Raw genomic sequence first — 57,671 nt, 5'->3', positions numbered from 1 at the left:
CGGGCTACGACAAAGAACTGCCACAATATCGCTCAATTCAGATATGGGATCGGCCCAACGCCGAATCTCACCGGCGCGACACTTGATACTTCCGACGCGAAACGTCTCCGATGAAAACTTCAACCCTCAATCGAATCACGCCTCCACTGCCCAAAGCTGGCGCGATCTATCGGCTTGCAATAAGCGTAGTCGCCGTCTGCCTGCTGACTGGCAAGTTTTGCACTGGACAGGATTTACCTTCGTACGATCCGAATTGGGAATCGCTTCAGAAGTATCAAATTCCTGATTGGATGGCGGATGCCAAATTTGGAATCTTCGTCCACTGGGGACCGTCGTGTGTTTCCGAACACAAAACCGATTGGTATCCACGCTGGATGTATGAGGATGCGGTCCAGCGACATCACGTGACCGGTGAAATCAAAGTCCATCAACCTCATCCCGCGTACCTGTATCACGTGCAGACTTACGGCGATCCGTCCGAGGTGGGTTACAAAGATCTGATCCCCATGTTCAAAGCGGAAAACTTTGACGCGAAAGAATGGGTGGACCTGTTTGTCGAGGCCGGTGCGAAGTATGTCATTCCGGTGGCAGAGCACCATGACGGCTACGCAATGTATGACTCATCGCACACACGCTGGAACTCGGTTGAGATTGGTCCCAAACGTGATCTGTTGGCCGAACTGCGTGATGAAATTCGGCGACAAGGATTGATCTTCGGCGCGTCATCGCACTACGCGTTCAATTGGCGGTACTATCCGCAAGATCCCGCTTATGACACGGGCAATCCACAGTTCTCTGACCTGTACGCGCCGCAGCACAAACAAGGCGAACCCGCGAACAAAGAATTCTTGGAAATGTGGTGGGTTCGCACCAAGGAAATCATCGACAACTATCAGCCCGACATTTTGTGGTTCGACTTCGGACTCGATTCCCCCGAGTTCGCTCCCTATCACCCGAAGCTCGCCGCGTACTACTACAATCACGGGCGCAAACGTGGTGTGACCACAGTCTTGCAAACCAAAAACCTGCGATTCCCTTCGTATCCCAAGGGAACGCATATGTTGGATCTGGAACGCAGCAAGTCCGATGAAATGCTGGACGAACTTTGGCAGACCGACACATCGGTGGGCAGCAATTCGTGGTTTTACTGTGACGATTGGGAATCCAAGTCCGCGAACTCGTTGATCGATGATTTGGTCGACATCGTCAGCAAAAACGGTTGCTTGCTACTGAACATCGGCCCGGATAGCAGTGGTCGCATCCCAGACGAACAGGCTGATGTTTTGCGAGAGATCGGTCGCTGGTTGAAGGTCAACGGCGAAGCGATCTACGGCACGCGGCCTTGGAAAGTCTTTGGCGAAGGTCCAGCGAAAGTCGCGACCGGCCACCTTAGCGAGGGCAAAAATCGGGAATTTACCAGCGATGACATTCGATTCACAGCAAAGTCTGGCACCTTCTACGCAACGCTATTACAGGCACCTCAGGGCGAAGTGCGGATCCAATCACTCAACGCCAACGAACACCCAAGACTGAAGCAGATTGATTCCATCGCTGTGCTCGGTTCAGACCAAACCTTGAAATGGCGATTATCTGATGAGGGCCTGACGATTGAATCGATCGTTGATCCGCCATTTGACCACGCGGTCGTGCTGAAGATCAACGTGCTGGATTAACGAAAATTCCCTGCTTAGCCGCACCGTTCTGTGTCGTTCGATGTGGTGGGTTGGTCAGTTGTTCAACGTCTCGTTCTTCTGATAGACCAACAGGATGGCAATCAGTGCGATCAACAACGTGACCCAGATGGCGATCGCAATGCGCGTCGATCTCTTGGCCTGTTCTTCTTCCCACCACGATCGCGGTCGCACCCCCTGCGCAATGAACGTCGCCACGCCCGTCAAATTGACGCTGACCACATTGGCCATGACCAGCATCATCGCCCCGGCGGCAGGTCGATAGGCTCCTTCGGCGAACAACATCCCAAACGTGACGAGTGGTGGCATCAACGCAACCGCCACCATCACTCCGATCACCGCGCTGGACATGCCACGGGTGAAGGCGAAGGTTCCCGCGGCACCGGCGGCCAATGCCAAAGTCAGATCGCCAAGATTGACTTCGGTCCGGGACTGGATGGCGGGAATCTTCGGATCGACGTCCAACAAAATCCCAATGCCCAATGCGACCAACAGCGTTACGGTCACCCCGACCACGTTGGTCAGCAGCGCACGACGAAGCAAGGCAAGATCACCCAAAGTCGTCGCCAACGACATGGCCACATTGGGCCCCAAAAGCGGCGCGATCACCATGGCACCGATGATCACCGCGACGTCGTCTCGCAACAGGCCGACCGCTGCCACGACTGACGACAAGATCGTCATTGCCAGAAAGACACGATCAATGCCCAGAGTTTCTGTGATCTCACTGTACAACTCCTCACGGCTGACTCGTCCGCTGTCGCTGGTACTGTCCTGATCCGAGTCAACGTCCGCGTCAGAGTCTTGATCCGCTTCCTTGGCGACGTCGGGGCGCGGCAGAACCGCCTCGACCGGCAGTACGACGATACAGAAGCCTTCGTGGGTCCCAAACGCTTCTTCGAACCGGTCCATGATCGGCTCGGTGGCTTCGGCGGGCACCAACAAGTGCAGCACGATCCGTTGATCGGAGGTATCGCCACGCCAAGTCCCCAGAACCCTCTGGCCCTCCAACAACTCGTCAAAGTTGCCACCGGCGCCTTCGGGAATAAATATCTGCAGAAATCTCAACGCAATTCCATTCCAAGACCCGACGATCCAATGGTGGTCCCAGCGTTCCACCGCCAAGCAGGAACTATATCACGGTCGCGTGATCCAAGCACCAACCGCCCTCAGGTTCGACCGCGCGAGCAAACAAAGACGCCTGACCCCTTTTCCGGTCAGGCGGGGCGTCGACGACGGGTGGATTTGGAGAGGTTGGGGGTGTCGAAGTCGTCGTCGAAGAGGTGGTCGAGTTCGTCGCCGCCGGGCATGACGTCGGCGAGTTCGGGCTGAGACGGTTGGTTGCCGGCCAGCAGGTCTCGTTCGCTCAAGAAGGTTCGGATCAACCGTAGCATTTGATCACGGTATCGAGAAACGCTTTTGGTTTCTTCCACCCAGACGCGTACTTCGATTCGCTGTGACCGCTGGCCTACGCATACAAGCGTCGCTTGTGGTGCAGGGGTCAACAACACATCCGGTTGTTCGATCATCAATTCCTGAAGCATCCGGCACAGATCCGCGGGCCGCTGGTCGCGGGTGGTCGACACTTCCATCGCCACGGCACTCAGCCGTCCCGCCCCCATCCAGTTCACAACATCAGTGCTGACGAAGTTCTTGTTGGGCACGATGACTTCGCGACCGTCGTCATCAGCCAAGACGGTGGTCCGCAGTCGCTGAGCCGCCACGCGACCGGTGACCTTACCCACCGTGATGCGATCACCCAAACGAGCCGGCTTTTCGAACAACACGATCAAGCCGCCGAACAGATTGCGAACCATGTCTTGCAATCCGAATCCAAGGCCGATGGTCAACCCAACGGCCAGCCACTGGATTGTCTGCCAACGCAGTCCGATGAAGCGTCCGGCAATCAAACAGCCGATGCCAAAGATCAGAACGCGTCCAAGGATAAACGTGAAGTGTTCCATGCCTTCGTCAAACGAAACACGCTGCAGCACCAACGCGTCGTACAAGGCCGGAAGAAGCTTCGCCAACTGAAATGCCACAAACAATGTCGCCGCAGCCAACACTAAATGAAACGCGGTGACCGGACGAGGCTCGGTTCTTGACTGAAGGCTGCTGGTGCCGTCTGCATCGATCACCGTTTGCGTCACCACGTCGTCGACAGTCCACACCACCGGGTTCCCGACATCGGCGTTGGGAAACACATCGATCCACAGCCATCCGAAGCCGAAAATGGCGGCCAACACCAAGCCACACTGGCACAAGAACGCCAAGTGGTGTTTCAGTTCCAGAAAGTGCTCGCCCAGGGCCCCGGACACCTTTCCGGTATCCGCATAGCCACCGATCACGTCACCGTCCGCTTGATCGCGCGCCATCCCGGTGATGCGTTCCCACAGTTCTTCTGACGCGAATTTCAAACCCGGCCAGATCATGGCGGCCGACATCGCGATGACCGCCGTCCAAATCGCCCGCCGAATGATTTCCGCAGTCGTGAATCCGTATCCCAGTGCGGACAGCCCGATCATCGCGACCGGAAACGCCAGGGCCGCGATGTAAAGCAACAATCGGGCGTGGTGAATCACGCTGCCACAGAATTTTTCGATCAGCGGTTCCAGGAACCCGCCGGTCGGTTTGAACGAACGGTGCAGTGTCCAGGCGACCAACAACATGGCGGTAATAAAACCGATTCGTGACACCGATCCACGCCACATGCCCTGGTTCATCAACCCCATCAGCGTCACGGCATAGGCGGCAATCACCAATCCGGTGCCCACGATGGTCAGGTAGGTCATCGCCCGGGGCCGACGTTCCAATTCGATGTCGACGTGTTGGTCCAAGTACCCGCCGGCACGCAACCATTGCCGGGGAACTTCGATGAACAGAGCGACCAAACTGCCCGCCGCAAACGCGCTGGACGCATACAGCGTGGCTTCGGAAACGATTCCGTCGCCCAACCATCGCGAAATCAAAAAGAAGCACGAGGGGATTCCGGTCGCGACCACCACGGTCAAGATTCCGGCGGACAGTTTTCGCCGCATCGGATGCGTTTTGCGAAGACGCTTTTTGTTGCCGATTCCGATCAGCCATGACTTGGCCAACCAGCGAATGGCCAACGCAACGATGATCCAGGCCAACGTGCTGATTCCCGCCACGGGATTGTCGCGCAATTTCCGTTCAACGGTCGGACCAAAGTCGGCGCTGCGTTGGGCATCGAACAGCGCGCCCATTCCGCTTTTGAAGTTCTGTAGGTCGCCTAAACTGATCGGATCATCGCTGCGGATCCATGCCACGTGACGATCGATCAGTGCGCGATATTCGTCGGCCAAGTCACGCGACGCATTGGTCACCGAATCCAGTTCGCTGAGTTTGTTTTGATAGTCGTCATAGGCCGTGCGAAGCGAATCCAACCAGGCGTACCGCTGGTCCAACAATTCTTCGACTTGCCGTCGCAGCGGGTCGTGATCCGGGACATCGCGATAGCCGGCTTTGGCCAGCACACGTGACGCTTGGGCGATCGGGTCGGAGCCGTCAAATTCGACCAAGTCCAACTTCAGCTGTTGTTGTCGGGCTTCGGACAGTGCTTGATTGACGAACGTCGCTTGGCCGTGTTCGACCTGCCACTGGTCCAGTTGTTCTTTCTTGTGCCGCAGCAACAATCCCACGGTCGGTGTCAGACCGTGGTGTTCCAGTTTCTGCTGAACTTCTTGGAAATCATGCAACGTGGATCGTCGGTTCCGATCCGCATCGTGGACCTGATCGGACAGCCGCAGGTACGATCTCGCCGCTTCGACCCATTGCCTGACGAACTGAGCGTTTTCGTAGGCGACGTCGGCGATGACCGGTGCCCCCGATCGATAGATCGAGTCAAACCGGTCGATGGAGTCCCGGGCCGATCGCAGATGTTGGTCCGCGTAGACCGAAGTCGCCCAATCGTCGGGTTCACGATGGTCTTTGGGCAACAGCGGATAACTGGCCGGGTCAGCGTTGACCGACGAGGGGTTGGTTTTGGCGACAGGGTCGGCAGACGAACGAGATGATTGAGACGGACGGGTTGTTCGAGCCGAACGGGGCGAACCGAAACGCGACGTCGTGTTGGATCGCGTGTTGGCAAAGGTGGATTTTCCGTTGGTCTCCGGTGACGTCGTGTTGCGGATCGGCCGCGTCACGATGGTCGAACCGGACGTCGGTTGGGTGCCGCGAGTCACCGCCGCCGATGACGAAGATCGCATCGGACGTTCGGAAATGACGCGTTCCGATACGATGACCGGCCGGCCGACGGGTGTCGATGAAATGACTTGGCCGTGCAGCGGCGGTGCGACCGGACCGTGGACGATGATCTGTTGGGCCGTCGACAAGCTGGGAAGCAACGCGACGATGATTGCCAACGCCCACGCGTGGCCGGACGCCGGAATCCGCCGCGATCGGCGCCCGATATTCGTGTGCGGCCACGGGCGAGGCGACAAGCCGGATGAGAGGGTGATCAGTTTGGGGCGCATCGGAACCGCAGCCTGAAAGTCGAGTTGGCGGCAGGGAAAGCCGGATTCTTTGCCGCCAATTCAGGACGGACCGGTTGTCCATACGCCAAAACGCCCTCTCGCCGCCACAGCGATCCAGTTTCACGCTGTGCTCAAGTGCTGATGCGGGCCCGAGTGCTGATGCGGGCCCGAGTGCTGATGCGGGCCCGAGTGCTGATGCGGGCCCGAGTGCTGATGCGGGCCCGAGTGCTGATGCGGGCCCGAGTGCTGATGCGGAGAGAGTCAGATGTTCGCCGGCATGCCGATGCTGGGGGTCGGCGGCAACATCGCAGCCAGGCGAGATTCCGTCACGCCGGCTTTGTGGCCGAAGAATCCGCGTCGTTTGATCACGCTGGCCACTTCCGCCGGTACATGGTCTTCCCAAGCCGGGTCGCCCGCGTCGATCATCTTCAACACTTCGCGTGAGAACGTCGAAAGGTGTTCCGGGTTGTATGCGTCCAGCTGTTCGATGCACCCGGTGTCGACCAAATAGTGATAAAGCTTGTCCAAGTCGGGCGAGACCGAAAGGTTGTCGACCGTCGTCAGTGTGCCCGTTTCGCGATCCAACAGCGGGTAGATGTACAGCTTCAAATCGTTCTTGAACATGCGTCCGAACGATTCCAAGATGCCGCCTTCCAGACCGGTGTAATACTTTTCGTTGAACAGTTCGGCCAGGCTGCCGGCACCCAGCGTGATCCCGATCCGCTCTTTCGTGTACCGCGAAAGGTAGGCGGCCAAGCGATAAAATTCGAAGTAGTCGGAGATCAACACCGTCATGCCGCATGCGGCCAAGGTGTCGGCGCGGGCCAGGAAGTCACGCAGATCGATGTCGCCGTTGGCTTGCAAATTCCGCATGGTGATTTCGGCCAATTGGACGATGCGGTCCTCTTCCACGTCGGCTTCCTTTTTGAAGCTTTCCCGTGCGGCCGACAGCATGTCCAAGTTGACATGGGTGACCGGGCGAAAGCTGCCGCGTTCGACCAGAATCGGTCGCTTGTACAGGACTTCCGACGGCTGTAGGACGTCGCCCGATGCGGAGAACATTGCGGCGTTACTGAGTCCCAGCTGCACCAATCGCAGGCTCATCACCCGGTTGTCAACGTGACGGAATGCGATGCCGGAAAACTCAATCATGTCGATCTCGATCCGCTGCGTCGACAGATTGTCCAACAACGATTCGAGCAATTGTTCGGGTTCGTGGTGCATGAAGAACGCACCGTACAACAAGTTCACGCCGACGATACCGAGCGCTTCTTGCTGTGCTTCCATGTTCTTGTCCAGCATTCGGACGTGAATGATGATCTGGCTGTCTTCGTCCCGCGGGTGTGCCTGGAAACGAATCCCCATCCATCCGTGGCATTCGTTGGTGCCGTGATAGTTGCGGGCCGAAACAGTGTCGGCGAACGCAAAGAAGGCGGTCGAATCGCCACGGCTTTCACGCAACCGTTCCAAGTTCAATTTGTGTTCGCGATCCAGCATGTCTTCCAACCGCTGGCGACAAACGTAGCGGTCGCATTTGCCATAGATCGCGTCGCTGACGGACATGTCATAGGCGGACATGCTTTTGGCGATCGTGCCAGCGGCAGCACCGACGCGAAAGAACCACCGAACGACTTCTTGGCCGGCACCAATTTCGGCGAACGATCCATAGCGTCGGGAATCCAGATTGACTTGCAGAGCTTTCCGGTCGGTGGTGGGGCGTTCGCTGGGCATGGTTCGTTTCGTTTTCCGTACTGCCTTGGAAGCTTTCAGCCGCCTGAAAGCGCAATGGTTAGACAATAGGTTCTTGCCGACAAACCAAACGCAGTCGGTAAAAAACCCGGAAAACTTCGGCCACGCGCATCCCTCAAGCGAAACCTGCCCCGATCGATCCTTTCAATCCCGACGACCGGTAAGTCGTGGGGTGACCATTGAAACCAGGTCTGAAACCGGCGTGGTACGACGATTCCGGTGCGGTCCGCGATGATCGACTCCGCGAAAGAGTGTGTCCCCCACACCCCACACTTTGATTTTTGGCGAAGGATGTCGCTTATGCATCGCAAGTTATTGGCCGAGATGATCGGCACGTTCATTCTGGTTTTCGGCGGCTGCGGTGCAGCGGTCTTCGCGGCCAACATTCCCAACGAAGAATCCGCCGCATTGGCCACCAACATGGGATTCGGATACTTGGGCGTCAGCTTCGCGTTCGGTCTGACGGTCTTGGGATGTGCGTACGCCTTTGGTGGTGTTTCGGGTTGTCACTTGAACCCCGCGGTGACGGTTGGCTTGACGGCCGCGGGTCGATTCAAGCCTGCCGAATTGCCCGGCTATGTGATCGCCCAAGTCGTCGGGGCGATCGCCGCGTCCGGCTTGCTGTATTTTCTGTTGCAACAGGGGCCCGATGGCTATGTCATCACCGAAGGCCGATTGGCGGCAAACGGATACGGCGAATTTTCGCCCAGCGGGTACAGCATGCTGGCCGCTTTGGTTGCCGAAATCGTTTGCACGTTCATCTTTTTGATCGTGATCTTGGGGGCGACCTCCAAGCACGCTTCACCGGCCGCCGCGGGCATCGCCATCGGATTGACGCTGACACTGATTCACCTGGTCGACATCCCGTTGACCAACTGCAGCGTGAACCCGGCACGCAGCACAGGACCGGCCGTCTTTGTGGGCGGATCCGCGATCGGCCAACTGTGGTTGTTCTGGGTCGCGCCGCTTGCCGGTGCCGCGTTGGCCGGAATGGTCAGCCGCATCGTCAACGCCGATGACGCGGACGCCGCATAGGACCTAATGGGTTTGATCAACCGACCGCGTCGCACGACGCAGTCGGTCCATGATCGCGCGGCCGATACCGGATTCTTCACAGCGATCGATCACCAACAGGTCACAGTCACTCTGGTCGGCTTCGCGTAAGACGGCAAACAAGCTTGACGCGATTCTTCGCAGGTCGCCCGTTTCGTCGACGACCCAAACTTGGTCAAACCGCGACCGCTGGGCATCATTCAATTTGCCGAATGCGATGCGGCCGGTTCTTTGCGGTGCTTGAAAAGATGGATCGCGAAGCAGGGTTTCATAACGGTCCAAAAAAACCAACGTTTTGTCGGGCGAATAGTGCGTGGGCAACTGACCGGGCGCGACCTGAGCCTGGGTGTGATTGCCATCTTGGTCCGGAACATGGATCTGGCCAAAAACGCTGCGAAGCTGCTCCGCCGTGATGCCACCGGGACGCAATAACCTGGGTCCGTCGGCGTTCAATTGAATGATGGTCGATTCGACACCCCAGTCACAACGGCCTCCGTCCAAGACCATCGCCACAGATTGCCCCAATCCATCGGCGACGTGCCGGGCGGTCGTCGGGCTGACGTAGTTGGACACGTTGGCACTGGGCGCGGCCAAAGGAAACGGACACTGTTTCAACAGCTTCCGCATCACGTGATGATCGGGCACACGAATCGCAACGGTGTCTCGGCCGGCGGTGACGATGTCGGGAATCGATGTCGATCGTGGGACCACGACCGTCAGCGGTCCGGGCCACAGCGCTGACGCGATGTCCCATTGGTCGATCAGGGCCGAGTCCACGTCTGCGTTGCGTCGGTCACCCACAAACAATGACGTGTACCGTCGCGCGGCGGTCGCGTCAGCGGTATGCACGATCAAAGGGTTGGTGCTGGGGCGCCCTTTGGCTTGATAGATCTTTGACACCGCGTCATCGCGAGTCGCATCGGCGGCCAAGCCATAGACCGTCTCGGTGGGAACGCCCACCAGATTTCCGGCGGTCAACTCGGCCGCGGCACGACGGATCGCCGAATCGGTGGGCGGATGAATCAGCGAAGCGGGATCGGTGGCTTGGTTCAACGGACGACGGGGTTGCCGATGGGCAGATGGGGAAACGGAAATGCCGAAAGGTCTGTCACCGACTGGCTTGTCACTGATCTTCGAACAGCAGCATCCGGTCGTTCTCCGAATCAGCCAGCCAGAACGATCGGCCCTGCCCCGTCGCGGCGATCCCGTGGGGTCGCTTCAATTCGGTCGTCGCCGCAGCCTGATTGCCGCCCAGCACGGTTTCGATACGGTCCGCGGCGACGTCGATGCGACGCACGCAGTGGTTTTCGGTGTCGACGACTAGCACGCCGCCTTCGGCATCGATGTCCAGACCTTTGGGGCCGTTCATCGTCGCGGCTTTGGCAGATCCGCCGTCACCGTCATAGCCTTTTCGGCCGGTGCCGGCGATATGGTGCAGCGTATCGGTCGCGCGATCCAAACGCCAGATACTGTTGCCTTCACGCAATGCGATCCAAACCGAGTTGTCATCAACGGCAAGCGAACGGGGACCGAACAGCGAAGCCTGTTGGCGAGCTTGGCCGTCCTTGGGAAGTTCGGGTGAACCGTCGCCGCAGTATGGCGATACCACACCGGACTTTAGATCCAGCTTGCGAATGCGGTGATTTTTGGTGTCGGCGATCAGCAACGTCTTGTCGTCCAGCACCACGACGCTGTGTGGCTGGTTGAACAAGGCGGATCCGCCGGGGCCATCGGCGAAGCCGGCTTTGCCCGTTCCCGCGATGACTTGGTAGTGATGGTCCGCCGGATCGTTTTGTCCGGCACTGCCGCCGTCGGTATCGACGCGGATGATTCGATGATTCCGAGTGTCGGCGATGTACAACTGTTTGGCGTCACCGACGCGGACTTCGTGCGGCCACTGAAACACACCGGCTTCGGCGCCACCGATCAGCGGCCGATAGCGATCGTCGGGGGAAATCAATCCAACGCTTTCATCGGTGATGCTGGTGACCCAAACGTCATCACCGTCGACTTCCACACCAAAGGGCATGCCGACCGGAACGGTCGCCGTGACGGTTTGCGACCAGACGGCCGAGACGTTCACGGATAACAGCATCAGAACCGCCAGCGTGAACGAGATCGGATGCGGGCGACGGAACCAATCGCGCGAGGTTCGCACTACAATACGGTGACTCATTTGGCGGTATGTCTCCCAGACGCAAGGTCTTGTCGGCGGTTTGTCGCGGCGTTGCCCTCCGGCGAAGACAACGGCTGCGTTTTCACGGCCAGGATATCATGAACGACGAAACCGAACCGGACATCGACCTGACCGACCCTTCGGTGATCGCCCGTTATGAGCCGTATCTGCGAATGCTGGCCCGGACTCAATCGCGTCGTGCGTACCAGGCCAAAGTCGGTGCCAGCGACATGGTTCAGCAAGTAATGTTGCAGGCGGTGCAGGGGTTTGACGGTTTTCGCGGCAAGACCGAGGCCGAATTGCGGGGCTGGCTGCGACAAATCTTGGCGAATCATTTGTGTCACCTGGATCGCGACATGCATCGTGACAAACGCGATGTGTCCAGGGAACAGTCGATGCAGCAAGCCGTCCATCAATCGTCGATGCGTCTGGAACAGTTACTGGCCGGCGATATGGCCACGCCCAGCCAACACATGGCGGTCGGCGAGAGTGTGATTCGGCTGGCGACGGCGATCGAAAAGCTGCCGGACGACCAGCGTGATGCCGTGCGTCTGCACTATTTGGATGGCTTGAAATTGGCCGAGGTGGCGCAGCGGATGGGGAAGTCCAATGGCTCGATCGCCGGCCTGTTGCACCGGGGAATGAAACAGTTGCGTCGGGAGTTCGAAGCGTAGGCCATGTGAGGCGGGACGGGGTGCGGGCGCGCGCCCCTACTGCCGCAAAGCGAAACGCTGTCGCGAATCGAAAAGCGGCGATGCCTCAGCCGATTCGGATTACTGAAGCAACTTGGCACTGAGCTTTTGATCGCAGGCGTCGACGATCGATTGGATCATCGTGTCGGCTTGCTGGCCGCTTAGCGTTTCGGTGTCACTTTGCAATTCGACCGACAACAACACGCGTTTCGTATCAGGCCCGTCCTTGTCGGCATCGCGATACGTTTCGACATAACGCACGCCGGCCAAGTTTTCATCAACGGCCGATCGCACCACGGTTTCCAGATCACCCCAACGGACGGATTCGGCCAGAACGAAATTCAAATCACGCTGGATCGACGGGAACGGGCTGATCGACTGTTGCTGTGGCACCAAGTTGGCCAATTCAAAGACGACCGGCAGCGACAGTTCCGCAACCTGGACCGGATCGGGCAGCTTCCACGACTTCAGCGTGGCCGCGTCCACCGTCCCCATGTACCCGATCTCGTGCGACTGACCATCCGCTTGAATCATCAACTTCGACGCGGTACCGGATTGAATGCCCTGGCAATCCAAGACGTCAACGGTCAAGCGTCCTTGCACGCCCAGACGACCGCACAGTGTTTCCACGATCCCCTTGAGCTGGAAGAAATCGCCACCGCGAACCAGACCCAACGCGTACGTTTCTTCGGGCAGCCCGTCGTCGTCCGCCGATGGCAGATAGATGTGTGCGATCTCAAACAAGTCCGCGTGTAGGCTGGAGGCCGACCAATTTCCCGCACGACTGGACAGCAGGCTGGGGATCAGCGAACGCCGCAACCGACGCGAACCTTCCAGCATTGCCGTTTGCGTTTGCATCGCGGGCCGATCGGTCCAGGGGCTGATCGATTCGTCCAGCTTTCGGGTCACCACGCTGGGCGTCATCGCTTCGGAAATCCCCGCCGACGTCAACACACGGCGAACTTTCGAAACGGCCGTGTCGAACGAGCGAGCCCGACTGGGGGCGACCGGAATGGATGCGTTTTCGGGGATCTTGTCATAGCCATGGATCCGTGCGACTTCTTCGATCAAGTCGGCTTCACGCGTCAGGTCATGACGCCACGTCGGCGGAACGAACGCGTGACTTTCGCTGGTCGTCGACTTGTCTTCTGTACAGCCCAGGGCGGTCAAGATCCGCTGGATCTCCGTTTGGGCGATTCGGATTCCCAAAATACGTTCGACTTGTGACAAACGCAGAACGATCGGCGGACGTGCCGGGATCTCCGGTGCAGTGTCTAGAACGCCGTTGCAAACCGTGCCGCCGGCGTGTTGTGTGATCAGCTGGCATGCCCGGCGGCTGGCCCAATCGATCCCGGCCGGGTCGACGCGTCGTTCGAACCGGTACGACGACGGACTGTGCAGCTTCAACGCCCGCGCGGCACGGCGAACGGACAGCGGCGTAAAGTCGGCGGCTTCGATCACCAAGTTCGTCGACGCTTCATTGATCTCCGAATCGGCCCCGCCCATCACCCCGGCGACCGCCGATGCTTTTTCGCCATCGGCGATGACGCACATCGACGGGTCCAATGCGTACTGGCGGTGATCGATCGCTTCGATGGTTTCGTCTTTGTCGGCGGGACGGACGACGATCTTCTGGCCGGCGATCTTGTCATAGTCAAACGCATGCAGGGGTTGGCCGCATTCCATCATCACGAAATTTGTGATGTCGACGACGTTGTTGACCAGGCCGATGCCGACGCTTTCCAAGACGTCCGCGATCTCTGTCGGGCTGGGGCCGATCTTGACACCCTGGATGACGCGGGCGGTGTAGCGTGGGCAAGCGTCGGGAAAACGATTCTCCACGCTCAACAGCGATTTCACCGCCGTATCGCCTTCGGTCAACTCGACCTTGGGCACGCAAACCTGTTGATCGAACAGCACGCCGACTTCGCGGGCCACGCCCAGATGCCCCAGACAGTCGCCGCGATTGCTGGTGACTTCCAAGTCGATCACGACGTCGTCACCCACCGTTTCGCTGGACTCGTGATTCAATCCGGAAAAGCTGAATCGATCCTCCAGTTCCTTCTGTGGCATGTCCAGATTGACGTAGCGGGAAAGCCATTTCCAGGAAACAAGCATGTCGCTGTGTTGGGTGTTTTGCGGAACGGAGGCGGTGGGGATGGACGCACAGACGGATTCGACGGCGACCCACCGGGGGCCACAAAGCCGTCATCGAGCCACGGATGATAGAAAAAGTCGCCTGCGATGGGGAGGCATGACGCGGTGGCGGCACACAAACCGGTGACCGTCAAACCGTGCGACAAAAATTTTAACGATCGGCCCGTCACGCCAGGGAAACGCGAGCTAGGTTTCCCAAAGAGGATCAGTCCCGCGTCATTGTGGGCCGCTGATCCCGCCCTTTTTTTGCTCGTCCACTTGTCCCGAAGAACCGTCATGTCCGGAACGATTGCCAGAACCGTGCCGCGTCGATCGCGTCAGCATCGCCGGGGGACTGCCACGGTGGAAGCCGCCATCGTGTTGCCCGTGCTGTTGACTTTGACACTGGGCACGATGGATTTGTGTTCGCTGTTTTTCCTTCGCGAAACCGTCACCTTGGCCGCCTATGAAGGTGCCCGAGCCGGTGTGGGATCCGAGGCCACCAACGGCGATGCGATCGCACGAGTCAACGAATTCCTGAGTCAACGCGACGTGGAAACCGGCGGCAACGCGGTGTCGATCGCGGCCCCTGGGTTCGACGGTGCGGACACTCTGGAAAACGTCACGCTGACCGTCACCGTGCCGGTCAGCGGCAATCTGTTGCTGCCGGGATCGATCTATGACGGCTGGACCGTTTCGTCCAGCGTCACGATGCGCAAAGAATACGCCAACCAGGATTGATCAACATGCGGCAACCAAAAATCAATCGCCCGCGTCGAATCCGCACGCCTCGTCCCGCCGATCGTCGCGGCGCCGCGATGGTGGAATTCGCCGTCGTGGCCAACGTCCTGTTCCTGGTCATCTTCACGTGTTGTGAATTCGCCCGCATGAACATGGTCCGCAACCTGACCCAAGACGCCGCCTACTTTGCCGCACGCCAAGCCATCGTGCCGGGCGCGACGGCCGCCGATGCGGAAGTCGAAGCCGAACGGTTGATGTCGTCGATGGTCGGCGAAGGTTACACCGTGAGCGTGGCGGAACTGGGCGAAAACAGCGAAGAAGTCAGCGTGACCGTCAGCGTGGACTTGGACGAAGTCGCGTTCTTTACGTCCATGTTCATGCCCAGTGCGACGATCGAATCGACCGCTCGGATGCGAACCGAACGTTATGCCGGTTTCTACCAGCCGGATTGATCGGCCGAAACGCCGACACAGCCAAGCCCACTTGATTGATCCCCCTTGCCATTTTCGTTCGACGACCAGCCCACCATCGAGACCGCCGACATGAACGAGACGCTCCGCAATACCGCTCCGAACGAGAAACAACCCGGTACAACCGTCAATGCGTTGCACCGGAGAGTTCAACGGATGCCACGTGGCCGACGACGTGGAAGCGTGATGGCCCTGATGGCCTTCATCCTGCCGTTGCTGGCGTTGATGGCGGCTTTCTGTGTGAACCTGGCACACATGCAATTGACGCGGACCGAGCTGATCGTCGCGACCGACGCGGCGGCTCGTGCCGGGGGTCGTGCGTTTAGCGAAGAACAGACGGTCGACGCCGCCAAAGATGCCGCCGTTGCCACCGCCTTGCTGAACAGTGTCGATGGGATGCCGTTACAGCTGCGTCGTGAAGATGCCGCCAATGAGATCGAATTCGGCAGCACGTCGCAGCCTGGTGGCCTGGGTAGCCGTTACTACTTCACCAAAGTTTCGACATCCGACGTGGCCGCCAACCAGGTGATCGCCAGTGCGGTTCGCGTCAATGGACGTCGCGATTCCAGTTCGCTGGGTGGCGTGATTCCGCTGGTGTTCCCCAAGTTCTTTTCGCGAGACTACTTTGAACCCACCCAACGTTCGGTCGCCATGCAGGTGGACCGGGACATCAGTTTGGTGCTGGACCGCAGCGGATCGATGGAATGGCTGACATGGCCCGATGGCGATTCGCCGTGGAACTATGACGTCTATGCCGAAGCGGCCGACGCGGGAATCCTGTATCGCAGCCGAGGTGGGTACTACTACAGCCGCGGCGAAGACCAGGCGTCGTTCGAACGCTGGGCCTGGGACAACTACTTCGATTACGACGTACCGCCGGCGGTGAAGTGGAACAGCCTTGTCGATGCCGTCGAAGCGTTCTTTGACGTTTTGGACGACACCCCACAAAGTGAACAAGCGGCGATCGCCAGTTACGCCAGCACCGGATCGCGTGATTCATGGCTGGACCCGGACTTTGACGTCGCGATGAATGCCGTTGACAACCTGAATACCGGTGGTGGAACAGGGATCGGCCGCGGCATGCGTGAAGGCATCAAGCACTTTCAACATGCCAACGCACGTCCGTTCGCATCAAAAACGATGGTGGTGATGACCGACGGGAACCACAACACGGGCGAAGACCCGTTGGACGTGGCTCGTGAATTTGCGTCGACCTACAACATGACCATTCACACGGTGACGTTTGGATCGGATGCCAACCAGTCCGACATGCACGACGTGGCTGCGGCCTGTAACGGTAAACACTATCACGCCGAGAGCGGCGAACAGTTGATCGCGGTTTTTCAAGAGATCGCGAACAATTTGCCGACGCTGTTGACCGAATAAGACGCGTCTTCATCCACGGCATCCGGAACGATGCCGGACGTCAATCTGATTTGACGTTTTTCTGTCAACGTCGTCTTCATGACGACATTTTGAAAGCTAGACTCCATCGGGTCGATTGTCTCGACCGGTGGAGTTTGTCATTTCAGCTCCGATGCAACCACTTGTCAGCACGCTCGCTTATTGCGAACGGTGTTTGACCGACCAGAACCATGATCCCCGTGCACTTCGCCGCCGATTCCAGCGCGGCAGGTGATTCCGGATGTAGAGAACTTTCCGTTTGATGACGCCCCATCGATCCCCATCCGCTGACCGCCAACGCAAGGCAGGGCTGACGCACAAAAAGCTGCTCGGCTTTGTGGTGTCCGCTGTCGTGACGCTCGGCAGTTTGATGTGGATCGTCAGCCTTTCGTCGCGGATCGTGGATCATCAATCCAACGATGTGGACGCACGGGATGTTTCGTATGCCCCGGGTGATCCGGAGTTTGACCGGCTGTCACGATCCGAGAAGGTGGAAGCCCTGCGCCGCGAGGCCGCTCGAATCGACGAAGATTTGATGTGGCGCCGGTCGTATCGATTGCGCGAGCGGCGACGAAGAAATCAACCTGGGACGTACGAGGTCCATGAGTCTTGGAAACGGGAAGTCGAAAACTTGGAGAAACAGGTCAAAGCGTTTCCCAATCCGGTTCCCGGATCCATCGGCTGGGACGTACGAGAGCGTTTGAAGGAACTGAAGGCCGACCCGGCGCTTAATTCATCCGACCGTGAAAGTCTGCGCGACTGATTCGATCGCCACTGCGTTCGCCTGGAGGTTCCCTTCGCCCAGGGCCGACCGTTTGCGGCGATGGAAATCCCCGGCCAGCGACTATGCTGTGTTTGCCGTGCTTGTCCGCCAAGGCCTTCGTGACCACGCCGATCCGAATCGAACGTCCATGCAATTGCTTTTCCCCAAGCCGTGCCCGAAATTCCCGGCGCATGTGTGTTTTGCCATCGCCGTCTGCTGTGTGATGACCCTGGGCGGCGTTCTGACAGCCCAATCCCCCTTTGACGCCCCGGGAACGGATGACGCCGGTTTCGGCGACGATTTCGGGGACGGCGGGTTTGGCGACATGGATTTCGGTGGCGATGACTTCGGAAATCCGGGTTTCGATGACGATCAACCGGACACCACCGACGGCGGCCAAAGCGGCACGGATGAAGATTCGGATGCCCCACCACCGATCGCCGATACGCCGCTGGTGCGACAGACGCTGGACCTGGCATCACGAAAGCCATCGACGATTCCAACGGCGGTGAAGTCGATGGCGACAATCGGCCAGTGGGCGGCCGTCGAGCAATTGTTGTCAAACTTGGACGAGCCCGATGATGCGACGCTGCGTCAAATCGCCGTCGAAATGGGGCCGGCACTGATTTTGCGAGCCGGCGGTCGAGAGGAGTTGTCCGATGCGTCGCGAGACGTTTTGCAAAAAGCCCAAACCGCGTTGGCCGATCAGCATCGGTCGGACGAACGATTGTCCGCCGCCATCGACGACGTGCTGAGCGATTCCATTGACCCACGCTTGGGCGGCAACCGCGTGCTGTTGCGTGGTGGCAACGCATCGATTCAACAAATCATCGGTCGCATGTTGGAACAGCCCGAATTGGCATCCAATCGCGACTTGATCGCGCTTCTGCGACGACTGGGCAACGGTGGCGCGCGATCGCTGATCCAGCACGCCATTTATGGTGACGCGTCGGCCCAACAAGTCGCGCTGACCGCATTGGCCGGACTGCGAAGCCCTTGGTCGGACTTGCTGGCCGCATCGGCGCTGCACGGTCAAAGCACCGCACAGGAAACACGCGAGACGGCGGCAAGCCTGTTGGCACGTCATGGAAAAGGGCTGCCGACCAAAAATGCGACGATCGCCGCCATCGGCAAAGCGATCCACATGCAGTCGGACCGAATCAGTCGAATCATCCCCGGCCAAGACATCACGACGGCGTGGACGTTGGATCCCGACACAGGCGTGGCGGCTCCGGTGCAAACCGATGCATTGGCTGCCGAACGACGTCGCGCGACCGACCTTGCATCGATCTTGCGCCGCATGGCGGATGTGCCCGCGTCATTGATGCGAGACGCCGCGATCGCCGATGCCGGCTATCGCGTTCTGGTGGATCCGGATTTCGGTGACGACGACCAAATCGAAGCGATGCTGGCGGCCTATCCCGCGCTTTCGACGGCGGTCGGCATGAACGACTTTTTGGACAAGGCTTGGGACAGCGGTGACTTCAAAGCCATCTCCGCCGGCTTGGCCATCATCGGATCGGGCGTCATCGACGTTCCCTCCGAACTGCTGGACAGCCACACGGCGACGCCCACCACGCTGGTCCGATTGGCGTCCAGTTCATTGCCGCGGATCCGTTACGACGCGGCGATGACGATTCGAAAAATCGATCCGGGGGTCGCGTTCGCCGGTCGCAGCCAAGTCGACCGGACCATCGCTGCGATGCAGAAACTTTCACCGGGGCCGGTCGCGATCCTGATCGAAACACGGCCCAATGTCCGAGCCGAATTGGAAACCGTACTGACCCAGCTGGGATTTCAAGTTCGCACCGTGGGAACGGTGGCGGGTGCACTGCGTGAGATCGTTGCCGGTGGCGACATCCGTTTCATCCTAAGCAAGACCCAGTTGTGGGATGCTCAGAAGACCGAGCTGGCCGATCGAGTCCGGCGAACGTCGCTGGGCTGCCGTTTGCCGATCCTGTTTTTCGTCGACGACACGACCACCCCGTTTGATTTGGACCAGCTGGAATACCCACGCTGGCCGGCGATCACCCGAGTCATTGCTCGTCCCTACAGCACATCAGGGCTGATTCCCGTTTTGCAAGAGATCGAAACGCGGCAACCGGTCGTTTCGCTGGAGGCCATTGATCGCGAACTGTACCGTCGCTGGGCCACCGAATCACTTTAGGGATCAACACGGGCGTGCAATCATCATCGGCGCAGAATCAGTCATTTCGCAATCGCGGCTTTCGCGGTATGGTCATGTCGGTAAAGCGTGATCGTTGTTGTCCTGTTTGAACGCACCCGCCATTCATGTCGCTGATCGGCAGCTCGACGACCGGACCCGATGAACCGCTTTTGCCGGGAATCATCGGTCGATCCGCCGGAATGCTGCAGGTCTATCGGATCACCCGTCGGGTGGCGGGCAGCAACGCGTCGGTGCTGATCCTGGGCGAAACCGGCGTCGGTAAGGAACTGATCGCCAACGCCATTCACGTGCTGAGCCATCGCAGTGGCGGCCCCTTTGTGAAGGTCAACTGTGGCGCGCTGAGCGAAAGTTTGCTGGAAAGCGAATTGTTCGGCCACGTCCGCGGCGCTTTCACCGGCGCGGTGGCCAATCGCGCGGGACGTTTCGAAGCGGCCGGCGGCGGAACGATCTTCTTGGACGAAATCAACAGCACCACTGGAACGCTGCAGGTGAAGCTGTTGCGGGTGCTGCAAGAAAAGGAATTCGAACGTGTGGGTTCCACCAGCACCCTGCACACCGACGTCCGTGTCGTCGCCGCCAGCAACCGTGACCTGATGAAAGAGGTCCGCGAGGATCGGTTTCGCGAAGACCTTTATTGGCGTCTGAACGTGGTACCGATTGTGATCCCGCCGCTGCGGGAACGTCGCGACGACATCCCCGCGTTGGTGTCGTATTTCTTGGACTATTACAACGAGATCAACGACCGTTATGTCGCGCACATCGGCGACGGCGTGATCGAAGCGATGCAGGATTACCACTGGCCGGGGAACGTCCGCGAGCTGCAAAACTACATCGAACGTGCCGTGGTGATGGCGGAAACGGATGAATTGACCGTCGACCTGTTGCCGTTCTGTGTCAGCCAGCCTGCGGCGTTCCAATCGATGTCGGGCGAGACGCCGGAAACCGTGGACTGGCAATCATTGACCGACCAGTACGTCGAACGTGGGTTGAACGAATCGGGTTCGGAATCACAGAACGTCCACGCACAAGTCGTCGAACAGGTCGAACGAGCGTTGATCGCTCAGGTCTTGCAGCAATGTGACGGCGTGCAAACGAAGGCGGCGGCTCGGCTGGGGATCAACCGCAACACGCTTCACAAGAAGATCAAGGATTTCGGGCTGGGCGGGGAATAGCCGTCGGTGGCCTTGGGATCGTAACGTCTTTCGGGCGCCCGCCTACACTCGCCCCGCGGGAAGGTCGGGATTGAACAACGAGGTTCCGGAGAGAGTTCTTCTACCAGCGCGCCCTCCCCTCGCTTAGGCTCGACCCTCCCGGGGGGAGGGTGAAGGAAACACTACCTCGGCTTCACCCTCTCGCCCCGCGGGAGGGTCGGGATCGAGGAACGAGATTCCGGGGAGGGTTCTTCTGCCAGCGCACCCTCCCCTCGCTTAGGCTCGACCCTCCCGGAGGGAGGGTGAAGGAAATCCTACCTCGGCTTCACCCTCCCGCCCCGCGGGAGGGTCGGGATCGAGGAACGAGATCCCGGGGAGGGTTCTTCCAGCGACCGCGCCCTCCCGGAGTGAGGGTGAAGGAAAATCCGACGGCGGTTCGGGGCTAGCCCGGTGTCAAACTTTGCGGGTTAGGCGGCGTTTGACGATTTTTCGGATTTTTCCGAATTTCGATCGATGAAGCTGCACATTCTGGTCGATATCGCTGGTGAACGACGAATCGGCGGCCGGGGAACCGGCTGTTGATCGCGTCACGCCCCCCCTTCCGATCCAATTCAATTAATGGGGAAAGCCAGTGACTCTCTCTCGCGGCAACCTCGGTTTCACGATGGCTTTGGTATTGTGCCAAGCCTGGTTTACGTTTCACGGCACAACCGCTGCGGCGGCGGGCCCCGGCCAGAACAGCGAAACGGCGGCTCGAGCCTCCTGGCGTCCTGTTCGCGGCGCCGCTGCACCTGACCTGTCGACGCGCTCGGCAACGCCCGCCTCGAACGCCGCCCGCGTCTCGGTGGTCCGTCAAGCTTCGGCTCAAGAAGAAATCATGCCGGCACCGATCGTCGACGCCGGCTCGGTCCCGATGGACGGCCAGATCGTGGTCCACGAAGGCCACCATGAAATCGTCATGGGCGACCCCGCGATGTTTTCCGGCGGCTGTGGTTGCGGCGACGCCGGATGTGACGGCTTCGCCTGTGATTCGATGGGCTGCAACAGTTGCGGACCGGCGGGTTGCGGCGAACTGATCGGCAACAATACCTGGCGTCCTTGTTTGACCCTGTGCTTGCCTCAAGACGGCTGGTTCAGCGCCGAATACCTGGGCTGGTACCAAGACGGCATGTCATTGCCGCCGCTGGTCAGCAGCAACACGACCACGGTCACACGTCCCCAAGCCGGCGTGATCGGTTCGCCCGGATACACGACTTTGTTCGGCGATGATGAAATCCTGGACGGCGAAATCGAAGGCGTACGAATCGGGTTCGGAATCTGGCTGGACAACTGCCACACGTGGGGCATCGGCGCGGACATGTTCAACGTCGGCGAAATCAGCACGCGATACGAAAACAGCAGCGACGGCAGCCCCGTCCTGGCACGCCCGTTCTTTAACACATCGACCGGGCTGGAAGACAGCGAACTGGTTGCCTTTCCCGGCGTGGTCAGCGGCCGAGTCACCGTTGACGCCACCAGCGAATTCCAAGGCTGGGGCGTTCACTTCAAACGACTGCGTTGTGCCGATGAAGGCTGCACCGGCGGCTTCCTATGTGGATGCCCCCAGCACTTCTGTCGTCGCACCGAGGGCCTGTTCGGCTATCGCGGCCTGCAGTTGGACGAAAGCGTTGCGATCCAAGAACGTCTGACCGGGACCGCCGGTGAACAGTTTGTCATCTCCGATTCATTCACCACCCGTAACCAGTTCAACGGATTCGACCTGGGTTGGACCCAGCGATTGGTCCGAGGCTACTGGACGCTGGACACCGGTGTACGTTTGGCACTGGGAACCAATCGTCAAACCGTCACGATCGCCGGCAGCAGTGTGATCACCGATCCGACCGGAACGCCGTCGACACCGCAGACGTTCCAAGGCGGTTTGCTGGCACAGCGGTCGAACATCGGCAGCTACACGCAAGACGAATTTGCGGTCGTCCCGGAACTGCATGCCAAGTTGGGATACCAATTGACGGACAACCTGCGACTGACCGTCGGCTACACGTTCATCTACTGGTCCAACGTGGTGCGACCCGGTGAACACATCGATACCGACCTGAACCCCGCATTGTTGCCGCCCGAATCGGATCCGTTCACCGGCGTTCTGCGACCGTCGTTCGCTTTCGACACGACCGACTACTGGGCACAAGGCATCAGCGTGGGCGGCGAATATCGCTGGTGATCCACCCTTTCGGATCGAAACGGCCGGTTATTCCGACCGTGGCGATTGGGCGGGCGGGTTTTGCCTGACAGGCACCAATCGCCTGACCCAAATCAATCGCCTGAATTGCCCGACCCGATACCCATCAACACCCGCGCACGACAGTTGCCGTTTCGGCTGAACGTGCGTCTTTACCGCGGCCGGTCTGCCACCGATCGGCCGTGAACCCAGGCGACACAGTTTTTGATACGGAATCATCCCCATGGTCTTGCATCGATTGTTCCATCGTTTGACCGCTTCGGACCGCCGCGACCAATCGACCGGACGCCGCCGAATTGCTCGTCGACGCATGCTGCTGGAGCGTTTGGATCGGCGTGAAGTACTGGCCGCCAACATCGGACAAATCGTCGGCGTGGCCTTCACCGACCAGACCGGCGACGGATTGACCGGGGACGACCCTCGTTTGGAAAACGTCCAAGTCCAACTGTATCTGGACAACGGAAACGGCGTCTTCGACAGCGGCGTGGACACATTGCAGGGGACCGTGTTCACCGACGCAGGGGCCGATCCCAATCCCGGCCAATATGAATTCAATGACTTGCCGGCCGGCGATTACTTTGTCGTCCAGGCGACCAGCGGCACCCTGACACCACCGGATCCGACTCTGGTCACCGTCACCGCAGACAACGCCGACGGTGCAACCATTGTCACGATCGACGAATTCACCACCGGAGACCAACTGGTGACGGCCACCGGCGGGGCGACGCAGACCGGATCGGTCGCTGCCGGATCGGCACTGGGTGGACAGCGGGACATGCAGTTGGTCCACACCAATGGTGCGGGGAACACCAACCTGCAAGTCGACACGGGGACGGAACTGCTAAGCCTGTCGACCGGCGGTGGTGCGACGGCGATCGGAACCGTCGAATACGACGGTGCCGACGGCGCATTCGGATTGAACCTGCCACCGGGTTTCGCGGCGCAGTCACTGGCCGGTGCAACGGCGGGCGAAGCAGCACCGACCAACACCGGTTTGGAAGTCTTGGCTCGCGCAGAAAACCAAGACGAAACACTGCGGCTGATCGTCTATTCGTCGGCCACCGAAGCTTCCGAAGCCACGATCACGATTCCCGTCAACGCGACGTTGCAATCGGTGTTCGTTGACTTTGCCAGCTTTGCCCAAAGCGGTGATGCGGGAATCGCCGGACCGGCTGACTTCAACAGCATCGTGGCCGTCCGCGCCCAAGCGGAAGTCACCCTGGCGGATAACGACATCTTTTTCTCAGTCGTCGAATCCCGTGGTCCCGATCCGGTCACCGCGAACCTTTCGAACACTCAACTGGTTCAACTGGGCGGAACGGTCTTCATCGACAACGGGCCCAACGCCGGCGAACAAAACGACGGTATCCAACAAGGCACCGAAGCGGGCGTGGAAAACGTCGTCGTCGAATTGTACGAAGTGGCCACGGCCGGCGGAACGATCAACACCGCCACCGACACGCCGATCGATTCGGTGCAAACCGGCCCCGGCGGCGATTACCTGTTCACCGACCTGGATCCCGGTCACTACGTTGTCGTGATCCCGAACGCCGAATTCGGTGCGACCGAGCCGCTGTTCGGGCACCAAACCAGCACGGGCAACGATCCGGCACCCGATCCCGATGACAACACCGACGACGATGACAACGGTTCGTTGGTTGCCGGGTTCGGCATCGTCAGCGGCACGATCACGCTGGAAAGCAACAGCGAACCGACCACCGAAGCGGACGACAGCGACGCGGACGGTTTGAACAGCAACCGAAACTTGACGTTGGACTTTGGCGTCATCCCGGTGGTGGACCTGACGATCAGCAAGACCGTCAACGCGGCACTTAGCGGCGACGACGAAGACGACCAGGCGGTGTTCGACATCGCGGTGACCAACAATGGCCCGCTGACGGCGACCAACGTCGAAGTGGAAGACATCATCCCGGCCGGGTTGACCTTCAACAGCTTGGCGAACGAAGGTTCCGCGACCGCGACGGTCAACGGTTCGACCATCACGATCGACTTGGGCGACATCACCAGCGGCGGAAACTTTACCTTCCAAATCATCGCCGACATCGATGCCAACCAAACCGACGATATCGTCAACACGGCGACCGTGGATACGGCCGACCAAGTGGACATCGATCCCAACAACAACAGTTCCACCGCGACGCTGGATCTGCGTAGCACGCCGTTGACGATCACCAAAGTCGACTTGACCGACCCGGTCGTCGCCGGCGGTCAGTTCAGCTACGAAATCACAGTCACCAACACCAGCACGACCGACACGGCCAACGGTGTTCAAGTTGAAGACGTGTTGCCGACCGGTCTGACGTTCAGCAGTGGTCTGGTTACCCTGCCCGGCGGCAGCACCAACCCCAACTTGGTCCAGTCCGACCCCGACGGCAACAACGCCGCTCTGGTCCGCGGAACGATCGGCAACTTAGGCCCCGGCGAATCGGCCACCGTGACGATCACCGTCGACGTGGCGATCGATGCCAGCACCACGATCAACAATACCGCGACCGTCACCGCCACGCCCAACACCATTCCCGCGGGCAACGATAACGACGACGATGAACAAACCACGGTGACCCGCGAAGTCGATGTGCAAATCGACAAGCAGATCAGCACGCAAACGCCCGTCGCCGGCGGATCCGCATTCACTTACACGATCACGGTTCAGAACAACGGCCCCAGCATCGCTGAAAACGTGGAAGTCGACGACGATCTGGACGATCTGCTGTCCTATGTCGCGGCCAGCTTCAACGACAACGGCAGCGGCATCACGTTCACGCAAGACGGAACCGACCCGACGCTGTTGAACTTTGACATCGGCAGTCTGTCACCCGGTGCGGCCAACGCGGTCACGTTCAGCTTTGACGTCACCTTGGACGCGGCGGCCACCGGAACGCTGGACAACACCGCCGTCGTGTCCACCACCAGCACCGACACCGTTGCGGCCAACAACACGGACACCGAAAGCGTCACGATCAGCCGCGACGTCGACTTGGCGATCACCAAAGCGGTCAACGAAACGACTTTGGTTCCCGGTGAAATCACCGCCGGCAACCCCGCGTTGGTTTGGACGATCGAAGTCACCAACAACGGCACCTCGGATGCTTTCAACGTGGTCGTGTCCGACGACATCAACGACGAACTGAACGTCAACGGGCAAATCACCACGGTCACCGTCGACGCCGGTGCGTTCACAGTCACCAACCCGGACAGCACGCCGACCGTCTCGTTCGGCACGATTCCCGCGGGCGAAACACGATCATTCACGATCAGTGCGGAAATCCCGGCGGCCGCCACGGGCGACATCGTCAACAATGCGGTGGTCGACGCCGACGATATCAATCCGGTGACCAGCAACACGGTCACCACGACGCTGACGCCCGACTTCGACTTGACCGTCGACAAGACCGTTTCGGGGACGGCCAGTTTGAACCCCGGCAACCAAGTCACGTTCCAAATCGACGTGCTGCATGACACCGCGGGTGCCGAGACCAGCCCCAGTCGTGCAACCGGCGTGGTGCTGACGGACTTGTTGCCCGACGGCCTGACGTTCGTTTCGGCCACCGCGGCCGGATCATCGGTGACACCGACTACAACGGTTAACGGCGACGGGACGACCAGCGTTGTCTTCAGCAGCTTTGACTTGGATCCCGGTCAAACCCGCACCTTCACCGTCACCGCCAGCGTCGACAATGACGCCGACGGAACGCTGACGAACAACGCCAGCTTCGTCACCGACGCCGGTGAATCCGACACCAACAATAATGATGACGATGCCAACGTCACCGTCACACCGATCGTCGACGTCAGTGTCACCAAGACGGTCAATCTGGCCGACGCACAAGTCGGCAGCGAATTGGTGTGGACCGTCACCGTGACCAATGGCGGCCCGTCGATCGCCGAAGCCGTCACCGCGGTCGACACCCTGCCCACCGGCGTGACCTTCGTCAGCGGTAGTGGGCCCAACGGCGAATCCCTAACGCCCAGCGGCAACCAAATCACCGTCAACGGCGGCGACCTGGCATCGGGTGCCAGCTTCTCCTTTACGGTTCGCGCAACGATCGACAGCGGTGCCAGTGGCGATTTGCAAAACCAAGTCGCCGTTTCGACGACGACCAACGAAACGGTCACCAACAACAACAGTGCTCTAGCGGTCACGACCGTCGACCCGGTGACCAGCGAATTGTCCGGACGCGTTTACGTCGACGCCAACGAAAACGGCCAGTTCGACACGGGCGAAGCGGGGATCGAAGGCGTCACGATCGCTTTAACGGGCACCGATTCGCTGGGCAATTCGGTCAGCCGCACGGCGACCACCGATGCCAACGGCGAATACGTCTTTGCCAGCCTGGCCCAGGGCACCTACCGGTTGGAAGAAACCGAACAACCGGCCGACTTCCTGGACGGTGACGAAGACGCGGACAACAACCTGAACCCGACAATCACCGACGAAGTCTTTGCCGACATCGCCCTGGATCCGGACACGATCGTCCCGGGATTCAACTTCGGCGAACTGGAACGACCGCCGGAGGGTCTGTCCAAACGACGCTTCCTTGCCAGCAGCACTTGATGCGTTTCACGTTGCAGCGGTAGCGACGCGGCTTCGCGGAGCCGGTGGTAAAACGGCCTCGTCGCCAACCAATTTGCAACAATCGAAACCGTCAAGCCGGCTAACGGCGTTGAGAGAAAGGAAGCGTTGAACGCTCGGTCTTTTCTGGGGGGGAAAGACCGAGCGTTTTTTGATGCGCCGACCAATAGCCGATGCGCCGACCGATGTCCCGGGCGTTTCTTGTCGCTGTTAAGCTCGGCGTTCGACCGATGTCGCGTCGATCGTGTCATAGTCATCGCGACGCCGCGGTTGGCGATGCGGAGTCTGGCCGAAGGGGCCCGATCCCGAAGGCCCGCCGCCACTTTGAAACACTTGGAACTGAACGCTGCCACGGTAACGCCGCGCGATGAAGTGACGCACCATCGTCCGGCCGGCGGGAATCAACAACGTGAATCCCAAGGCATCGGTCAACAATCCGGGTGTCAGCAACAACGCGGCGGCAAATGCGATCATCATGCCGTCCTGAATTTCCGTCCCCGGCATCCGGCCTTCGGCCATCGCCAAACGAAAACGCCGCCACGCGTTGACGCCTTCGCGGCGGGCCAGAAACGAACCCAAGATCCCGGTGACCAACACGATCAAGAACGTCAGCCCCACACTGGTCACTTCTGCCAATTGGAGCAGCAAGTACAGTTCCATCAATGGAACCAAGATGAACGCGGCCAGCAGTTTGAAAAACATAGTGCACCAAAATGACAGGTGTGGTCGATGATGCCACGCAAGGGATGCACGTGTCATACCAATCGGTCCGCCGGCACCGAAAATCAGGGGGACCACCCCATCATTGGTCGCCCAATTGGCGGATCGTTCCGAATAAGTGGCCGCCCTTGTCGTCGTGGGTCCATGTCCCCGCATAATGATCCTTGTGAATCATCACTCGCGACGAAAACGTTCCCATGCCGGGGATCCACATTGAATCGATCGTGATGACCGGCGTGTTTTCGGCCCAGACGATCTTCAGATCCAGCGGGACTTCGGTGTCGGTGTCGCCGTACGTGATCTTCGCCGTCAGACGGTACATGTCCTTGGCGGGCAGCTTTTCACAGCGGCTGATCGTGTAGGCTTCCGGCTTGGGTGACGCATCAGGCTTTCCGTCGACGGTGAACCGCCCCACGAATTGCGACTGGTTCAAATAGGCCGCCAATTTCGTTTCGCGTTCGGTCGGTGCGGCGTCCGCTTGGCTCGGCGTGCCGACCTGACCGGGCTGCGTGATTGCCGATTCGTCCGCTTGACGGACTTCTTGGGCCGCCGCCGATGAAACCCCCCAACAACACACCATCAGCGATACCGCCAGGATCGGTGACGCGGTGATGGCCGGTGAACGCAACGAATCCGGCGCACGCAATGAATCAGGAAAAGTCATCGTCAGTCTGGTTCCCCGCAAATGGATCGAAAGCGAACAGTTCACCCGGCACGCCCCAAAACCGTCACACGCAAATCGGTGATGCCGTCAGCCGCACTATACCCGCGCCGCGTCATGATGTCGCCGAAAGCGTGGACCGCAAAAACGCCAGCGCGGCTTTTGCGAACCGCGGCTGAACAATCGAAGGGTGCCCGCCCAAGGTCACCGTCTTTTCCTGATATCCGTCTTCACCGCTCAGCACGATGATCCGCACATCGGCCGCAGGCAAAGGCCGGTCGTCATGCAGTTCCAACGATGGGTATCGATCCACCGCTAAAACATGCGTCGCACCGAAACGATCGGCCAGCGTCCGCGCCGAAGCCACCCAGTCGTCGCCTTCGGCCAACTTGATCACGTCGTCGGTCACCGCCAGCGATAAACCGCCACGATAGGCCGGTGTTTCGCCGAGCGCCGCAAACCAATCACCCAGCGGCGCGGCGAAACCGAATTCAATCACCAGCAACGATTGCCCTGCCGAGCGCAACATCTGGTCGACCGCGTGATGTTGTTCAAAGTTTTCGCCGCTGCCAAAGTAATAGTGGCCGACACGACGCATAATTTCCGCTTCGGTTTCCCGGATCGCTTCGTCACACTGTTCTTGCGAACTGCCGGTCGCTGTGATCCGCAGCGAAATCGTCGCCGCTGAAACGGTGATGCCGACGCGGGGTTGGCGATCGCGGGCGATCATGTCCCCCAACTGCTGTTCCATGTCGCTTTCGCCGGTCCCGAAGAACCGCATGACGTGATGCCGGATGACGGTGTCGCCGCCGGCCATCGCCGCGATCCGTGGGGCCACCGTCTGGTCGAACATCGTCTTCATTTCCGCCGGCACGCCTGGCAAAGCAAAAATCCGCGACGGAATCCGGCCTTCGCGGTCCACCGCCAGATCGACGCCCGGTGCGGTGCCTTGAGGATTGACAATCTCATCGGCCGACGGAGGGAACATCGCTTGCAACCGATTCCGTTGCGGCATCTCGCGTCCACGCCTGGCGAACATCGATTCGATGTGCTGAAGCGACGATTCCCGCAGCTCCAGCGGCTGGCCGACCAAGTCCGCCATCGCCTGGCGTGTCAAATCGTCTTGCGTCGGCCCCAGGCCTCCGGTGCAAACGATCGTATCGGCTCGCTGAACGGCCGCGGCAAAGACGTCGATGTTGTCCTGCAAATTGTCGCCGACCGTGGTGTGAAATTCGACCGACACACCCAATTCGCCCAACCGCCGACTGATCCATTGGGCGTTGGTGTCCAGCCGAGCTCCGCTGGTCATTTCGTCGCCGATGGAGATGACTTCCGCGTTTAGGTGACTCATGCTGCGCCGGGCCGGTGGATGGGTGGGGAACCAGTGAAGTGGTGGGAAACCTGTGCGATGGTGACGCCAAGACGATCGGGACCTACGACCAAGGTCGGAATCAGCCGCCCGCCATTGCGAACAGCCCACAGGATCGATTCACCAAGAAGCCGTTCGCACCGTGTTTCTGGCATCGAACTGTAGCGTCACCGGCGGCGACGTGCCTAGCAGACGTACCCGGTGGACGTACCGTGAATCGTGGTCCCGAAGTAACGTGCACCGCAGCCGATTCGGGGCGGCCGATGGTTGTCCGCCTTCGTCATCCGGCCGCGAAGCAACACCGGCGACGTCGATTTCGAAATACCACCACACATAGGCCCCGTCGGGTTCTTCGCCGACCCAGTGGTATCGTCCGGCCGCATCACGGGGCGGCTTGGCACCGACACCGAAATTCCGTGCCAGATAAACAAGCCGACGTCGTGTTTGCAACGAGACGGCTTCGTCATCTGTGTCGCGTTCCGCCGTCGGATCGGGTTTGGCGTCGGGGACGGAAATTCGCGACGCGACCTTATCGATCAGTTCCGCGTCCAGCACGTCCAAGCGCAACGCGACTTCCAAACGACCGGATTTCGCATTGAACTCCACCTCCGCCTCGGTCGCGTGGACCGGATGCAGAAAAAGCAGACCGAGCAAAGCATACGCGGGCATCAACATCACCGTCTCCATCACGTTGCCTTACTCCGATGCATCATCCTGTTTTTCCTTGGCGTCATCCGCCTTAGGCTTGCCGGATTCCTTTTTGCCAAGCCCCGCCTTTTGCATCGGGTTCTTGCCAGATGATTTCGACTTGTACAGCTGAAAGCGTGACGGCACCACGCGGGGCGGGAAATGGTTGTTCGACAGATCGACATCGGCGGTTTGCCGTTGCGGGTCGACTTCGATCCGCAGGATGCTTTTTTCAGTGATGAACAGCTTACGCACTTTACGGCTGTTGGCCCGCCAGATCTGTGCCGGGACCGTCACCTTTTGATTGGAACCATCATCGAAGTACAGACGCACGATGATCGGCATGACCAGCCCGCCGACGTTTTCAAAGGTGGCGACATAAAAGTTTGATTTGCTGCGCAGCATTGCCCGCTGACGGTCGTCCAAGCCTTCGATCATTTTATGAAAGGCTTTGCGTTGGTCTTCGTCGACACCGTCGGGGTCATAGTCGGGGCTGTTGTAGTAGTCCTTCAGCCCCGGTTGCCAATCGATGCGACGTCGCAGACCGGCGTTGCGTTCTTCGCTGAGCGTGGGTTCCTTTTCAGCCTTTTCATCACGCCGCCGGTCGGCCGCATCATCGGGGTCACCGTCATCGATCGTGTACAGTTGCAGATCGGTGATGGCAATGTCCACGTGATCGGTCGTGTAGAACCAACCGTGCCAGAACCAATCCAGGTCGGTCGCCGAAGCGTCTTCCATGGTGCGAAAGAAATCCGCCGGCGTCGGCCGTTTGAAACGCCAGCGTCGACAGTATTCACGAAACGCAAAATCGAACAGTTGGCGTCCCAGGATGGTTTCCCGCAAGATGTTCAGGGCCGTCGCCGGCTTGGCGTAGGCGTTGGCGCCGAATTGCAAGATTTCTTCGCTGCCCGTCATGATGGCGCGTTGATTGCCGCCCTTCATGTATCCGGTGATCTTTTCCGGTTCGCCGCGACGCGACGGATAGTCTTCTTCCCATTCCTGTTCGGTCAAATACTGCAGGAACGTGTTCAGGCCTTCGTCCATCCACGTCCATTGCCGTTCGTCGCTGTTGACGATCATGGGGAAAAAGTTGTGGCCGACTTCGTGGATGATGACGCTGATCAAACCATACTTGGTCGCATTGCTGTACGTCCCATCCTTTTCCGGCCGCGGCCCGTTGAAACAGATCATCGGGTACTCCATCCCATACACCGGGCCGTTGACACTGATCGCGGTGGGATAGGGATAGTGGAACGCGTAACGGCCATAGACGTCCAAGGTGTGGACGATCGCTTCGGTGCTGTACTGGCTCCACAACGGTTCGGCTTCGTTGGGATAAAACGACATCGCCATCACCGATTGGTCCCCGGAAACGGTTTCCATGGCGTCCCAGATGAATTTGCGGCTGGCGGCGAACGCAAAGTCACGGACGTTGTCGGCGTGGAAGTCCCACGTTTGCAGATTCTTCGACGGGTCCGCCGATTCGTTGGCACGGGCTTCGTCGGGGGTCACGATGAACACCGGCTTGTCCGACTTTGTGGCTTGTTTCAAACGTTGCTTCCAAGCCGGCCGGTAAACCTGATCGGGGTTTTGCAGCGTGCCGGTCGCCGCGACCACCATGTCATCAGACACGGTCAAGCGGACCCGGTAATCCCCCAATTCCAACGTGAATTCGCCGCGTCCTAAAAACTGTTTGTGTTGCCATCCGCAGTAGTCGGTATACGCGGTCAGACGTGGGTACCACTGGGCGATTTCATAGATCCGGTTTCCGTCATCAAATGACTCAAAGCCGCCGCGTCCGCCGATGACTTTGGTTTCGATGATGTTGTAGTGGTATTCGACGCTGAAGCGGATCGATTGACCGGGCATCAAGTCGTCGGGCAAATCCACACGCATCATCGTGTCGACGATCGTGTGCGGCAGGTCTGCTTGTTCGTCATCGCGGACCGCATCGATCTTGAACCCGCCGTCAAAGACTTGCTTGGCCAGCAAGCCACGCATCGCGCCGAACGACATTCGTGATCCGAAACTGGGGGCCGTCTGGGTCATCACGGCCGCCGAATCGGGGTGGAAGCGATTCTGGTCCAGCTGCAACCACAAGTACCGCAGCGGGTGTGGCGAATGATTGTGATAGGCGATTCGGCAGGTGCCACGGATCGATTGATCGTCGTCGTTCAGTGTGGCGTCGATTTGATAGTCGACACGTTGCTGCCAATAGGCCGGCCCGGGCGCTCCGCTGGCGGTTCGCGTCGGCCCCGGTGTGGGCAACCGAGCATCGATTTGGGCGAACCGGTCCAGCGGATCAACGTGCTTGGCGTTTTGGATCCCTTGGGCGGTTGCCGTTGGCCGGCCAAAGCCGTCGCCCAAACCTGGGAAGCCGAAGATCAGGGCCAACGCGCAAATCGTGGTTCGGTGTGCGGGCATGAAGGATCGCAATCGTTGTCGGCGGAAGAAACGCGGCTGGGGGGGAAACGCGGCGGGTGGCCCATGGGGCAACAGGACGGCGGGGTCAGGCGGGCCGACCGTCCGATGCGATTGCATCATAGTCAACCGTGTGGCGAAACAAATTGCGTGGGCCCCTTGAACACGGCCTGAAAGTGGATCCGATTCGGGTGGCCGGCGGGTTCCCAACCGGGTCTACGCCGGGTCGTCGGCTGGCCATACAATCGCGGGCCCGAATCCGTACAATCCCACGCCATGAACAGGAGCAGGGCCATTCACAGTCACGCGACGACGATCGGTTATTGCACCAATGTCCACGCCGGAACCGATCTGGAATCGATCCGCGAAAATCTGATTCGATACTCGCTGCCGGTTCGAGACTTGGTGGGTGGTCAATCGCTGGGCGTCGGACTTTGGATCCCCAACGACGCGTCGGTGGAATTGATCGACGGCGGCGCGGCAGAGTTTGCCGAATTTCTGCGTTCCCGACGTCTGGCGGCTTTCACGATCAACGGGTTCCCGTTTGCCAACTTTCACCAGGACGTCGTCAAGCATGACGTCTATTCACCGGCCTGGTGGGACGATGCACGGCTGGAATACACGCGGCGGTTGGCAGCCATCCTGGCCGTTGTCCTGGACGAATCCCAAAGTGTGGGATCGATCAGCACCCTGCCGATCGGTTGGGGCAAATCACCGGGTGATGAAAAGATCCACAGGGCGGGTGCGAATTTGCGGGCGATGGCGGATTCGCTTGAAAAGCTGGAATCGACCAGCGGACGCCGCATCGTGCTTGCGATCGAACCGGAACCCGGGTGCTACCTGGACACCGTCGGGGATTGTCTAGCGTTTTTTGAAAAGGAATTGCCGGACGAATCGCACCGGCGTTACATCACCGTTTGCCACGACGTGTGCCATAGCGCCGTGATGATGGAAGACCAACGTGACGTGCTGTCGCGTCTGGCGACCGCGGGCATCGGCGTGGGCAAGGTCCAAGTCAGCAGCGCGATCCTGGCCGACTGGGATAGCATGGCGATCGGTCGACGCCATGAAGCGATCGATCAATTGCGTGACTTTGCCGAAGACCGTTATCTGCACCAAATCGGACGCAAGAAATCGGACGGCAGCTTTGAATTGGTCGAAGATTTGCCCGGTCTACTGGACAGCCTGCCGACCGACGGCGATCCCGTCGCCGGCGACCAGCGATGGGTGATCCACTTCCATGTTCCCATCTTCTTGGAACGATTCCGGCACCTTTCCACGACGCACGACGAAGTGGGCGTGGCGCTGCGAACCCTGGACAGCCTTCAGGGCTCGTTGGACTTTACCGGGCACTTGGAAATCGAAACCTACGCCTGGACGGTGCTGCCCGAATCGATGCGTCGTCGCGGGTTGTCCGATGACATCGCAAGCGAAATTGAATGGCTGAAAAGGCAACAAGATCAATGATCCATCTGGGCATCAACGTCGACCACATCGCAACGGTCCGCCAAGCACGCCGGACCTATGAACCCGATCCCGTGATCGCCGCGGCTTTGGCCGAACAGGGCGGGGCCGATGCGATCACTTTCCATTTGCGTGAAGACCGGCGGCACATCCAGGAACGCGATGTCGAAATGCTGATGCGGACGGTGACGGTCAAAACCAATTTCGAATTGGCCTGTGCACCGGAGGTCGTCGCGATCGCCTGTCAATGGAAGCCCGATTGCGGGTTGCTGGTGCCCGAAAGCCGCGAAGAAGTGACCACCGAAGGCGGGCTGAACTGCACCGGCGACACGTCACGAATCGGCGAAGCGATCGCCCGTCTGAAGGACGCGGGAATCAGCGTCAGTCTGTTCATCGATCCCGACGTCGCCCAAGTCGAAGCGGCCGCGGCGCTGGGTGCCGATTCGGTGGAACTGCACACCGGCCCCTACGCGTTGGCAAAAGGTGCGAAGCTGGACGCAGAACTCGATCGCTTGGCCAAAGCGGGCGACGTCGCGGCATCGGCCGGGATGCAGCTGCACGCCGGGCATGGGTTGAATTATCAAAACGTGCGCCCCGTCGCGGCGCTAAAGAACATCCACGAACTGAACATCGGTCACTCGATCGTCAGCCGTGCTGTGATGGTCGGCATGAAGGATGCGGTGGCCGAAATGCGACGCATCTTGGACTTGTTCGTTTAGCGTCCCAGCCCGCGGGCCGGTCATGCGGATGGCCGCCGATCAAGCGTCAGCAGTGCATCAGTCGTCCAGCGCGACGCCGACGACGCGACGGCACCAGTACGCGAAACGTGTGGACGTGGGCCACAGCGCCAAGATTCCGGCGATGGCCAAGAACACGGTCAATTCGGCCGCCCAAGACCGGCCGGCAAACTGAGTCGCCAGCAGCCCCGCGATCGCAAACGCTGCGGTCGTCGCCAACGTCAACGTGAAATGGGCTCGCGCCAGATCACGGCTGCCTCGGCATTCGGACAACATCCTCGTGCGGTCGTTGTCCCAGGCCGGGGTGAAATCGATGATCGACAAACCGTCGGGACGGTGGCTGTGCCGACGACGAATGTGTCGGCCTCGCGTGGCCTTGAACAAACGCGAACCGGACACCCAAAGTCCAATGCCGACCAGGAAGGCGACCGTGATCGCGGTGCCGGCAACGGAGGCACTCATCCAGGTCAGATCGACGCCTTGTCGTTCCAGCCAAGCCGTCATGATTTCGCTGATCAGGATCATCGACGAAGCGGCGACCAGAATCGTGCGGTGACAGTTCAGCACGTCGTTGATGGCCGGGCCAAAAAACATCTGCTCTGGCAACCGATCATGGATCGGGCCGTAAAACGCCGGCGCCAACCAACGCTTGATCCGCAGGGTCAACCAGCCGGCCGGGATCAGCATGAAAATCCAAATCAACGGTGTCGCCACCGGAGGTTTTTCCCACAACTGGCCGATCCCGATGGCGATCAACGCGATCGGATAGACCGCCAGAACGGCCAGGGCCGCCGACGCCGCCCACGTCAAAACCGCCGCAAAACGGATCGGCCCCACGTGGTCGGATTCCGACCGGCGGGCTTCGGTGGATGAATAGGGAAAGGCCGCGTCGCTCATGCTGTGTCTGTCGTTGAAAGAATCACCGTCGGTTGACCACGGCCGGGTCGGTACACGCCGTCGGGTAAAGACGATGCGAGCCTAGTTGCCGCGGGCCGAAACGCCGGTCCGAAGTCGTGGTGGAGTCAAAGATTGGTGGCCGGTGACGGCCCATTGGGTCGGCTGTAGGGGTTTTGGCGAAGGAAATTTCTGGGCCGGTGATTCGGGTCGTGACCAGACGTGTCACGGGGTCTTCGAAGAATGCGAACGCCGTGGTGGTGACACCACCGGAGGCGATTTTCCAGTTCTTTCGGAGACCCGATCGATGACCCAGCTTTCACTGTTCGACTTTGGCTTTGCGAACGTCACCGGCGGACCAAGCGTTGCCGGACACCCCGATGCCGCCGCCAGTCCTTTTCCGGCCAACCCCGTTTCGGCCAGTCCCGTCCCCGTTGTCCGGCCGTCGGTTCGGTTTTCGACGCTGTTGCCCGAAACGTCGCCGACCACCCCGAACCACGCCGATCAAGTCGACGGGGCGGTTTATGAAGAACGCGAAAAGTTTCACACCGCTCCGCCCACCAGCGGCGACCGTCCGTCGCTGAAAGAACTAGCGATGGCGATCCACCAAGGACGCCAGCAGCTGGAACGAGCCCCCAAGAATCACGTCAACCGCATCGGCGACTTGGCCCAAATCGTCCTGCGACGTCACCAGATGGTCGCCCAGCGTCGTGCACGCCATGCCGCCCGTTTGGCGGAACCCCAAGCGATCCTTGCGGGGGACTCGGTTCACAGCAACGGGTGAGTGTCGCCTTGACCGCTGCCACCGCCCGATGGACCGGGCGCCGCAGCTGTGGCGGCCTTTTCTTCCGCTTTTTGACGACGTTTTTCGGCTTTGGCCGCTTTGCCGGCCCGTTGCCGAGCGTCTTTTCGTTTGCGTCGGCCACGCTGGTGCCAAAGCGTCGCCAACGCCCCCAACAAGAATCCCGACGCCGTCGTGGCCAACAACATCAGCGTCAGCGAATGCGTGCCGCGATAGGTCAACAAAGCCAATTCGACCGGCGTGCTGTTTTGAAACGCCACGATCACCAACAGCACGATGGCCGCCAACAAAAAGAACCAGCGGATTTTTTGCAGCACGCGATTTCCTCACGCCGATGAATGAAATTACTGTACGCGGTTACACCGAATTGCTAGCATAGCTTTCGGCGTCCCATTGGCCGTCTCGACAGCCGCCGACTCGTCACCCTTTGCCACCAACGTACATCGAGAATCCACCCGATGGCGACTCAACAGCTTTTCGACTTTGCCGCTCAAACGCGACCGGCCGGCACGGTTCAGGCGGATCGCTCGGACAATCAGGGCGCGGATTCGGATTCCTTTTTGCCACCACCGGCGGTTGCTTTCCCCGTCGACACCCCCGATTCGGTCGCCCGTCCAGATCGCCGTTCGGAAATCGGGACTGCGGAAACAGAGCGTGAGGAAATAGAGCATGCGGAAACTGGGGCGGAGGATCGGCAGGCATTGCTGGGCCGTTTGTCCAAGATGATCGGCGGCCACACCGCCGGCGAAGCGGACGCGGCCGACGTGACAGACCCGAATCACGTCGGTCCGACACCCCAGGCTTCCCTTCCAAAGATCTCCCAAGCCCCAGCGTTTTCGACCGGCTGTGACGCCGTGGACGCTTGGCTGCCCCGTGGCGGATTGCGAACCGACGGGATCACCGAATGGATCAGTTCGGTACCCTCCGGCGGTGCGCTGACGTTGGCGATGGTCGCCGCGGCGGGCTATCTGCGAAACGATTTCTGTCCCGACCGACGCCCCATCCCCGCCGGGCCGGGACGCTTGGCCGTGGTCGATCCGCACGGTCATTTTTATCCGCCCGCCCTGACCGGGTTCGGGATCGATCCGGCGGGGCTGTTGTGGTGCCGAACCGAATCGGACGCGGACACGATTTGGGCGACCGACCAGTTGTTACGCAGCGGCTGCGTGGGCCTGGTGATCGCCTGGGCGCCCCGACGACTGGACGACCGTGACGCGCGGCGGTTCCAGTTGGCGGCCGAAACGGGACGCACCCCGGGCTTGTTGCTGCGAGGTTCGACATCACGGGGCCGCCCCAGTTTTGCCGACACCCGATTTCACGTCGCCAGCCGTCCGCTGACGTTGCCCCGGCGCGATGAAGCACGATCCAACCGACATCGCGACACGTCACACTTGACGCTTCCCAACTCCGGTGCAACGCGTCGTCCGCAACGACCATCGGATGGTCTGCGCGGGCCCGCCCGTCGACAACAGCGTTTGTTTCAAATCACGCTGGACCGCTGCAAAGGCGGCATGACCGGGCGCAGCGTTTTACTGTCGATCGATCACCGATACCGCATCCAAGTTCATTCAGAACCGCTGCATGAAAAGGCTGCTATGCGTCTGGCTTCCCGACTGGCCGATCCAAAGACTGCGGATGCGCCGCGACGCGACGTCGGGTGACATTCCAACGGTTCTGTGGCAAAACGATCCTCGTCGCGGCCGTGTGGTCGTGGCGTGTTGCCGGCGTGCGACCGCCGCGGGCGTGCGATTGGGCATGTCGGTGGCCCAGGCGACCGATTGGCTGCAGCGTGCCGGCGCGCCGGATTCGTATCAGCTGATCGAACATAACCGTCACGCCGACGCAGGGGCGATGGACCAGTTGGTCGAACGATTTCGAAATCGTTTGACGCCGATGATCGGCACCGAAGTGTTAGACCGTTTCCGCTGGGCGGGGCGATCGCTGCATTGTCGCGAATCGCTGATCGGCGACCTGCATGGTGTGACACACTTGTTCGGTGGTGAATCCGACGTGATCGCCGCCAGCGACCAGATCTTGGCTTCGTTGAACTTGTCCGGCCGGATCGCGATCGCCGACACGATCGGTGCCGCCTGGGCGGTGGCCAACCACGGGCACGGGCGAACCCGGATCGTTCCCATCGGATTGACCGTCGACGCGGTCGGCGACCTGCCGACATCGGGACTAAGGATTGCACCGGAGACGGTGACGATGCTGCGGCGTCTGGGCGTGGACACGATCGGCCAAACGTTGGCGTTGCCCCGAGGCGGGCTGGCCACACGGTTGGGTCAGCACGTCGCCGACCGCTTGGCCCAATTGGTCGGCGATGTCGAAGAACACTTCACCGTCGCCCAGCGTCCCGTGTGCGACAGCGAATCGATGCCGCTGGAATACCCGACCGAGGACATGGCGATCCTGGTGGACCGGATCGGCCGCTTGATGGAAAAAGTCAGGGCGGGCTTGGCGACACGGTCGTGTGGGGCACTACACGTGTCATGTCGCCTGGACCTTTCGGTCCACCCGCCGCTGACTGTGGACGTTGGCTTATTTGCGCCGACGCTGGACACCGGCCACTGGTTGACTCTGGTGCAACAATCGATCGAATCCCAAGGCTTGCCGGCACCGGTCCATCGTGTCACCGTCTCGGTTCCCCACACCCAGGTGATGGCGACACGACAGCAAGACCTGTTCCGGCATGGAGATGACTCTTGCGGCGGCAGCACCGTCGCACGGCTGATCGATTCGCTGTCCAACCGACTGGGTCGCGAAAACGTTTGCGGAGCCCGCCTGACTCGGGATGCCCTGCCCGAGAAAGCCTTCGAAGAATTCCCGCTGGCCGGACGATCCGCCCGCTGGTTCGCCCAAGCGGAAAAGTCCTCCGCATCGTCGCGGTCGAAAGATGGCCATCAAACCCGATCCTCATTCTTGCCCCACACCGACGAAATCATGCGTCGGCCGTTGGAACTATTCGTTACACCACACGTTTTGGTCGCCCAGAAATGCCGCCCAAATGCCAAGTGTGACAATTTGTCCAGCAGCGCCGACCTGGGTAGGGAAGAATCGGACACGGGGCCGTGGCATCACGCCAACGCACGCCTGGCTGAACACCAAACGGCCATCGGACCGGGCGGGATTCCCCGCGGATTTCAATACGCCGGCCAGCATCATGCGGTCATCCGTAGTTGGGGCCCCGAGCGGATCGAAACCGGCTGGTGGGCCGGCCCGTGTGTCCGCCGCGATTACTTTCGCGTCGAAACGAATCGGGGTCAGTGGTGGTGGGTCTATCGTGATCTGACCGCTGATACCCCCAAAGACACACACGAATGGTGGCTTCACGGCATCTTTAGCTGATCCGTACCGTCGTTCTGACGTCACGAATGGGCTGGGCGAAACGAGAACACAGAGCGTCTGCGTGTTCAGAACCGCGACGAAACCAAGCTTTCAAACGGCCGTTTCGCAACCCGAACACAGTCTCCAAGGGTATTCGCGTGCTCCCGCCGCAATCCCCGCATTGAAATGCGAAAAAAATCTCGCGGGCTTTCTAAAGTTATCCCGCCGACCAGGGATTCGCCTGACTGACCATCGCCCCAGGCCCCCAAACGCTTGGTTTCATCGATCCGTGTCTTCCCAGGCCAGTGACCGACCAAAGCGGCTGGATTGCTAGGCAGATTGCCCGGACACGTCGTTGTCTGGCCTGGACGTGCGAGGTCCGACCAGCACTTTCGCGTCCAAAACGCCTTCGTCGACCAGGACTTCGTCCACGCCGGGAGTCTGGTCCAGTTGCTGCAGCATCAATTCGCCCAACTGGGCGCGATTCAGGTATCCCATCTGGATCGCCACGCGTCCGAACGGCAACCGGGTGTCGCTGGACTGTGCCAAGTCACGTTGCTGCGCCAGAACGTCAAAGACCTCGCCCATCCGCATCATCTGATTATCAACCGCCAATTGGCCCACCGGCTTTCGCAGTGCCACTTGATGACGCAGCGCTTGAACCAACTGGTCCGACGAGACCATGCCGCGGTCGATCAATTCAAACGGAATATACATCGGCGTTTCGCCTGTGCCCTCAGTCCCAACAAGACCCAATCCCCAGTTGAAAGCTATGTCAGGGACGTCGGGGAAAACGGCAAATTCTCCGGCGAATCCGGCATTCTGTGGGGGCTTTCCCGGACGTGTCGGCCACAAAACCGTTGCCACCCGCCGAATCGGCCATCCGGAAAGCCGGAAAATGCGGTCACCGGCTGGGCGAACGCGAAAGTTTGACGATGGAAAGGGCCGACGAAACCGCTTCACCGATCGTCAGCTTGCTCTCGCCGACCTGCCGCTCGGTGAAGCAAATCGGGACCTCCGCCATGACCGCCCCTTGTTGACGCAGACGCACCAACAACTCCTCCAACAACGCATAGCCGTTGTTCCGCAGGCCGTCCAAATCCAACCGCGATAAGGCGTCGACGCGATAGCAACGCATCGACCCGCTGCAATCGCTGACGGGCAGCCGCAACCAGTGGACCGCGAACGTGTTGACCATCCGGCTGAGCACTTTGCGGCGCACCGGCCATCCGACGATCGAACCGCCACGGATGTATCGCGACCCCACGACGACATCGGGCCGGTCGTCTTGCAAAGCCCGCTCCAGCAACCGCGGCAATTCCGCCGGGTCGTGGCTCAGGTCCGCATCCAGATTCAGAAAGAAGTCGTAGCCCTGATCGACCGCCGTTTGCACCGCGCGACGGATCGCCCCCCCGAGCCCCCGCTGGTCATGCCGCACGATGACTTCGGCGCGGCCGTTTTTTGCCGACCATTCCTGGGCCAATTCCGCCGTCCCATCGGGCGACCCGTCGTCGACGACCAACAGATCCGCGTCGGGCATCGATTCGCGCAGCCCACGCAACATCGCGACGACGTTGCCGGCTTCGTTGTAGGTACAAATGGCGATCAGCACTCGCCCCGGCGGCGACGTGGGTGCCGGTGAATCAGAACTGGGCAAAGCAAACGTCTTTCACGTGCAACGGCGGGTCGCGTCTAAGCCGCCCGAGGTCGATCGCACAGTGGGACCGGTGTCACCCAGGCGGGAAATTCCGTACCCGCTTGAGCATAGCCCACGACGATTTCGCCATGAATGCCGCCTTGACGACCGATCATCAACGGTCGCTCGATGGACCAGTCGACGGGCGATTCGGATGACGCTGACGGATCGCGTCGCAGCATCGTCGTCCACCGATCCCGCCATCCCGCGGAAACCGGCAACAGGGCGTCGATACGCAGACGCGTCGTCCGGATCGGTCGGCCATCGCGATCCTGGCCATCGGCACATCGTGCGACTTGTTCCGCCAAGGCCGCAAAGAACGCGCGTCGCAGGCGAACCGAATCGGGAACCACCAGTGTGGGCGTCGATTCCGTTTCCCGCACGACGCACAACAGATGCTCAGCCAGCGGGGCCAAGTCCATCAGCCGTTTCCTCGCATCTTGGCCAGCATCGCTTGGAAGTCGACCGCAACGGGTTCGTCTTTCTTCGTTTCCGCAGCCAGAGTGATCGGCGCCGCCGCGGTCGGAACCTCCGTGGGAACGTCTTCTTCGACGACCAAGATGTCGCTGTCATCGCGACTGGTTACGTTGCCCGATTCGTCTTCGTCGAACCAAGCGACGGGTGATTCGGCTCCCGTCGCCGCAGGTTGATGCAGCGACAGCGGGGCGACCTGGTCATTGCCCGAATCCACCAAGTCGTCTTCGGACAAGACGATCTCCGGTGCATTGATTCGCAACCCAGCATCCATGCTTTGGACGTCAATGGTTTCTTCGACCATGTCATCGTCCTGGCGATCGGCGGCCGCCTGAGCCTCACCCGCAATTTCGCTGACTTCCATCTGCAAGGACGATTCCAAATCATCCGACGTGGCGGCGGCTTCCGCCGATTCCGCGTCGCGGCGGGCAACACCGACGGCCAGCTCTTCTTCTTCTTCGAAGTCGCCAAACAATTCCGATTGCTCGGGCGTCGGGTCAGCCGCGACGGGTTCGGACATCATCGGTTCGATGTCCGTTGATTCGTTGCCTGGGCCGACTTCCGCGTCGCTGGACAGATCGATGTCGCACGATCCGACCACGTTCACAACGCCGCCATCGGTGTTAAAAACTTCGTCGCCATACGGATTCTGCACGACGACGTTTCCAGCGACGATCGACGACGTATTGACAATGTCGCAGCTGGATTCGCAAGCGGTGTCACATTCCGAACCACAGCTGGATTCGGCCGGCTGGTCATCCATGGTGACGGATGCAACCGGTTCCGGTTCCAGATCCAATTCAAGTTCCAGTTCCAACGACGAATCGGCGTCGGCGACGTTGGATTCGTTGCGGCACGGCTGGCTGCGGCAAACGCCGTCGCCGCATTCCGGGGCACCGCAGGGCGAAGCGGCTTCCGCTTGCGGCTGGACCTTGGGCGTTTCGATCATCCCGTCGTGGGCGCCCAAGTCGCTGAGAGCACCGAATTCGACGTTGCTGGAAAGCGTTTGATCGGCGCGGTCGCCAGCCGACATCGATGGTTCATCCATGATCGGGCTGGGCAATTGCTGTAACGTGGCCCAGGCGTGATCGATGATACGATCGGTGATCAGGGTTTCGCCCAGACTTTCGGCGCAATCGATCGCTTGGGTCATCAACTGATTGACCAACCGCGGAATGCCCGCACCGGCATGATGCACCGCCGCAATCGCCTCCGGTGTAACGGTCTGTTCCGGCTGCCCACCACAACTGCGAATGGCTTGTTCGACGTATTCGCGAGTTTCTTCGCCATTGAACGGATGCAGATAGCAACGGGTGGCGACACGTTGGGATAAAGCGTCCAACGACGGAGTCGCCAGGGTTTCATCCAGACGAGGACCGCCCGACAACACGGCACAAACACGCGGTTGTCCGGCAACCATGATATTGGTCGCCATGCGAATGGATTCCAACACGTCGGTGCACAACGACTGGGCTTCGTCGATCAGCAACAACAACCCGTGTCCGACGGCGGCGTTCTGCTTGACATGGTCGACCAATGCCAAGTGCAAATCGCCGGCGTGCAGTGAATTCAGATCGACGCCAAGAGCGTGCAACACGTGACGGAAAAAGGCTTCGGGACTCTGCAGCCCGGCGTCACCCAGCTGGACCACCGTCCGCGATCCGAAAAAGTGCTTGGCGACCAATTGGATCAACAGCGATTTGCCCGTTCCGGGCGGGCCGATCACCAACGACAAGGCTTCGCGGGCATCAATGCTGCGGACGACGCGGTTCAGCGAATCGCGGAGCGTCCCGACGGGAATGTATCGATCCACGCTGGGGAATGCCGGGAATGGCGGCACGCGAAACATCGGATTTCGATTCGCTTCGGGAGATCGCATCGTTTTGTCAACCAATCAAAATGTAGCGGAGGATGTTGACGTGATCGGCGGCCTTTGGCGTCGGGTCGATCGGGTGTCCCGTCGCCGCCCATCAGCCGTCCACAGACGGTTATCGATTCATTTCGGATCGTTTCGCCGGCGAACTGAAATGCAAGTCACGTCAAGTTTGACGATTCGCCAGGATTTTTCGCTTGGCGCGATTTCGCGGCCGCCGTGGGTGGACGATTCGGCATACAAGCGTCCAGGGGGCGATCGGATCCGGGCAGATCCGAACGACATCAACCCCGAAACGCTCAGGCCCCGGTCACGTTCCAAACACTCAGCAGTGCGGCGCAAGCGACGCCGATCACCAGCAGACGTCGAACGTGAAACTGGGCACCCTGCCGGATTTCAATCCAGTCCTTGGGCAGCGCGATGGGTAACTGATGCGAAAGATTGGCATCGTCGGTCAAGACCGCATCGCCCCCGGAAATGGATGCGGCGGTTTGACGACCTGAATCACCGCCCGAGTCTTCGGCCGATGCGAGCGACTTGATCGCCGTCAATCGCCAACCGGGACAGTAGCGGCACCAGAATGCATGAGCGGCACCGGATACGATGGCCAGAATCAGTGACACGGGCAAACACCATGGTGCGACCGGACCGGGTACAGTGCCCAGCAATTGCACCGGAGATTCCCCCAGTTGCCGGCGAAGTTCTTGGACGCGTTGATCAATGTTGGCCAAGACAACACGGCTGTGGTCGGCTTGGCGTTTCCAGTCCACGCTCGGGGCCGCGTCCGCACCGTCTTTGGCCAGGCTTTCGGCCGGGGATGTGGTTTCGTAGCTGACCGGAACCACGGCGTCGTCCGCGTCGTCGACGGGCGGCGGCTTCACCTGGTTCAATTGATCATAGTGGCTGGCCGTTTCCATCACCCAACGATGCCAACCGATCTTGGCCACCGGTTCGGTGACATCGCGGTTTTCGATGCGGCGGCGCAGGAAATTCAGTTCCCCGACATTCAAGTTTCGGGCAAACCGCTGGACCGAACCATCGGCCCGGCGCAGTTGAATCAACTGCATCGCTTCGCCGCGCGGCCACCAGCACCAAGCCAACAACGCGACGCTGCAGCCGACGACCAAGGTTCCCACGGTGTGTGACCGAGCTTTGATCGTGAAACGCTTCATCTCACCGGCACCACGCCTGGTCATTCCTGATGATCCCTTCCGCAAGACAGTTCCCCTTGGTGGGTCCGAGCCCAGAAAGGCGGGCCGGATTCCAGTCGGCGGCATCACAGCTGAACGGTAGCACCGCCTTGCCGAATGCTCCAACCCCAGATCATCATCGGCGTTGGCGACGGGTTTCGGTGAGTGGATCTTTGCGGGTCGAAAGGGCAAGTGCGATGTTTCAGGTCAAGATTTGCGGAGTTCGCCTGAAGAGCGACGTTGCGGCAGTCGCGGCGGCCGGCGGCGATGCGGTGGGTCTGAACTTCTTCCCCCCCAGCGTGCGATTCGTGGACCCGATGTCCACCGACGCATCGCAATTGGCCGATGCGGCCAGGGGCCACGCACTGCGAACTGTGGGCGTGTTCGTCAATGAACCGGTCGCCCGGATCCGCCAGATCAGCGAATGGTTGAACTTGGACGCGGTCCAGCTGCACGGCGACGAACCGATCGACCAGGCGATCGAATTGCAGGGCGATGGATTGACCGTCATCCGAGCCATCAAATTGCCGGTGGCCGACTTGACGACTGACCAGATCGACGCGGCGACGGGACCTGCCGCCGCCGCGGGGCTGCACTTATTGCTGGACGCCGACGCGGGACGCATGCACGGTGGATCGGGCAAGACGCTTCACTGGCCGGCGATCCATCAGTGGTCGGCCGACAATCCGGACGCTCGCTGGACCCTGGCCGGCGGGCTGGATGACGACAACGTCCGCCAAGCGGTGGAAGTGTCCGGCGCGACCAGCGTTGACGTCGCCAGCGGTGTTGAACGCCCGCGCGGCGTGAAGAATGACGATCGAATCCGGCGTTTCGTTTCTGAATTCCAAGCCGCCAAAGCCGGCTGACCGCCGCTCGGCTGCCGGACTGACCGCATATCCCGACCTCGATGGGGGACTTCGGGCCAAGTATCCGGTCGACAGCACTGTCCAAAATCTTTTCGACACTTAGACTGTGTGGCAGTTGGGCGCAGCTTACGGTTGGGCCCAGTGAAAGTGTTGTCGCAGTCGCGTTCGGCGGATTGTGGACCAGCGGGAGTCCCCGTGATCGGTCCATAACCCCTCTGACGCGGCCGCCCGTAGTTCGGCCGGCGGTATCGGCTGATCCTTTTCGTTGATGAAATTCGGGAGAATCCCACGTGTCGCAAGTTCAATCCGAACGCTTGCCTTACAAGGTCAAAGACATCTCGCTGGCCGATTACGGCCGCCAAGAAATCAAGTTGGCCGAAAACGAAATGCCGGGCCTGATGGCTCTGCGTGCCAAGTACGGTGAAAGCAAGCCGCTGAAGGGCGCTCGCATCGCCGGCTGTCTTCACATGACGATCCAGACCGCCGTCTTGATCGAAACCTTGATCGAACTGGGCGCGGAAGTCACCTGGTCCAGCTGCAACATCTTCAGCACCCAAGACCAAGCCGCCGCGGCGATCGCCAAGGCCGGCATTCCGGTTTACGCCTGGAAGGGCATGACCGACGAAGAATTCGATTGGTGCATCGAGCAAACGTTGCATTTCCCGTCCGGCGAACCGTTGAACATGATCTTGGACGACGGCGGCGACTTGACCGCCATGGTTCACGACAAGTACCCGGAACTGCTGACCAACATCCGGGGCATCAGCGAAGAAACCACCGCCGGTATCCACCGCTTGATGGCGTTGCACAAATCCGGCCGCCTGCGTGTACCGGGCATCAACGTCAACGACTCGGCCACCAAGTCGAAGTTTGACAACTTGTACGGATGCCGCGAATCGCTGGCCGACGGTGTGAAGCGTGCGACCGACGTCATGCTGGCCGGTAAGGTCGCCGTGGTCTGTGGCTATGGCGACGTCGGCAAGGGCTGTGCCCACAGTCTGCAACGTTACGGCTGTCGCGTGATCGTGACCGAAATCGATCCGATCAACGCGTTGCAAGCCGCAATGGAAGGTTTCGAAGTCACCACGATGGACGAAGCCTGTAAAGAAGGCCGTCTGTTCGTCACCACGACGGGCAACAAAGACATCATCTTGGGCAAGCACATGGAACAGATGCCTAACGACGCGATCGTCTGCAACATCGGTCACTTCGACACTGAAATCGACGTCGCTTGGTTGGAAGGCCAGGTCGCCGACGGCAAGGTCAGCAAGGAAGAAATCAAGCCGGCCGACATCGGTGCGGTCGATCGTTACACCTTCGCCGATGGCCACAGCGTGATCGTGTTGGCCAAGGGCCGCCTGGTCAACTTGGGCTGTGCGACCGGTCACCCCAGCTTTGTGATGAGCACCTCGTTCACCAACCAAGTGCTGGCACAGATCGAACTGTTCAACAACGGCGACCAGTACGAAATCGGCGTCACCATGCTGCCGAAGAAGCTGGACGAAGAAGTCGCGCGACTGCACCTGGGTGCTCTGGGCGTCAAGCTGACTCAGCTGACCGAAGACCAAGCGGAATACTTGGGCGTCCCGGTCGAAGGCCCCTTCAAGCCGGACCACTACCGCTACTAGTCAGCCCTGATCGGCTGGCCCCCCACGGGTCCGGCCAACAACCAGACACACGCCAACGCTCGGCCCCTACGGCCGAGCGTTTTTTTTTGCGCAATCCACCATGCGGTGGTTTATCATGCCCCCAGGTGAACCCCGGGGCCGATCCAGTTGCTCTCCATGAAGCTTGTACATGAATCGCGTCAGAACCGCAGTTGCCCTGCTCATTTCCGTAAGCTTGACCGGTTTCAGCCAGGCACAAACGACACCCAAGATGGGTGCCATCGGCGACAGCCTGCTGGACGAGCATTTCGATCAAAGCGAGGTTGGCGTCAACCTTGGCTACTCAAAGAACGCATTTGAAATCTTGGTTGACACCGGCCGCATTGACGCGGGTTCGACCAACCCCGGCGGTTGGGGTGACACTCGTGGAACAGGGTATGAATACAACTGGGCTTTGGCCGGATCGACAACGCAGTCGCTGATAGACGACGGACAACACACGAACCTCGCCGCCCAGGCATCGACCGAAGGCATCGGAAAAGCCGTACTGATCGTGGGCTCCAACGACTTGTTCCCCTGGGCGCCACCCGGCGGAGTGGTCACCAACTTGGCCAGCTCCAGCGGCCCCTATCAATCGATCTACAGCGGCTTGTTAGATCAGGGAACGATCGACGGCTTTGCCAACGCCGCTGTTTCGCGCGTGATCGTCGCCGCCGGTGCACTCCGGGATGCAGGGATGGATGTGGTCGTTGCAACAGCCCCGGAGTATGGGATCACGCCTTTCGCACAAGCGTTCTACCCCGACGCGGCGCGGCGTGAATTGGTCGACGACGTCATGCAGCAATACAATGAGAATGCAAAGACAGCGTTGACCCAGCAAGGCATCCCGGTTGTCGATCTGTATCAGCTGACCAAGGACATTTGGGGCGACAACACATCCCCCAATGGCAACGGCGATTTCAAGGTTGGCAATCTGGAAGTCAATAAATTGGGCACCGGCGGTGTCGACTATTCCGATGTTCTTGCGGGAAATCCGTTTTTCCCAACCGACGCAACAACGGATGCGTTTGTGCACGATGGGATCCATCCGAGCACTTTGGTCAATGGTGTTTTCGCGAACCTGTTTTTGGAAGCGTTTAACCAGGAGTACGGTGACTCGTTTCAGCTGTTGACCGCCGGAGAGATCCTGGCGCAGACGACTCCGTCGATCGCGGGCCAATACGACGGCACCAGTCCGATCGTCCTGCCCGATAACGCCACTTATTCAAGCTACATCGCCTCAGCGGTTCCTGAACCGGGCACTTGCCTTCTGCTTGCGGTCGCGGCGGGATGGGGCTATCGACGGCGCGACACGATTCTTGTACGGGCTTCATCACGCTCGATGACCAAGCAATAGCTATCGCATCCGCCGCATGGCGATGTGGTCGATGGCGTCTTCCAAATAGACATCGCCGAAGGGGACGTAGCCGAAGGAGGCGTAGAAATCCTTCAGGTACAACTGGGCACTGATCCGTGATGAAGGGCTGTCGGGCGCCAGCGTTTCAATCGTCTGCACACATCGCCGGACCAACGCCTTGCCCAGGCCGATGCCGCGATAGTCGGTGGTTGTCAAAACACGACCGAATGATGGTTCGTCGTACCGCGTTCCCGCCGCCAACACCCGTGCGTACGCGGCAACGCGATCACCATCGACGCACAGCACATGCTGGGCGTCAAAGTCCAGGTCATCCAAGTCTTGGCAGATGACGTGTTGTTCGATGGTGAAGACTTCTTGGCGGGCTTGCAGCAATCGATACAGCCAACGACGCGACAAATCATCAAACGAACAAACCATCCAACGAAGCGATGAGTCTCCGTTTGACGAATCAGTCGGATCGGACGGCACCATCATCACTCCTTCGCGGTGTCACTGGCGGGGTCACCGGTGGGCGGCGTCACCGGCTGCACGCCGCCGGCTTTCCAAGCGATCGATGCCACCGCCAGCCACATCAATGCGGCGCCGATGGGCGCCAAAAAGACGCCGGCACCGGGGTCACCGTCATAGATGAAGATTCCGCCCAAAGCGAAGCCGCCGGGCAGCAACACCGATGCGGCCATCAAACCACGAGACGCCAAAAAGTTTCCCGTCCCCCACAGCATCGGCGTGATCGCCACACTTGCCGCGAACGCGATATGCACCAACGACAGCAAAGTTCCGTGGGCGTGTGCAAGCGTCCACATCAATCGCCGCACTTCGTAGGTTTCATCCAGGTACCAGCCGACTTTCAGCCCGTGCATCGTTTCCAGCAGAATGCCGGCGGTCACAAACAGCAACAACGAGATCCATCCGAACCGAAGGTGTCGGCGAACCAAGGCGGAACTGTGACCGGAAGGGGATGGTGAAAGGCTGGACACGTGATGCGGCTCGGGTCAGTGACGTCGGGGATGACAAGTTGGCAAAGGCAGGGGCGTGCTAACGTGGATCGCCGCCACGCGATCGTCGCCTGAAGGAGGATTCCGACGCCGGATCATTCCAATAGTTGCATCGGAGTATCGTCCCGCTGTTGCAACAGTTCATCGAAAGCCTGGCGATCGAACGCCCCGTCTTGTTTCCACAGCACCGCGCTGGGCGTATCGGTATCGACCGCTGTATCCTGTTGTTGCACGATGGTTTCCCATCGCTGCAAGGCTTCGTCCGCCGACGCATCGCGAGTTAGCGTTTCGGCCATGAATTCGAACTGAAATTCTTCGAAGCCCGGCACCGTTTTCAGCGAACGATACGCACTGAAACGGACCACATCATACGGGTCGCGCAGAAGCTGGGTCAGAAACGGGACCGTCCATCGTTTCCCGGACGTCGCCTGGGCTTGGTTCCACCCCAAGGTCCAAGCGGCAATCGCGCGAGCCCCGGCGTTACCACGAACCGCCATGTCCGCCATCAGAGACAGATTCTTTTGCTGCGGATCCAGGTCGGGAACTGCATAGCCGTACCAGTCGCGTAGATGTCCCGCCGTCCAAGCCAACGATTTATCCATGTGACACTGATTGCACGCGTTGGGACGTCCGGTTTCCAAGGTCGTCTGGACCGACGGCGTGTCGATCATGTGGCTGCGGATCGCTTTCATCAGCCCCGTCACCGTATAGCTCATGTGACAGTTCATGCACTGGCTGCCGGCCGAGCCCGGGGCATGTTTGGTGTGGGCTGCGATGACTTTTTCACTGCGCATGTCTTCGTGACACTGCAGACACGCCTGGTCCGAATGCATGTCGATCGCCAGCTGGTCGTTGGCCCACTGCTTGGGATCGCGCGGATCGTCATGCTCGCGATGCATTTGATGGCACGACAAGCACGACATTTCACCGTTTTGAAAACACGGTGCCTGGGACATGCCCGTCAGCTCGCGGCCGGAAACGCGAACCATGCCGTCGGACCAGAACCAGTTGTCCAGCTGCATGTCGGGATTTGTCAGCCGTTTCTTGAATTTTTCTGTCAAATTTGGCGTCGAACACTGCACTAGGTCTTCCATGCCGTTTTCGAACAGATCGTCGCCCGGCCGGAATTCAAAGCCTTCTTTGACGTACTGGGTGAACTGGTCAAAGTCTTTGAACATCCGAATGCTGTGACAACTGCCACAGATGGAGGACGTCCGCATGTGATCCAGCTTTGCCGGATTGATGATGGTGTCGTCGGATCCACGCAAATGGTTGGCGTATCGATTCAGCGGGTTCTTGTTCGCATCCACGTGGTCGCCGCCGGGCCCGTGACAGGCTTCGCAAGAAATCCCCAGCTCCATCACGGTCGGATCAATGGCGCCGAATCCTTGTCGTTCGCGATCAATTTGCGAAGCGTTCAACCGGCCTCCGGTCGCATGACATTTGATACAGGTCTCATGCCAAGTCCCCGGCTTTGTCAGTGGGAACGGGTATTCATCGGGCGGTTGCAGGAAGCTGGCCTGTCGCGGAATCCACTGACCTGTCGTCGCCAAGTAGGAATAAGGGGCCGGCAACAATTGCGGCATGTCGTCCTGAGTCTTCAGCCAATACTGTTGCTCGTGATGCATTCCGGTCGCCAGCACCACCGGAAAGGATTCGCGAATCGGGCTGGCACCCTGCCCCGCCGCAAAGGGTGCAATGTTCAAATCCATCATGAACGTGTCGCCGTCCCGATAAACCTTCACCTGCGCATTGGACGGCCCCAGTGTTCGACCATCGAAGGGTGCGATGACGTTTTCCGCGGTAGCGTCCTGGGTCATGGTTCGGTGCCAGGAATCATGCCAAGACTGGTGCTGGCCCGGATGGCAACTGCGGCAAGTGTCCGATCCGACATAGCGATCGTGCGGGCGGACCTCCGGCCACTTGGCTTTGGCGGACCGAACGGTGACCGGATCACGGTGGCTGGCGGCCGCCGCGGCGACGACGCCGACCAATCCGATCCAGCCAAAGATCGCCAACCAAGACCGCCCACTACGAACCGGCTTGCCGTCCGACGACGAATCCGCCGCCACAGAAAGAAAGACCACCAAGCCCGCGGCGACCAGCAGCATCGCCACCAGTCCCGATTCGATCCAGGTGAATGCCAGCACGCCAGCTGCCTCCTGCGGCAATGTTCTCGAAGGGATGAAAAGAGAGTTGGAGGGCAACGGCTGGGGGACAGATCCTTCGTCACCGGGATCTGCGGGTGCTCGCGATGCATTCGCCCCAATCGCCAGTGCATCCGTCGCGCCGGTCCGATCGGGTGCCGGGTGCCCAGCCGAAGCGATCTAATTTACCATCCCGGCGCACAGGGTGGCCGTAGCCTTCAAAACGCTCCCACCGGTGCACAACCGCAGCCGGCCACAACTCGCCGACGCCCGGATCACGGGCTTCCCGGTGGGTTCACGCACCGGCCCAATCCACCGACAGCCCGTTTCAGCCCCGAACTGATCCAACAAGATGCCTCAGATCACTCCTTTTCAAGCCGTCCGTTATAACTTGGACCACGTCGGGTCGATCAGCGACGTCATCGCCCCGCCCTACGACGTCATCGATCCCGAGCTGCAGGACCAGCTTTACAAGCGGCACCCGGCCAACGTCATCCGAATCATCCTGAACCGTCCGGAACCGGGCGACAGCGGTGATGAAAAGTACCAGCGTGCCGCCGACTTCGTTCAACAGTGGTTGTCCGAGGGCGTGCTGAAGCAAGACGACCAGCCGGCGTACTATGTCTATCACCAACAATTCGAACACGACGGGCAAACCATCAACCGCCGCGGGTTCATGGGACGTGTTCGGATCCAACGATTCGGCGAAGGCAACATCTATCCGCACGAAGAAACGCACCCCAAGGCGAAAGTCGACCGACTGAAGCTGACCAAGGCCACCGGGCAGAACAACAGCCAGATCTTTGGCCTGTACCCCGATCCGTCCAACGAGATCATCGAAACGTTGGACGCCGCATGCCAGGGCGTCACGCCGTTGGAAGCCGTCGATCACTTGGGCGTCAAGCACATCCTGTGGCCGGTCACCGACGAAGCGGCTTGCGAAAAAGTCAGCCAGTTGATGGCCGATCGCCCGATGTTCGTCGCCGACGGTCACCACCGTTACGAAACGGCCTGCAACTACAAGGATCACGTGATCGAAACCGAAGGGGCCATCGACGATGCCCATCCGGCCAATTTCGTGATGACGATGCTGGTCGGAATGAGCGATCCGGGCATGATCGTGCTGCCGACGCACCGATTGCTGCGGGGCACGCCCAAATTCACCAGCGACCAGGTCGTTGAAAAGCTGGGCGACGCGTTTGATTGCGAAAAACTGTCGGGCGGACTCGATGCGGCCGCCGAAGCATGGAGCCGCATGGAATCGGCCGACGATCAGGGGTTGGTGGCCGTCTATGCCGCCGAAGACGACGTCTGGGTGCTGGCCAAAGCCACCGATGCCGCTGCAGGTTTGATGAAAGAGATCGCCGGGCAACAAAGCGACGATTGGCGGGGTCTGGGCGTCAGCATCCTGCACCGACTGGTGATCGACCGACTGCTGGGCTGCGAAGGCCATCCCAAACCGACCTATGTTCACGAGGTTAGCGAAGTGATCGACGGATTCCGTGGCCAGGGCAGCCAAGCGGAATCAGACGGCGACGAGCCCTACACCCTGGCGGCCTTGGTCATGCCGGCCAAACTGTCGGACGTCGAAGCAATCTCGCTGCACAAGGAACGGATGCCCGCCAAGAGCACGTACTTCTACCCCAAGCTGCTTAGCGGTTTGACGTTCAATCGCCTGAAGTGATCGCCTGACCGATCAGCCGAAAGCCGGCTCCGGGCGGATTGTCCCCACGACGTTTGCCCCGCCATCATTGCGTTCTCTGCCCCGCCCCGACACGGATTCGCCGTCCGATCGGGCCGGGGCTTTTACGTTTCCGGAACATGGTCGCTGAACGTTCCACGCGAAACAGGCAGACCAGGCAACCTGGGTGGAACAAGTTTCCTATGAAACCAATCTTGCCCTCTTCACGCCTTTCTTCGTACCTTCCCACCGTCGTCGGAACGCTTTCGCAGCCGAAAATGCGAGCCTCACCGACGCTAGGAACAAGGATGATCGGGTCGTGGGTAGGATCCTGTGCGTAGTAAATCAGAAAGGCGGCGTGGGTAAGACCACCACAGCCGTCAACCTCTCAGCGGCTTTGGCCATGTCCGGCCAAACGGTGCTGTTGTTGGATATGGATCCACAGTGCAACGCGACCAGTGCCATCGGCTTGGCCCCCTGTGACGGGCACGCCTTGGTTCGCGAAGAATCGATCATCGACGGCATCCAGACCTCATCCATCGATAACCTCAGCGTCATCCCGGGCAGCCGGACGTTCCAAGACGTCGACCGGCTGGCCAATTCCGACGCCAACGAAACCCAACTGGTCCGCCGACACTTGGACACCCTGGCCGAAACTCACCAGTTCGTCCTGTTGGACTGTCCGCCCAGCGTCGGTGCACTGACCCAGTCGGCATTGAACGCCAGCACCGAGGTTTTGATCCCGATCCAATGCGAATACTTCGCCATGGAAGGGCTGACCCAGCTGATCCAAGTCATCAAAAAGGTCATCGTGTCGACCGACGGCAGACTGACCTTTGGCGGAATCCTACTGACCATGTACGATCCGCATCTTGAACTGACCCACGAAGTCGACGCCGAAGTCCGAGAATTCTTCGGCGACATTGTGTTTGATTCGGTCGTGCCGCGGGACGTCGCCTTGTGCGAAGCCCCCAGCCACGGCCAGACCGTTTTTCAATACGCCCCGCGTTCGCGCGGCGCGTTCGCGTATACCCAGCTGTGCATGGAGGTGCTTCAGCATGACTAGTGCAACGACCGCCAAGGATCGTCGTTTGGGCAAGGGATTGGCCGCCTTGCTCGGTACCCCCGTGGATGCCGACGGCAACCCGATTCCCGAGTCCTTCGATGACAACGGCGAAAACCGATCGTCGATCCCGTCGCTGGAATTGAATGTCGACGAAATCGAGGCGAACCCGTTCCAGCCGCGACGTGAATTCAATCCGGAAGAGATCGCGTCGCTGGCCGAAAGCCTGAAGAACCACCAGCAACTGCAACCGGTGCTGGTCCGGATCGTCGATGGACGGTACCAGCTGATCAGCGGCGAACGTCGCCTTCGCGCGACGATCCATGCCGGCCTGAAGACCATCCGCGCCGAAGTCCGCGAAGCCGATGATCGCTTGGTGGCCGAACTGGCCATCATCGAAAACCTGCAACGCAAGGACTTGAACCCGGTCGAAAAGGCGCTGTCGTTCAAGCGGTACATCGAAGAGCACAAGTGCAAGCAAGACGACTTGGCTCGCCGCCTGTCGATCGACCGCAGCACGATCGCCAACCTGATGCGTTTGTTGGAGTTGCCCCAAGCGATCCTTGACCAACTGACCGCCAAACAGATCACCGCTGGTCACGCTCGTGCCCTGCTGCCGATCGGCGACGAGGAAATCCAGATCCGTACGGCCAACAAGATCATCGAAGAAAAATGGTCCGTCCGCGCCACCGAGAACAGTGTCGCCCAGATGCTGCAGGCCGAGGAAGACGAAGAGACCGGCAAGAAGGTCGTCAACGCCACCCGTCAAAAACGACGCACCGTTTCGCCGCAAGTCGAAGCGATGCAGAACGAATTACGAATGGTCTTCGGCACCAAAGTCGAAATCAAATCGTCGGCTCGCAACCGTGGCAAGATCACGATCCACTTCAGCGACAGCGATGAATTCGAGCGTCTGCGGAACATGCTGGCCGCCTCCGCCGCCGACAATCGCCCGCAATTGAAATTGGCCGGCTGATCGCCATCGGCCATCGCCTGCATCAAACACGACGCCACGGGATCTGCCCCGTGGCTTTTTTTTTTGCGTTGATCGGCAAGATGCCTGGTTTTCCCAGACTGCCAGGCCGGCCACATCATGGATTTGACGGGCGACTGTTTCCCACGTCGGTTTCACACGGCGATGCGACCTTGGCGTCCAGTCTGGCAGGCAGCCGGGTAAGCAGTCTGGCAACGCGCCGCGTCCCCTATCGCAGACGACCGGGGACCCTACGATTCAGCATCCCGCCCTGCTCCGTCTCTTTCGCCAAAAGTCCCGCCTGGATGTCCAGCATCGCCACCGTTTTTGTCTTGTCCGCCGCTCTGCTGTACACCGTCGCTGTGTTGTGCCTGAAGCGGGCAACCGACTGGCGACCGGGACCTTGGAGAGTCACGTTTCTTTGCAATTGGGCGACGACGATCTTGTTTGCCCCGCTTTGGTTGTGGGGCGACACGCCAGTGGATTGGTCGCTTTGGTGGCAGCCCATCCTAATCGCGACGCTGTTTGTCGGTGGCCAAGCTTTGGTTGTCGTGGCTTTGAACTTGGGCGACGTCAGCATCGCGACGCCATTGATGGGGCTGAAGATCTTGATCGTGACCGCCATCACGTTGACGGTATCCTGGCTTGGATACGGCGACGGAAAGATCCCCAGCGACGCCTGGAAACTGATCACTGCGGCGGTCTTGTCAACCGTCGCGGTGGCGATGCTGGGTGCCAGCGGTGCCGGCGGCCATCATCGACGGTTGTTGCTGACGGCAGCCGCATCGATCGGAGCCGCGGTCTGCTACGCGATCTTTGATTGCTTGCTTCAGTATTGGGGACCGGTCTGGAGCACGACTCGGCTGATGCCGCTGGTGATGGGCTGGGCGGGCGTCCTGTCCATCGGACTGGTCCCGTTCTTTTCCGCGCCCCTGCGTCGGCTGGAACCGGCTGCCCTGCCCTGGATCGCCGGCGGCGCATTCTTGATGGCTCTTCAAGCAGTGTTCTTGACGTGCACGATCAGCACTTGGGGACACGCGGCCGAAGCCAATGTGCTTTACAGCTCG

45 protein-coding genes (1 of these 45 running past the window's edge) are annotated in these 57,671 nt (G+C 60.0%); 24 read left to right on the top strand and 21 right to left on the bottom strand.

Annotated elements, in window-relative coordinates; genetic code table 11:
* The first annotated feature begins 110 nt into the window (after positions 1-110).
* Positions 111-1,673, top strand: coding sequence for an alpha-L-fucosidase (locus tag Mal65_RS11990; protein WP_145297709.1), 1,563 nt, complete (start codon positions 111-113; stop codon positions 1,671-1,673).
* A 54-nt stretch (positions 1,674-1,727) separates the two neighbouring features.
* Here the strand turns inward: Mal65_RS11990 and Mal65_RS11985 are convergent, their stop codons facing one another.
* Positions 1,728-2,759 carry a TIGR00341 family protein gene (locus tag Mal65_RS11985; protein WP_145297706.1) on the bottom strand — a complete coding sequence of 344 codons (1,032 nt, stop codon included), beginning with the start codon at positions 2,757-2,759 and terminating at the stop codon, positions 1,728-1,730.
* A 149-nt stretch (positions 2,760-2,908) separates the two neighbouring features.
* Entirely contained in the window at positions 2,909-5,650 is a 2,742-nt protein-coding gene (locus Mal65_RS11980; RefSeq protein WP_196784782.1) for a mechanosensitive ion channel domain-containing protein, read from the bottom strand.
* Between the two features lie 130 nt (positions 5,651-5,780).
* On the opposite strand from Mal65_RS11980, the gene Mal65_RS26995 reads away from it, so the two are divergent.
* Positions 5,781-6,203 carry a hypothetical protein gene (locus Mal65_RS26995; protein WP_196784781.1) on the top strand — a complete coding sequence of 141 codons (423 nt, stop codon included), beginning with the start codon at positions 5,781-5,783 and terminating at the stop codon, positions 6,201-6,203.
* A gap of 245 nt (positions 6,204-6,448) precedes the next feature.
* Here the strand turns inward: Mal65_RS26995 and Mal65_RS11970 are convergent, their stop codons facing one another.
* Complete coding sequence (locus Mal65_RS11970) at positions 6,449-7,918, bottom strand: TonB-dependent receptor (RefSeq protein WP_145297699.1); 1,470 nt, start codon at positions 7,916-7,918, stop codon at positions 6,449-6,451.
* A gap of 318 nt (positions 7,919-8,236) precedes the next feature.
* On the opposite strand from Mal65_RS11970, the gene aqpZ reads away from it, so the two are divergent.
* Positions 8,237-8,971: an aquaporin Z gene (aqpZ, locus tag Mal65_RS11965; RefSeq protein ID WP_145297696.1), complete on the top strand. Its 735-nt coding sequence runs from the start codon at positions 8,237-8,239 to the stop codon at positions 8,969-8,971.
* A 3-nt stretch (positions 8,972-8,974) separates the two neighbouring features.
* Here the strand turns inward: aqpZ and Mal65_RS11960 are convergent, their stop codons facing one another.
* Together Mal65_RS11960 and Mal65_RS11955 are read right to left on the bottom strand one after the other, a co-directional pair.
* A complete protein-coding gene (locus Mal65_RS11960; RefSeq protein ID WP_196784780.1) occupies positions 8,975-10,042 on the bottom strand; it encodes an L-threonylcarbamoyladenylate synthase in 1,068 nt (355 codons plus the stop codon).
* Positions 10,043-10,112: 70 nt separating this feature from the next.
* On the bottom strand, positions 10,113-11,084 hold the full coding sequence (locus Mal65_RS11955) for an NHL repeat-containing protein (RefSeq protein ID WP_165701219.1): 972 nt from the start codon (positions 11,082-11,084) through the stop codon (positions 10,113-10,115).
* Positions 11,085-11,263: 179 nt separating this feature from the next.
* On the opposite strand from Mal65_RS11955, the gene Mal65_RS11950 reads away from it, so the two are divergent.
* Positions 11,264-11,839, top strand: coding sequence for a sigma-70 family RNA polymerase sigma factor (locus Mal65_RS11950; protein WP_145297690.1), 576 nt, complete (start codon positions 11,264-11,266; stop codon positions 11,837-11,839).
* Between the two features lie 99 nt (positions 11,840-11,938).
* On the opposite strand, the gene pheT is transcribed toward Mal65_RS11950, so the two are convergent.
* Positions 11,939-13,975 carry a phenylalanine--tRNA ligase subunit beta gene (gene pheT, locus Mal65_RS11945; RefSeq protein WP_145297687.1) on the bottom strand — a complete coding sequence of 679 codons (2,037 nt, stop codon included), beginning with the start codon at positions 13,973-13,975 and terminating at the stop codon, positions 11,939-11,941.
* Between the two features lie 315 nt (positions 13,976-14,290).
* Here pheT and Mal65_RS11940 point away from each other — a divergent pair, with 315 nt between their 5' ends.
* The 8 genes from Mal65_RS11940 (at position 14,291) to Mal65_RS11905 (ending at position 27,522) form a co-directional block, all read left to right on the top strand.
* On the top strand, positions 14,291-14,734 hold the full coding sequence (locus Mal65_RS11940; RefSeq protein WP_165701218.1) for a TadE/TadG family type IV pilus assembly protein: 444 nt from the start codon (positions 14,291-14,293) through the stop codon (positions 14,732-14,734).
* Positions 14,735-14,739: 5 nt separating this feature from the next.
* Positions 14,740-15,186: a TadE/TadG family type IV pilus assembly protein gene (locus Mal65_RS11935; RefSeq protein ID WP_145297680.1), complete on the top strand. Its 447-nt coding sequence runs from the start codon at positions 14,740-14,742 to the stop codon at positions 15,184-15,186.
* 90 nt (positions 15,187-15,276) lie between these two features.
* Positions 15,277-16,590 (top strand): vWA domain-containing protein, encoded by a 1,314-nt coding sequence (locus Mal65_RS11930; protein ID WP_196784779.1) that lies wholly within the window; start codon positions 15,277-15,279, stop codon positions 16,588-16,590.
* Between the two features lie 280 nt (positions 16,591-16,870).
* Positions 16,871-17,371, top strand: a complete 501-nt coding sequence (locus tag Mal65_RS11925; RefSeq protein WP_145297677.1) for a hypothetical protein — start codon at positions 16,871-16,873, stop codon at positions 17,369-17,371.
* 148 nt (positions 17,372-17,519) lie between these two features.
* The gene (locus Mal65_RS11920; RefSeq protein WP_145297674.1) at positions 17,520-19,538 is read left to right on the top strand and encodes a response regulator; all 2,019 of its coding nucleotides are present in this window, start codon (positions 17,520-17,522) and stop codon (positions 19,536-19,538) included.
* Between the two features lie 200 nt (positions 19,539-19,738).
* Positions 19,739-20,731 carry a sigma-54 interaction domain-containing protein gene (locus tag Mal65_RS11915; protein ID WP_390621838.1) on the top strand — a complete coding sequence of 331 codons (993 nt, stop codon included), beginning with the start codon at positions 19,739-19,741 and terminating at the stop codon, positions 20,729-20,731.
* 643 nt (positions 20,732-21,374) lie between these two features.
* A complete protein-coding gene (locus tag Mal65_RS11910; protein ID WP_145297668.1) occupies positions 21,375-22,928 on the top strand; it encodes a BBP7 family outer membrane beta-barrel protein in 1,554 nt (517 codons plus the stop codon).
* Between the two features lie 241 nt (positions 22,929-23,169).
* On the top strand, positions 23,170-27,522 hold the full coding sequence (locus Mal65_RS11905) for a beta strand repeat-containing protein (protein WP_145297665.1): 4,353 nt from the start codon (positions 23,170-23,172) through the stop codon (positions 27,520-27,522).
* Between the two features lie 228 nt (positions 27,523-27,750).
* Here Mal65_RS11905 and Mal65_RS11900 read toward each other — a convergent pair whose 3' ends face one another.
* The 5 genes from Mal65_RS11900 to Mal65_RS11880 all read right to left on the bottom strand — a co-directional run bounded on the left by Mal65_RS11900 (position 27,751) and on the right by Mal65_RS11880 (position 33,401).
* Positions 27,751-28,242: an FxsA family protein gene (locus Mal65_RS11900; protein WP_145297662.1), complete on the bottom strand. Its 492-nt coding sequence runs from the start codon at positions 28,240-28,242 to the stop codon at positions 27,751-27,753.
* A gap of 100 nt (positions 28,243-28,342) precedes the next feature.
* Complete coding sequence (locus tag Mal65_RS11895; RefSeq protein WP_145297659.1) at positions 28,343-28,924, bottom strand: hypothetical protein; 582 nt, start codon at positions 28,922-28,924, stop codon at positions 28,343-28,345.
* Positions 28,925-29,036: 112 nt separating this feature from the next.
* On the bottom strand, positions 29,037-30,272 hold the full coding sequence (locus Mal65_RS11890; RefSeq protein WP_145297656.1) for a competence/damage-inducible protein A: 1,236 nt from the start codon (positions 30,270-30,272) through the stop codon (positions 29,037-29,039).
* Positions 30,273-30,410: 138 nt separating this feature from the next.
* Entirely contained in the window at positions 30,411-30,965 is a 555-nt protein-coding gene (locus Mal65_RS11885; RefSeq protein ID WP_231131351.1) for a DUF6702 family protein, read from the bottom strand.
* A gap of 21 nt (positions 30,966-30,986) precedes the next feature.
* Entirely contained in the window at positions 30,987-33,401 is a 2,415-nt protein-coding gene (locus Mal65_RS11880) for a M1 family metallopeptidase (RefSeq protein WP_145297650.1), read from the bottom strand.
* Positions 33,402-33,674: 273 nt separating this feature from the next.
* On the opposite strand from Mal65_RS11880, the gene eboE reads away from it, so the two are divergent.
* On the top strand, positions 33,675-34,865 hold the full coding sequence (eboE, locus tag Mal65_RS11875) for a metabolite traffic protein EboE (RefSeq protein ID WP_145297647.1): 1,191 nt from the start codon (positions 33,675-33,677) through the stop codon (positions 34,863-34,865).
* Complete coding sequence (locus Mal65_RS11870) at positions 34,862-35,581, top strand: pyridoxine 5'-phosphate synthase (RefSeq protein WP_145304859.1); 720 nt, start codon at positions 34,862-34,864, stop codon at positions 35,579-35,581. The genes eboE and Mal65_RS11870 overlap by 4 nt, the downstream gene beginning before the upstream one ends.
* A 57-nt stretch (positions 35,582-35,638) precedes the next feature.
* On the opposite strand, the gene Mal65_RS11865 is transcribed toward Mal65_RS11870, so the two are convergent.
* Complete coding sequence (locus Mal65_RS11865) at positions 35,639-36,496, bottom strand: hypothetical protein (RefSeq protein WP_145297644.1); 858 nt, start codon at positions 36,494-36,496, stop codon at positions 35,639-35,641.
* A 304-nt stretch (positions 36,497-36,800) separates the two neighbouring features.
* On the opposite strand from Mal65_RS11865, the gene Mal65_RS11860 reads away from it, so the two are divergent.
* Positions 36,801-37,277 (top strand): hypothetical protein, encoded by a 477-nt coding sequence (locus Mal65_RS11860; protein ID WP_145297641.1) that lies wholly within the window; start codon positions 36,801-36,803, stop codon positions 37,275-37,277.
* On the opposite strand, the gene Mal65_RS11855 is transcribed toward Mal65_RS11860, so the two are convergent.
* A complete protein-coding gene (locus tag Mal65_RS11855; protein ID WP_145297638.1) occupies positions 37,262-37,612 on the bottom strand; it encodes a lipopolysaccharide assembly protein LapA domain-containing protein in 351 nt (116 codons plus the stop codon). The genes Mal65_RS11860 and Mal65_RS11855 overlap by 16 nt on opposite strands.
* A 141-nt stretch (positions 37,613-37,753) precedes the next feature.
* Here Mal65_RS11855 and Mal65_RS11850 point away from each other — a divergent pair, with 141 nt between their 5' ends.
* Both Mal65_RS11850 and Mal65_RS11845 read left to right on the top strand, forming a co-directional pair.
* Positions 37,754-38,956, top strand: coding sequence for an ImuA family protein (locus Mal65_RS11850; protein WP_145297635.1), 1,203 nt, complete (start codon positions 37,754-37,756; stop codon positions 38,954-38,956).
* On the top strand, positions 38,877-40,643 hold the full coding sequence (locus tag Mal65_RS11845) for a DNA polymerase Y family protein (RefSeq protein WP_165701216.1): 1,767 nt from the start codon (positions 38,877-38,879) through the stop codon (positions 40,641-40,643). The genes Mal65_RS11850 and Mal65_RS11845 overlap by 80 nt, the downstream gene beginning before the upstream one ends.
* 309 nt (positions 40,644-40,952) lie before the next feature.
* On the opposite strand, the gene Mal65_RS11840 is transcribed toward Mal65_RS11845, so the two are convergent.
* From Mal65_RS11840 to Mal65_RS11820, 5 genes are all read right to left on the bottom strand, one after another.
* A complete protein-coding gene (locus Mal65_RS11840) occupies positions 40,953-41,339 on the bottom strand; it encodes a hypothetical protein (protein WP_145297629.1) in 387 nt (128 codons plus the stop codon).
* A gap of 187 nt (positions 41,340-41,526) precedes the next feature.
* On the bottom strand, positions 41,527-42,279 hold the full coding sequence (locus Mal65_RS11835; RefSeq protein ID WP_145297626.1) for a polyprenol monophosphomannose synthase: 753 nt from the start codon (positions 42,277-42,279) through the stop codon (positions 41,527-41,529).
* A gap of 35 nt (positions 42,280-42,314) precedes the next feature.
* The gene (locus Mal65_RS11830) at positions 42,315-42,740 is read right to left on the bottom strand and encodes a hypothetical protein (RefSeq protein WP_145297623.1); all 426 of its coding nucleotides are present in this window, start codon (positions 42,738-42,740) and stop codon (positions 42,315-42,317) included.
* Complete coding sequence (locus Mal65_RS11825; protein ID WP_145297620.1) at positions 42,740-44,671, bottom strand: ExeA family protein; 1,932 nt, start codon at positions 44,669-44,671, stop codon at positions 42,740-42,742. The genes Mal65_RS11830 and Mal65_RS11825 overlap by 1 nt, the downstream gene beginning before the upstream one ends.
* Before the next feature lie 293 nt (positions 44,672-44,964).
* Positions 44,965-45,861 carry a hypothetical protein gene (locus Mal65_RS11820; RefSeq protein WP_145297617.1) on the bottom strand — a complete coding sequence of 299 codons (897 nt, stop codon included), beginning with the start codon at positions 45,859-45,861 and terminating at the stop codon, positions 44,965-44,967.
* Positions 45,862-46,052: 191 nt separating this feature from the next.
* Between Mal65_RS11820 and Mal65_RS11815 the strand changes: the two genes are divergently transcribed.
* The 3 genes from Mal65_RS11815 to Mal65_RS11805 all read left to right on the top strand — a co-directional run bounded on the left by Mal65_RS11815 (position 46,053) and on the right by Mal65_RS11805 (position 49,724).
* Positions 46,053-46,721 (top strand): phosphoribosylanthranilate isomerase, encoded by a 669-nt coding sequence (locus Mal65_RS11815; protein WP_165701215.1) that lies wholly within the window; start codon positions 46,053-46,055, stop codon positions 46,719-46,721.
* Positions 46,722-47,011: 290 nt separating this feature from the next.
* A complete protein-coding gene (gene ahcY, locus Mal65_RS11810) occupies positions 47,012-48,349 on the top strand; it encodes an adenosylhomocysteinase (protein WP_145297613.1) in 1,338 nt (445 codons plus the stop codon).
* A gap of 169 nt (positions 48,350-48,518) precedes the next feature.
* On the top strand, positions 48,519-49,724 hold the full coding sequence (locus Mal65_RS11805) for a PEP-CTERM sorting domain-containing protein (RefSeq protein ID WP_145304858.1): 1,206 nt from the start codon (positions 48,519-48,521) through the stop codon (positions 49,722-49,724).
* On the opposite strand, the gene Mal65_RS11800 is transcribed toward Mal65_RS11805, so the two are convergent.
* From Mal65_RS11800 to Mal65_RS11790, 3 genes are all read right to left on the bottom strand, one after another.
* Complete coding sequence (locus Mal65_RS11800) at positions 49,725-50,162, bottom strand: GNAT family N-acetyltransferase (RefSeq protein WP_231131350.1); 438 nt, start codon at positions 50,160-50,162, stop codon at positions 49,725-49,727.
* Between the two features lie 56 nt (positions 50,163-50,218).
* On the bottom strand, positions 50,219-50,722 hold the full coding sequence (locus tag Mal65_RS11795; protein WP_145297607.1) for a hypothetical protein: 504 nt from the start codon (positions 50,720-50,722) through the stop codon (positions 50,219-50,221).
* A 113-nt stretch (positions 50,723-50,835) separates the two neighbouring features.
* Entirely contained in the window at positions 50,836-52,890 is a 2,055-nt protein-coding gene (locus Mal65_RS11790; RefSeq protein WP_145297604.1) for a multiheme c-type cytochrome, read from the bottom strand.
* Positions 52,891-53,239: 349 nt separating this feature from the next.
* Between Mal65_RS11790 and Mal65_RS11785 the strand changes: the two genes are divergently transcribed.
* The 4 genes from Mal65_RS11785 to Mal65_RS11770 all read left to right on the top strand — a co-directional run.
* Positions 53,240-54,571, top strand: a complete 1,332-nt coding sequence (locus Mal65_RS11785; RefSeq protein ID WP_145297602.1) for a DUF1015 domain-containing protein — start codon at positions 53,240-53,242, stop codon at positions 54,569-54,571.
* A 316-nt stretch (positions 54,572-54,887) separates the two neighbouring features.
* Positions 54,888-55,634, top strand: a complete 747-nt coding sequence (locus tag Mal65_RS11780; protein WP_145297599.1) for a ParA family protein — start codon at positions 54,888-54,890, stop codon at positions 55,632-55,634.
* Complete coding sequence (locus Mal65_RS11775) at positions 55,627-56,607, top strand: ParB/RepB/Spo0J family partition protein (RefSeq protein WP_145297596.1); 981 nt, start codon at positions 55,627-55,629, stop codon at positions 56,605-56,607. Before Mal65_RS11780 ends, Mal65_RS11775 begins: the two co-directional genes overlap by 8 nt.
* Positions 56,608-56,909: 302 nt before the next feature.
* On the top strand, positions 56,910-57,671 hold the 5' portion of the coding sequence (locus Mal65_RS11770; protein WP_145297594.1) for a DMT family transporter. The gene runs 141 nt beyond the window's last position; only the first 762 of its 903 coding nucleotides appear in the window; the start codon lies at positions 56,910-56,912; its stop codon lies off the right edge, out of view.

The sequence above is a fragment of the Crateriforma conspicua genome, from assembly GCF_007752935.1.
GTDB lineage: Bacteria > Planctomycetota > Planctomycetia > Pirellulales > Pirellulaceae > Crateriforma > Crateriforma conspicua.
Note: the sequence above shows the minus strand (reverse complement) of the source record. Positions and strands in the feature narration are given on the sequence as shown.

Bases quoted from the DNA above. Each gene is read 5' to 3' on its own strand.
- Mal65_RS11990 (WP_145297709.1), top strand. From the start codon at position 111: ATGAAAACTTCAACCCTCAATCGAATCACGCCTCCACTGCCCAAAGCT.
- Mal65_RS11970 (WP_145297699.1), bottom strand. From the start codon at position 7,918: ATGCCCAGCGAACGCCCCACCACCGACCGGAAAGCTCTGCAAGTCAAT.
- aqpZ (WP_145297696.1), top strand. From the start codon at position 8,237: ATGCATCGCAAGTTATTGGCCGAGATGATCGGCACGTTCATTCTGGTT.
- Mal65_RS11955 (WP_165701219.1), bottom strand. From the start codon at position 11,084: ATGCTGTTATCCGTGAACGTCTCGGCCGTCTGGTCGCAAACCGTCACG.
- Mal65_RS11950 (WP_145297690.1), top strand. From the start codon at position 11,264: ATGAACGACGAAACCGAACCGGACATCGACCTGACCGACCCTTCGGTG.
- pheT (WP_145297687.1), bottom strand. From the start codon at position 13,975: ATGCTTGTTTCCTGGAAATGGCTTTCCCGCTACGTCAATCTGGACATG.
- Mal65_RS11940 (WP_165701218.1), top strand. From the start codon at position 14,291: ATGTCCGGAACGATTGCCAGAACCGTGCCGCGTCGATCGCGTCAGCAT.
- Mal65_RS11935 (WP_145297680.1), top strand. From the start codon at position 14,740: ATGCGGCAACCAAAAATCAATCGCCCGCGTCGAATCCGCACGCCTCGT.
- Mal65_RS11930 (WP_196784779.1), top strand. From the start codon at position 15,277: ATGAACGAGACGCTCCGCAATACCGCTCCGAACGAGAAACAACCCGGT.
- Mal65_RS11925 (WP_145297677.1), top strand. From the start codon at position 16,871: ATGACGCCCCATCGATCCCCATCCGCTGACCGCCAACGCAAGGCAGGG.
- Mal65_RS11920 (WP_145297674.1), top strand. From the start codon at position 17,520: ATGCAATTGCTTTTCCCCAAGCCGTGCCCGAAATTCCCGGCGCATGTG.
- Mal65_RS11915 (WP_390621838.1), top strand. From the start codon at position 19,739: ATGCTGCAGGTCTATCGGATCACCCGTCGGGTGGCGGGCAGCAACGCG.
- Mal65_RS11910 (WP_145297668.1), top strand. From the start codon at position 21,375: ATGGCTTTGGTATTGTGCCAAGCCTGGTTTACGTTTCACGGCACAACC.
- Mal65_RS11905 (WP_145297665.1), top strand. From the start codon at position 23,170: ATGGTCTTGCATCGATTGTTCCATCGTTTGACCGCTTCGGACCGCCGC.
- Mal65_RS11900 (WP_145297662.1), bottom strand. From the start codon at position 28,242: ATGTTTTTCAAACTGCTGGCCGCGTTCATCTTGGTTCCATTGATGGAA.
- Mal65_RS11895 (WP_145297659.1), bottom strand. From the start codon at position 28,924: ATGACTTTTCCTGATTCATTGCGTGCGCCGGATTCGTTGCGTTCACCG.
- Mal65_RS11890 (WP_145297656.1), bottom strand. From the start codon at position 30,272: ATGAGTCACCTAAACGCGGAAGTCATCTCCATCGGCGACGAAATGACC.
- Mal65_RS11885 (WP_231131351.1), bottom strand. From the start codon at position 30,965: ATGTTGATGCCCGCGTATGCTTTGCTCGGTCTGCTTTTTCTGCATCCG.
- Mal65_RS11880 (WP_145297650.1), bottom strand. From the start codon at position 33,401: ATGCCCGCACACCGAACCACGATTTGCGCGTTGGCCCTGATCTTCGGC.
- eboE (WP_145297647.1), top strand. From the start codon at position 33,675: ATGAACAGGAGCAGGGCCATTCACAGTCACGCGACGACGATCGGTTAT.
- Mal65_RS11870 (WP_145304859.1), top strand. From the start codon at position 34,862: ATGATCCATCTGGGCATCAACGTCGACCACATCGCAACGGTCCGCCAA.
- Mal65_RS11865 (WP_145297644.1), bottom strand. From the start codon at position 36,496: ATGAGCGACGCGGCCTTTCCCTATTCATCCACCGAAGCCCGCCGGTCG.
- Mal65_RS11860 (WP_145297641.1), top strand. From the start codon at position 36,801: ATGACCCAGCTTTCACTGTTCGACTTTGGCTTTGCGAACGTCACCGGC.
- Mal65_RS11850 (WP_145297635.1), top strand. From the start codon at position 37,754: ATGGCGACTCAACAGCTTTTCGACTTTGCCGCTCAAACGCGACCGGCC.
- Mal65_RS11845 (WP_165701216.1), top strand. From the start codon at position 38,877: ATGAAAAGGCTGCTATGCGTCTGGCTTCCCGACTGGCCGATCCAAAGA.
- Mal65_RS11840 (WP_145297629.1), bottom strand. From the start codon at position 41,339: ATGTATATTCCGTTTGAATTGATCGACCGCGGCATGGTCTCGTCGGAC.
- Mal65_RS11830 (WP_145297623.1), bottom strand. From the start codon at position 42,740: ATGGACTTGGCCCCGCTGGCTGAGCATCTGTTGTGCGTCGTGCGGGAA.
- Mal65_RS11825 (WP_145297620.1), bottom strand. From the start codon at position 44,671: ATGCGATCTCCCGAAGCGAATCGAAATCCGATGTTTCGCGTGCCGCCA.
- Mal65_RS11820 (WP_145297617.1), bottom strand. From the start codon at position 45,861: ATGACCAGGCGTGGTGCCGGTGAGATGAAGCGTTTCACGATCAAAGCT.
- Mal65_RS11815 (WP_165701215.1), top strand. From the start codon at position 46,053: ATGTTTCAGGTCAAGATTTGCGGAGTTCGCCTGAAGAGCGACGTTGCG.
- Mal65_RS11805 (WP_145304858.1), top strand. From the start codon at position 48,519: ATGAATCGCGTCAGAACCGCAGTTGCCCTGCTCATTTCCGTAAGCTTG.
- Mal65_RS11800 (WP_231131350.1), bottom strand. From the start codon at position 50,162: ATGGTTTGTTCGTTTGATGATTTGTCGCGTCGTTGGCTGTATCGATTG.
- Mal65_RS11785 (WP_145297602.1), top strand. From the start codon at position 53,240: ATGCCTCAGATCACTCCTTTTCAAGCCGTCCGTTATAACTTGGACCAC.
- Mal65_RS11775 (WP_145297596.1), top strand. From the start codon at position 55,627: ATGACTAGTGCAACGACCGCCAAGGATCGTCGTTTGGGCAAGGGATTG.